At 46.6% G+C, this 57,358-nt stretch carries 58 protein-coding genes and 1 other annotated feature (2 of these 59 only partly in view); of the genes, 43 read left to right on the top strand and 15 right to left on the bottom strand.

The window, feature by feature from the left end; genetic code table 11:
• The 11 genes from NYE36_RS15200 to motS all read left to right on the top strand — a co-directional run.
• On the top strand, positions 1–215 hold the end of the coding sequence (locus NYE36_RS15200; RefSeq protein WP_012118213.1) for a DUF1444 domain-containing protein. 595 nt of this gene lie to the left of the window's left edge; only the last 215 of its 810 coding nucleotides appear in the window; its start codon lies beyond the left edge, outside the window; its stop codon occupies positions 213–215.
• Between the two features lie 14 nt (positions 216–229).
• Positions 230–835, top strand: coding sequence for a YtpR family tRNA-binding protein (gene ytpR / locus NYE36_RS15195; protein WP_022552814.1), 606 nt, complete (start codon positions 230–232; stop codon positions 833–835).
• 167 nt (positions 836–1,002) lie between these two features.
• A complete protein-coding gene (locus NYE36_RS15190) occupies positions 1,003–3,606 on the top strand; it encodes a DNA translocase FtsK (RefSeq protein WP_144663870.1) in 2,604 nt (867 codons plus the stop codon).
• Between the two features lie 240 nt (positions 3,607–3,846).
• Complete coding sequence (gene murC / locus NYE36_RS15185; RefSeq protein WP_015418019.1) at positions 3,847–5,145, top strand: UDP-N-acetylmuramate--L-alanine ligase; 1,299 nt, start codon at positions 3,847–3,849, stop codon at positions 5,143–5,145.
• Positions 5,146–5,300: 155 nt separating this feature from the next.
• Positions 5,301–5,723, top strand: a complete 423-nt coding sequence (locus NYE36_RS15180; RefSeq protein WP_007408777.1) for a DUF948 domain-containing protein — start codon at positions 5,301–5,303, stop codon at positions 5,721–5,723.
• Positions 5,724–5,755: 32 nt separating this feature from the next.
• Entirely contained in the window at positions 5,756–6,169 is a 414-nt protein-coding gene (locus NYE36_RS15175; RefSeq protein ID WP_003152380.1) for a YtxH domain-containing protein, read from the top strand.
• A 25-nt stretch (positions 6,170–6,194) separates the two neighbouring features.
• Positions 6,195–6,521 (top strand): bacillithiol system redox-active protein YtxJ, encoded by a 327-nt coding sequence (gene ytxJ, locus NYE36_RS15170; protein ID WP_007408776.1) that lies wholly within the window; start codon positions 6,195–6,197, stop codon positions 6,519–6,521.
• A 236-nt stretch (positions 6,522–6,757) separates the two neighbouring features.
• Positions 6,758–7,834 carry a bifunctional 3-deoxy-7-phosphoheptulonate synthase/chorismate mutase gene (locus NYE36_RS15165; RefSeq protein WP_003152383.1) on the top strand — a complete coding sequence of 359 codons (1,077 nt, stop codon included), beginning with the start codon at positions 6,758–6,760 and terminating at the stop codon, positions 7,832–7,834.
• A 278-nt stretch (positions 7,835–8,112) separates the two neighbouring features.
• The gene (gene ccpA / locus NYE36_RS15160) at positions 8,113–9,117 is read left to right on the top strand and encodes a catabolite control protein A (RefSeq protein WP_012118209.1); all 1,005 of its coding nucleotides are present in this window, start codon (positions 8,113–8,115) and stop codon (positions 9,115–9,117) included.
• Between the two features lie 68 nt (positions 9,118–9,185).
• Complete coding sequence (gene motP / locus NYE36_RS15155) at positions 9,186–10,001, top strand: flagellar motor protein MotP (RefSeq protein WP_007408775.1); 816 nt, start codon at positions 9,186–9,188, stop codon at positions 9,999–10,001.
• Positions 9,991–10,680, top strand: a complete 690-nt coding sequence (motS, locus tag NYE36_RS15150; RefSeq protein WP_144464227.1) for a flagellar motor protein MotS — start codon at positions 9,991–9,993, stop codon at positions 10,678–10,680. The genes motP and motS overlap by 11 nt, the downstream gene beginning before the upstream one ends.
• 9 nt (positions 10,681–10,689) lie before the next feature.
• Here motS and NYE36_RS15145 read toward each other — a convergent pair whose 3' ends face one another.
• The 3 genes from NYE36_RS15145 to NYE36_RS15135 are packed head-to-tail and all read right to left on the bottom strand — an operon-like array spanning position 10,690 to position 13,154.
• The gene (locus tag NYE36_RS15145; protein ID WP_144464248.1) at positions 10,690–11,856 is read right to left on the bottom strand and encodes an acetoin utilization protein AcuC; all 1,167 of its coding nucleotides are present in this window, start codon (positions 11,854–11,856) and stop codon (positions 10,690–10,692) included.
• Positions 11,853–12,497 carry an acetoin utilization AcuB family protein gene (locus NYE36_RS15140; protein WP_265451115.1) on the bottom strand — a complete coding sequence of 215 codons (645 nt, stop codon included), beginning with the start codon at positions 12,495–12,497 and terminating at the stop codon, positions 11,853–11,855. Before NYE36_RS15140 ends, NYE36_RS15145 begins: the two co-directional genes overlap by 4 nt.
• A gap of 24 nt (positions 12,498–12,521) precedes the next feature.
• Positions 12,522–13,154 carry a GNAT family N-acetyltransferase gene (locus NYE36_RS15135; RefSeq protein WP_007408771.1) on the bottom strand — a complete coding sequence of 211 codons (633 nt, stop codon included), beginning with the start codon at positions 13,152–13,154 and terminating at the stop codon, positions 12,522–12,524.
• Between the two features lie 158 nt (positions 13,155–13,312).
• Between NYE36_RS15135 and acsA the strand changes: the two genes are divergently transcribed.
• From acsA to NYE36_RS15120, 3 genes are all read left to right on the top strand, one after another.
• Positions 13,313–15,031 carry an acetate--CoA ligase gene (acsA, locus tag NYE36_RS15130; protein ID WP_015240396.1) on the top strand — a complete coding sequence of 573 codons (1,719 nt, stop codon included), beginning with the start codon at positions 13,313–13,315 and terminating at the stop codon, positions 15,029–15,031.
• A gap of 53 nt (positions 15,032–15,084) precedes the next feature.
• Positions 15,085–15,317, top strand: a binding site (T-box leader).
• A gap of 50 nt (positions 15,318–15,367) precedes the next feature.
• The gene (tyrS, locus tag NYE36_RS15125; protein WP_007613147.1) at positions 15,368–16,633 is read left to right on the top strand and encodes a tyrosine--tRNA ligase; all 1,266 of its coding nucleotides are present in this window, start codon (positions 15,368–15,370) and stop codon (positions 16,631–16,633) included.
• 119 nt (positions 16,634–16,752) lie between these two features.
• Positions 16,753–16,878, top strand: a complete 126-nt coding sequence (locus tag NYE36_RS15120; protein ID WP_007408768.1) for a hypothetical protein — start codon at positions 16,753–16,755, stop codon at positions 16,876–16,878.
• 40 nt (positions 16,879–16,918) lie between these two features.
• Here the strand turns inward: NYE36_RS15120 and NYE36_RS15115 are convergent, their stop codons facing one another.
• The 3 genes from NYE36_RS15115 to NYE36_RS15105 all read right to left on the bottom strand — a co-directional run bounded on the left by NYE36_RS15115 (position 16,919) and on the right by NYE36_RS15105 (position 18,849).
• On the bottom strand, positions 16,919–17,242 hold the full coding sequence (locus NYE36_RS15115) for an AzlD domain-containing protein (RefSeq protein ID WP_007613145.1): 324 nt from the start codon (positions 17,240–17,242) through the stop codon (positions 16,919–16,921).
• Positions 17,239–17,970, bottom strand: coding sequence for an AzlC family ABC transporter permease (locus NYE36_RS15110; protein ID WP_038464177.1), 732 nt, complete (start codon positions 17,968–17,970; stop codon positions 17,239–17,241). The genes NYE36_RS15115 and NYE36_RS15110 overlap by 4 nt, the downstream gene beginning before the upstream one ends.
• Positions 17,971–18,042: 72 nt before the next feature.
• Positions 18,043–18,849 (bottom strand): TrmB family transcriptional regulator, encoded by an 807-nt coding sequence (locus NYE36_RS15105; protein WP_174737966.1) that lies wholly within the window; start codon positions 18,847–18,849, stop codon positions 18,043–18,045.
• 223 nt (positions 18,850–19,072) lie between these two features.
• Here NYE36_RS15105 and NYE36_RS15100 point away from each other — a divergent pair, with 223 nt between their 5' ends.
• The 3 genes from NYE36_RS15100 (at position 19,073) to NYE36_RS15090 (ending at position 21,389) form a co-directional block, all read left to right on the top strand.
• Positions 19,073–19,942, top strand: coding sequence for a cation diffusion facilitator family transporter (locus tag NYE36_RS15100; RefSeq protein WP_007408764.1), 870 nt, complete (start codon positions 19,073–19,075; stop codon positions 19,940–19,942).
• A gap of 269 nt (positions 19,943–20,211) precedes the next feature.
• On the top strand, positions 20,212–20,439 hold the full coding sequence (locus NYE36_RS15095; RefSeq protein ID WP_038462250.1) for a hypothetical protein: 228 nt from the start codon (positions 20,212–20,214) through the stop codon (positions 20,437–20,439).
• Positions 20,440–20,636: 197 nt separating this feature from the next.
• Entirely contained in the window at positions 20,637–21,389 is a 753-nt protein-coding gene (locus NYE36_RS15090) for an SGNH/GDSL hydrolase family protein (RefSeq protein WP_094032177.1), read from the top strand.
• 15 nt (positions 21,390–21,404) lie between these two features.
• On the opposite strand, the gene NYE36_RS15085 is transcribed toward NYE36_RS15090, so the two are convergent.
• The 3 genes from NYE36_RS15085 to NYE36_RS15075 form a co-directional block, all read right to left on the bottom strand.
• Positions 21,405–21,533 carry a hypothetical protein gene (locus NYE36_RS15085; protein ID WP_007408761.1) on the bottom strand — a complete coding sequence of 43 codons (129 nt, stop codon included), beginning with the start codon at positions 21,531–21,533 and terminating at the stop codon, positions 21,405–21,407.
• A 144-nt stretch (positions 21,534–21,677) separates the two neighbouring features.
• Entirely contained in the window at positions 21,678–22,187 is a 510-nt protein-coding gene (locus NYE36_RS15080; protein ID WP_094032178.1) for a type 1 glutamine amidotransferase domain-containing protein, read from the bottom strand.
• 168 nt (positions 22,188–22,355) lie between these two features.
• A complete protein-coding gene (locus tag NYE36_RS15075; protein ID WP_094032179.1) occupies positions 22,356–22,583 on the bottom strand; it encodes a hypothetical protein in 228 nt (75 codons plus the stop codon).
• A 237-nt stretch (positions 22,584–22,820) separates the two neighbouring features.
• Here NYE36_RS15075 and hmpA point away from each other — a divergent pair, with 237 nt between their 5' ends.
• The 4 genes from hmpA to NYE36_RS15055 all read left to right on the top strand — a co-directional run bounded on the left by hmpA (position 22,821) and on the right by NYE36_RS15055 (position 28,139).
• A complete protein-coding gene (hmpA, locus tag NYE36_RS15070; protein WP_094032180.1) occupies positions 22,821–24,011 on the top strand; it encodes an NO-inducible flavohemoprotein in 1,191 nt (396 codons plus the stop codon).
• A 1,117-nt stretch (positions 24,012–25,128) separates the two neighbouring features.
• Positions 25,129–25,983 (top strand): collagen-like protein, encoded by an 855-nt coding sequence (locus NYE36_RS15065; protein ID WP_342496861.1) that lies wholly within the window; start codon positions 25,129–25,131, stop codon positions 25,981–25,983.
• 853 nt (positions 25,984–26,836) lie between these two features.
• Positions 26,837–27,244 carry a hypothetical protein gene (locus NYE36_RS15060; RefSeq protein ID WP_094032183.1) on the top strand — a complete coding sequence of 136 codons (408 nt, stop codon included), beginning with the start codon at positions 26,837–26,839 and terminating at the stop codon, positions 27,242–27,244.
• Between the two features lie 337 nt (positions 27,245–27,581).
• Positions 27,582–28,139 carry an SMI1/KNR4 family protein gene (locus NYE36_RS15055; RefSeq protein WP_094032184.1) on the top strand — a complete coding sequence of 186 codons (558 nt, stop codon included), beginning with the start codon at positions 27,582–27,584 and terminating at the stop codon, positions 28,137–28,139.
• Positions 28,140–28,276: 137 nt separating this feature from the next.
• On the opposite strand, the gene NYE36_RS15050 is transcribed toward NYE36_RS15055, so the two are convergent.
• On the bottom strand, positions 28,277–29,647 hold the full coding sequence (locus NYE36_RS15050) for an aldehyde dehydrogenase (protein WP_039063458.1): 1,371 nt from the start codon (positions 29,645–29,647) through the stop codon (positions 28,277–28,279).
• A 255-nt stretch (positions 29,648–29,902) separates the two neighbouring features.
• Positions 29,903–30,505: a 30S ribosomal protein S4 gene (rpsD, locus tag NYE36_RS15045; protein WP_003152406.1), complete on the bottom strand. Its 603-nt coding sequence runs from the start codon at positions 30,503–30,505 to the stop codon at positions 29,903–29,905.
• Between the two features lie 290 nt (positions 30,506–30,795).
• Here rpsD and NYE36_RS15040 point away from each other — a divergent pair, with 290 nt between their 5' ends.
• Positions 30,796–32,544, top strand: coding sequence for a sensor domain-containing diguanylate cyclase (locus NYE36_RS15040; RefSeq protein ID WP_007408036.1), 1,749 nt, complete (start codon positions 30,796–30,798; stop codon positions 32,542–32,544).
• A gap of 34 nt (positions 32,545–32,578) precedes the next feature.
• Here the strand turns inward: NYE36_RS15040 and NYE36_RS15035 are convergent, their stop codons facing one another.
• On the bottom strand, positions 32,579–33,061 hold the full coding sequence (locus tag NYE36_RS15035) for a GAF domain-containing protein (protein ID WP_007408037.1): 483 nt from the start codon (positions 33,059–33,061) through the stop codon (positions 32,579–32,581).
• A 125-nt stretch (positions 33,062–33,186) separates the two neighbouring features.
• Between NYE36_RS15035 and refZ the strand changes: the two genes are divergently transcribed.
• Positions 33,187–33,810 carry a forespore capture DNA-binding protein RefZ gene (refZ, locus tag NYE36_RS15030; RefSeq protein WP_007408038.1) on the top strand — a complete coding sequence of 208 codons (624 nt, stop codon included), beginning with the start codon at positions 33,187–33,189 and terminating at the stop codon, positions 33,808–33,810.
• On the opposite strand, the gene hisJ is transcribed toward refZ, so the two are convergent.
• Positions 33,800–34,612, bottom strand: a complete 813-nt coding sequence (gene hisJ, locus NYE36_RS15025) for a histidinol-phosphatase HisJ (protein WP_032871696.1) — start codon at positions 34,610–34,612, stop codon at positions 33,800–33,802. The genes refZ and hisJ overlap by 11 nt on opposite strands.
• 195 nt (positions 34,613–34,807) lie before the next feature.
• Here hisJ and ezrA point away from each other — a divergent pair, with 195 nt between their 5' ends.
• Positions 34,808–36,499 (top strand): septation ring formation regulator EzrA, encoded by a 1,692-nt coding sequence (gene ezrA, locus NYE36_RS15020; protein ID WP_265451119.1) that lies wholly within the window; start codon positions 34,808–34,810, stop codon positions 36,497–36,499.
• A 111-nt stretch (positions 36,500–36,610) separates the two neighbouring features.
• On the opposite strand, the gene brnQ is transcribed toward ezrA, so the two are convergent.
• Positions 36,611–37,951, bottom strand: coding sequence for a branched-chain amino acid transport system II carrier protein (brnQ, locus tag NYE36_RS15015; protein ID WP_015240382.1), 1,341 nt, complete (start codon positions 37,949–37,951; stop codon positions 36,611–36,613).
• A gap of 193 nt (positions 37,952–38,144) precedes the next feature.
• Here brnQ and NYE36_RS15010 point away from each other — a divergent pair, with 193 nt between their 5' ends.
• The 5 genes from NYE36_RS15010 (at position 38,145) to NYE36_RS14990 (ending at position 44,155) form a co-directional block, all read left to right on the top strand.
• Positions 38,145–39,290: a cysteine desulfurase family protein gene (locus tag NYE36_RS15010; RefSeq protein WP_144663878.1), complete on the top strand. Its 1,146-nt coding sequence runs from the start codon at positions 38,145–38,147 to the stop codon at positions 39,288–39,290.
• 3 nt (positions 39,291–39,293) lie between these two features.
• On the top strand, positions 39,294–40,499 hold the full coding sequence (thiI, locus tag NYE36_RS15005; RefSeq protein WP_095352862.1) for a tRNA uracil 4-sulfurtransferase ThiI: 1,206 nt from the start codon (positions 39,294–39,296) through the stop codon (positions 40,497–40,499).
• 80 nt (positions 40,500–40,579) lie between these two features.
• A complete protein-coding gene (locus NYE36_RS15000) occupies positions 40,580–40,801 on the top strand; it encodes an alpha/beta-type small acid-soluble spore protein (protein ID WP_007408043.1) in 222 nt (73 codons plus the stop codon).
• A 148-nt stretch (positions 40,802–40,949) separates the two neighbouring features.
• On the top strand, positions 40,950–42,536 hold the full coding sequence (locus NYE36_RS14995) for an acyl--CoA ligase (protein ID WP_095352863.1): 1,587 nt from the start codon (positions 40,950–40,952) through the stop codon (positions 42,534–42,536).
• 23 nt (positions 42,537–42,559) lie between these two features.
• Entirely contained in the window at positions 42,560–44,155 is a 1,596-nt protein-coding gene (locus NYE36_RS14990) for an amidohydrolase (protein WP_144663879.1), read from the top strand.
• Positions 44,156–44,171: 16 nt separating this feature from the next.
• Here the strand turns inward: NYE36_RS14990 and NYE36_RS14985 are convergent, their stop codons facing one another.
• Positions 44,172–44,978, bottom strand: a complete 807-nt coding sequence (locus tag NYE36_RS14985; protein WP_017418362.1) for an NAD kinase — start codon at positions 44,976–44,978, stop codon at positions 44,172–44,174.
• Between the two features lie 181 nt (positions 44,979–45,159).
• Here NYE36_RS14985 and sppA point away from each other — a divergent pair, with 181 nt between their 5' ends.
• The 14 genes from sppA to NYE36_RS14915 all read left to right on the top strand — a co-directional run.
• Entirely contained in the window at positions 45,160–46,167 is a 1,008-nt protein-coding gene (sppA, locus tag NYE36_RS14980; RefSeq protein WP_265451121.1) for a signal peptide peptidase SppA, read from the top strand.
• Between the two features lie 13 nt (positions 46,168–46,180).
• Positions 46,181–46,672: an RDD family protein gene (locus NYE36_RS14975; RefSeq protein WP_007408048.1), complete on the top strand. Its 492-nt coding sequence runs from the start codon at positions 46,181–46,183 to the stop codon at positions 46,670–46,672.
• Between the two features lie 77 nt (positions 46,673–46,749).
• On the top strand, positions 46,750–47,439 hold the full coding sequence (locus NYE36_RS14970; protein WP_144663882.1) for a DUF2953 domain-containing protein: 690 nt from the start codon (positions 46,750–46,752) through the stop codon (positions 47,437–47,439).
• Between the two features lie 12 nt (positions 47,440–47,451).
• Positions 47,452–47,892 carry a GerW family sporulation protein gene (gene ytfJ, locus NYE36_RS14965; RefSeq protein WP_013353179.1) on the top strand — a complete coding sequence of 147 codons (441 nt, stop codon included), beginning with the start codon at positions 47,452–47,454 and terminating at the stop codon, positions 47,890–47,892.
• 115 nt (positions 47,893–48,007) lie between these two features.
• Entirely contained in the window at positions 48,008–48,511 is a 504-nt protein-coding gene (tpx, locus tag NYE36_RS14960; RefSeq protein ID WP_007613091.1) for a thiol peroxidase, read from the top strand.
• Between the two features lie 61 nt (positions 48,512–48,572).
• Positions 48,573–49,559 (top strand): class I SAM-dependent methyltransferase, encoded by a 987-nt coding sequence (locus tag NYE36_RS14955; protein WP_007408051.1) that lies wholly within the window; start codon positions 48,573–48,575, stop codon positions 49,557–49,559.
• 310 nt (positions 49,560–49,869) lie between these two features.
• Positions 49,870–51,057, top strand: a complete 1,188-nt coding sequence (locus NYE36_RS14950; RefSeq protein ID WP_007408053.1) for an acetate kinase — start codon at positions 49,870–49,872, stop codon at positions 51,055–51,057.
• Positions 51,058–51,157: 100 nt separating this feature from the next.
• Positions 51,158–51,670, top strand: a complete 513-nt coding sequence (locus NYE36_RS14945) for a molybdenum cofactor biosynthesis protein B (RefSeq protein ID WP_265451122.1) — start codon at positions 51,158–51,160, stop codon at positions 51,668–51,670.
• Positions 51,671–51,822: 152 nt separating this feature from the next.
• A complete protein-coding gene (locus tag NYE36_RS14940; RefSeq protein ID WP_003152428.1) occupies positions 51,823–53,034 on the top strand; it encodes an argininosuccinate synthase in 1,212 nt (403 codons plus the stop codon).
• A complete protein-coding gene (gene argH, locus NYE36_RS14935) occupies positions 53,031–54,407 on the top strand; it encodes an argininosuccinate lyase (protein WP_265451123.1) in 1,377 nt (458 codons plus the stop codon). Before NYE36_RS14940 ends, argH begins: the two co-directional genes overlap by 4 nt.
• A 73-nt stretch (positions 54,408–54,480) precedes the next feature.
• Positions 54,481–54,609 (top strand): hypothetical protein, encoded by a 129-nt coding sequence (locus NYE36_RS14930; protein ID WP_007408056.1) that lies wholly within the window; start codon positions 54,481–54,483, stop codon positions 54,607–54,609.
• Positions 54,610–54,746: 137 nt separating this feature from the next.
• Positions 54,747–55,514 carry an SDR family oxidoreductase gene (locus NYE36_RS14925; RefSeq protein ID WP_012118176.1) on the top strand — a complete coding sequence of 256 codons (768 nt, stop codon included), beginning with the start codon at positions 54,747–54,749 and terminating at the stop codon, positions 55,512–55,514.
• Between the two features lie 60 nt (positions 55,515–55,574).
• The gene (locus NYE36_RS14920; RefSeq protein ID WP_007408057.1) at positions 55,575–56,261 is read left to right on the top strand and encodes a metal-dependent hydrolase; all 687 of its coding nucleotides are present in this window, start codon (positions 55,575–55,577) and stop codon (positions 56,259–56,261) included.
• Positions 56,262–56,399: 138 nt separating this feature from the next.
• Positions 56,400–57,358, top strand: partial view of a CBS domain-containing protein gene (locus NYE36_RS14915; protein ID WP_012118175.1) — the 5' portion only. The gene runs 358 nt beyond the window's last position; 959 of the gene's 1,317 nt are visible here — the first part of the coding sequence; its start codon is at positions 56,400–56,402; its stop codon lies off the right edge, out of view.

The following is a 57,358-nucleotide window of genomic DNA, read 5'->3' as shown; positions in this document are numbered from 1 at the left end:
CCGCTGAAGGCGAATTGGCGATTTCCGTCCCGCATCAGGATGTATTAATACTTGCTGACATTCGAAATGAATCGGGTTATGATATTTTAGGGCAAATGTCCATGAGCTTCTTTGCAAGCGGCACGGTGCCGATTACGGCCCTTTCATTTCTGTATAATGAAGGCAGACTGGAACCTGTGTTTATCATGGCGAAAAGCCGGCCGAAAAAGGATTAGAAAGGATTTTTCTTATGAACGCTTTTTACAATAAAGAAGGTGTGGGAGATACGCTTCTGATCTCTCTTAAAGATGCGGCACGCGAAGAAATCGCCTATGAAAGAGAAGGCGATGTCATCAGAATCTTTAACAAAGAAACAAAAGAAACGACGGGCTTTAACATTTTTAATGTGTCTTCTTATCTACAGATTGAGGACAACGGCCCCGTCGCTTTGTCTGAGACATTCGTTCAGGATGTGAATGAAATACTGAACAGAAACGGCGTTTCAGAAACGCTGACGGTTGACCTTTCTCCGAAATTTGTTGTCGGTCACGTTGAATCGAAAGAAAAACATCCGAATGCGGATAAACTGAATATCTGCCAAGTGAATGTGGGAGAGGAAACCCTCCAAATCGTTTGCGGCGCGCCGAACGTGGACAAAGGGCAAAAAGTCGTCGTCGCTAAAGTCGGCGCGGTGATGCCGAGCGGACTTGTGATTAAAGACGCTGAATTAAGAGGCGTTCCGTCAAGCGGCATGATCTGCTCCGCGAAAGAACTCGCTTTGCCGGATGCGCCGGCGGAAAAAGGGATTCTTGTTCTTGAAGACAGCCGCGAGGCCGGCGAAGCATTTCAATTCTAACTCCCATAAATAAGCGCACAGAATCGAATGATGTGAGAGAAAGCCGTTAAGCAGGCCTGCTTAACGGCTTTCTTCAGTTGGGAGCTTAATCTTTTCTGAGCCGCCCGGCAATGGTATACTAAATATCGTCCCAGACTACTAAAAAGGGAGTTAGAGAGTGATTAAACATGAGTTGGCTGAATAAATTTTTTGACTTATTTTTAGGTGAAAAAGAAGAAGAGCATGAACGTGAACCAAACACGCATGCCCAAATCCCGAAACAGCAGATACCGGATCAGCCAGAAGGCAAATTCACGCGCATGGAAGATCCTAAAATATATTACGAATATCCGAAAGGGAATTTCCGCTTCCCCGTCGTTCCGGACGGCTATAAGCGAACGGAGCAAAACCAAAGACAGCGGGAAAGGCACGAACGCCGCCAGCCGTCCCGGGATTATGCCGCCGGGAAGGATCAAACCGAGCGGAAACAGCATACACATAAAGAGCCTGAAACGGTGAAAAAGCCCTTTAAACCGTCATCCATTCCTTCACCGGTTTACGGCTTTCAATCTCAGCACAGCATAAAAAAAGCGCCTAATTCCGAAAAGCGGCGTGAAGAGAACGTAACATTGCTTTCAGAGGAGCAATTTGTTCCGCCAAAAGCCGGCCAGGAAACAGAAAAAGAGCCCGTCTTCACAACATCCGGCATAACAAAACAGACGAATGACCGGCCAGAACCGTTTGCGAAACAAGAAACGGAAGAAATCCCGGCCGTTAAAAAAGAGGAGCTTCACACCGAGGCTGAGAATGCAAAAGAGCAAGTGTTTGCAGCAGCAGAACCGCAGCAGACTGAAGAGCGGGAGCACACGGAAAGCGCGGAGTCTGCCGGCTTTACAGAAGAACAAGAGCATGAACAAACCCGCCCGCAGCCTATTAAAGAGCCTGAGTATGAAGCATCCCGAACGGCTGAAAACACAGAGGAACAAGCGGCGCCGCAGGAGGAATATCAGGAGCCTGAGCCGGAAAAAGCACCGCCTTTTGAAACCGCAGAAGAAACGGTGTATACATACACAGAACCCGGATACGATGAGGAAGTTCAGCCGCAGTCTGAAGACAAGCCCGAATCAGCTGAAACCGACGCGGAACAGGAAACAGACTCGCAGCCTGAGTACAATGAAGTCACGCGGCATTCAGACCCCGAGCCTGAACCTGCAAGCATCGAGACGGCCGATGCCCCGTCCCGGCCTGCCGAAGAAAAAACGGAGCATCAAGGACAGCCTCAGACTGTGAAAAAAGCGGAGCGGCCGAAAGAGCGCAATGTTCCGTTTAACGTCATGATGCTTAAAAGCGATAAACACAAGCAGGCGAAGACGCCAGAGGGCGGAGCGAGCTATGCCTTTCCGAATCTGTCGCTTCTGGACGTACCGCCGGCGCAAAGACATGACGACCAATCCTGGATTGAAGAACAGCGCGAGCTTTTAAACGTTACACTGAAAAACTTTAATGTGCGCGCCCAAGTCGTTCATGTCACACAAGGCCCGTCCGTCACACGTTTTGAAGTGCATCCTGAGCCCGGAGTGAAAGTAAACAAAATTACAAACTTAGCAGATGATATTAAACTGAGCCTGTCTGCCAAGGATATTCGGATTGAGGCGCCGATCCCCGGTAAAAACACGATCGGCATTGAAGTTCCGAACCGCGTAAGCAAAGTCGTTGATTTAAGGCAGATGATCAGAAGCGCCGCTTTCAGGACGAATCCGTCTCCGCTTACAGCCGCGCTCGGTGTCGATATTTCCGGAAACCCGGTCGTCATTGATTTGAAAAAGATGCCGCACGGGTTGATAGCGGGTGCGACAGGATCGGGAAAAAGCGTCTGCATCAATACCATTTTGGTCAGTCTGCTTTATAAGGCGGATCCGAGTGATGTCAAAATGCTTCTGATCGATCCGAAAATGGTCGAGCTTGCGCCTTATAACCAAATTCCGCATTTGGTCAGCCCCGTCATCACGGACGCCAAAGCCGCGACCGCCGCGTTAAAATGGGTTGTGGAAGAGATGGAACGGCGATATGAACTGTTTGCCCATTCGGGTGTGAGAGATATCGGCCGCTTTAATGAATTAACCGCCGATCATAAGACAGGCGAAAAGCTTCCGTACCTCGTAGTGGTCATTGATGAGCTTGCTGATTTAATGATGGTCGCGCCGAACGATGTGGAAGAAAGCATTGCCAGAATCGCGCAGAAAGCGAGAGCCTGCGGCATTCATCTGCTTGTCGCGACACAGCGTCCGTCTGTCGATGTCATTACCGGAATGATCAAGGCAAACATACCGACGAGGATTGCATTCTCCGTCTCAAGCCAGGTAGATTCCAGAACAATCATCGACATGGCGGGAGCGGAAAAGCTGCTCGGAAAAGGCGACATGCTGTACTGGGAAAACGGTACCGGAAAACCGGTGCGCCTGCAGGGCAACTTTGTATCCGACAGAGAAATTGACCGCGTCGTCTCTCATGTCAGAAAGCAGCTGCCGCCTTCTTATTTGTTTGAACAGGAAGAACTGATCAGGCAGGGAACCGCCCTCAAGGAAGAAGACGAACTGTTTCCTGAGGCGTGCCAATTCGTCGTGGAGCAAAACAGCGCCAGCACCTCAAGCCTTCAAAGAAGGTTCAGAATCGGTTATAATCGCGCCGCGAGGCTGATTGACATGATGGAAGCCGAAGGCATGATCTCAGAAGCGAAAGGCAGCAAGCCCCGTGAAGTGCTGATTACGGCCGCTGACATTGCTCATGAATAAGAATATCGTTCATTTTTCTCACAAACATGGTATGATAGTGGATGGACCATCAAAACTGCATCACTGTCACGCGCTGAAATATCATGCGGCAGGTTTAATCAAAAAGAAAGTTACAGATACTGACGATAACGTAAAAATAAATGGAAGCGCCGCTGTGCGGGCTTTTCGCCCGCGGCGGTCGCAAAATGAAATGAGCGTCATATACTGGGGAACAGATAGACGTTTGTTGGAGGTACGATTATGACTGTTTATCATTTTGTTGGAATAAAAGGGACAGGTATGAGCCCGCTTGCTCAAATCCTGCATGATACAGGGTATCAGGTGCAGGGATCGGATATCGAGAAGCAGATTTTCACTCAGGCTGCCCTTGAAAAAAGAAATATCCCGATCTATCCGTTCAGCGCCGATAACATCAAACCCGGCTTAACGGTAATCGCCGGAAACGCATTCCCTGATTCTCATCCGGAAATCGCAAAGGCGCTCGCTGAAGGGATTCCTGTCATCAGATATCATAAATTTTTAGCTGAATATATGAAAAAATACACAAGTGTCGCGGTAACGGGCGCACACGGCAAGACGTCCACAACGGGCCTCTTGGCACACGTGATGCAGCAGGCGAAGCCGACTTCGTTTCTTATCGGGGACGGAACGGGCAGAGGAAATGAAAGCAGCGAATACTTTGTATTTGAAGCCTGCGAGTACCGCCGTCATTTTCTAAGCTATCAGCCTGATTATGCGATTATGACGAATATTGATTTTGACCACCCTGATTATTTCGCCAACATTGACGATGTGTTTGATGCTTTCCAAAACATGGCGCTTCAAGTCAACAAAGGCATCATTGCCTGCGGTGATGACGAGTACCTGCCGAAAATTCACGCCAATGTGCCTGTCGTGTATTACGGCACGGGAGAAGAAAATGATTTTCAAGCGAGAAACATCGTGAAAAATACGGAAGGCACGACATTTGACGTCTTTGTCCGCAATACGTTTTACGATACGTTCTACATCCCGGCATACGGGCATCACAATGTCCTCAATTCCTTAGCGGTTATTGCGCTCTGCCACTATGAAGAGATAGACGTGAACATGATTAAGCGCGGACTTGAATCATTCGGCGGCGTCAAACGCAGATTCAATGAAAAAGTGATCGGCAGCCAGGTACTGATCGACGACTACGCCCACCATCCGACTGAAATCAAAGTCACGATTGAGGCGGCGCGTCAAAAATATCCCGAACGTGAAATCATCGCGGTATTTCAGCCGCATACGTTTACACGGACGCAATCATTCCTGGATGAATTCGCAGAAAGCTTAAGCGCGGCCGATCGCGTGTATCTGTGCGACATTTTCGGCTCTGCCCGCGAGAACGTCGGCAAGCTCACGATCACGGATCTTCAGGAAAAAATCGCTAACGCAGAACTCATTGAAGAAAATGACACATCCGTGTTAAAAGCGCATGAAGGCGCAGTGCTGATCTTCATGGGCGCCGGAGACATTCAAAAATATATGAGAGCCTATGAAAACGTCATAGCGTAACGAAAAAGCAGTGGGGCTCTCACTGCTTTTTTGCGCGTGCTGCAAAGGGATTTACCGAGAAACGGAGAAATAGTATACATACAGATCTTTCATATATGTTTATCATTTTAAGAATTGGGTATATACCACTATATCCTGCATTAAGGAGGTATTAGATGATCATCATTCTTTACTTAAGCGTCGCACTCATTGCCGTTGCATTTCTCATCCTCGTCATCTATCTGTCCAAAACATTAAAGTCCGTGCAGATGACTTTAACAAACGTTGCCTCGACTTTAGACGGCCTTGAAGGGCAGATGAAAGGCATTACCGCAGAGACAACCGAGCTGTTACATAAGACAAACCGTCTCGCGGAAGACATTCAGGAAAAATCAGAGAAATTAAATACGGTTGTCCATGCTGTCCAGGAAGTGGGAACTTCCGTCCAGCAGTTTAATACATCCATAAAGCAGGCAGCAGGTTCCGTTACGGCCTCTGTAAGAGAGAATCAGGATAAGATCAGTCAGGTTGTCACCTGGAGCCAGGCCGCTATGGAAATATGGGACAAGTGGAAGCAAAAGAAAAAAACATCGCTTTAATCATAAGAAAAATCCACTAAGGAGGAATCATAATGAGCAAAGATGGAATCAATAGTAAGGATTTTTTAATCGGAACGCTGATCGGGGGAATTATCGGCGCGACAACGGCGTTGTTTCTGGCGCCTAAATCAGGTAAGGAGCTGCGCGACGATCTCGGCAGTCAGGCTTCTGCGTTAAAGGATAAGACGGACAGAATGACGGCCGACGCGAAAGAAAAAGGCTCTCAATATGTCAGCATCGCCAAAGACAAAACATCTAATATCACCCAGCTGGTAGCTGATCAGTCAGGCCAGATTATGAATAAAGTGAAGGATTTAAAAGACCGTTCTAAGAGCACACTAACCGAGAAAGCCGAAGAGACGAGAAGCGAAATGCAGGACACGGCCCAAAGCATCAAGGCCGAAGCGGAAGACGCCGGGGAAAAAGCCGGTCAGGCAAATCGCTGATCTTCAATAAGGAGAGATAACCGACATGACAAAACAGCTGATATCGTCTGAAGAAGAGTTCAAAAATGCCGCTGAGAAAGAAAACACGCTCGTGTTTTTGAAACACAGCACAACCTGCCCGATCAGCCAAGCCGCGTTTCAGGAGTTTGACGCCTTTGCATCGGCGCATTCGGAAGTGCCTTCTTATTACCTGCAGGTGCAGGACAGCCGGCCGCTTTCAAACTATATCGCCGAGACATACGGCGTGAAACATGAAAGCCCGCAAGTATTCGTCATTGCAAACGGCGAAGTGAAATGGCACGCGTCTCATTCACAAATCACAAAAAACGCAATAGAGCAGCACCTTTCATAATTGCTGGCCGCCGGTTGATACCGGCGGTTTTTTTTTTGAAAAAAACTATTGATCATTTCAGCCGGATCATGTAGGATATCAATATATACTGCTTCAACGCATAAAAGCTTAAAAGCGTTTTGGTGATAAAGTCGAATGTGAAAAAATTTATTATTTCATATTCCTATTTTCGCATAACTGTAGTAAGATGCATGTTAACCATTAAAATAAAACATAGCATAGAAGGGATGAAAAAGATGAGCAACAAGGAATTAGAGAGCCTAAGACAGCAGGCAGACGCACTAAACTTAGAAATCCTTAAATTAATCAATGAACGCGGAGCCGTTGTAAAAGAAATCGGTAAAGCAAAGGAAGCACAGGGTGTCAACCGATTTGACCCTGTCAGAGAGCGTACAATGCTTAACCGCATTATTGAAAGCAATGACGGCCCATTTGAAAACTCAACGATCCAGCATATTTTCAAAGAAATTTTCAAAGCCGGACTTGAACTTCAAGAAGAGGATCACAGCAAAGCGTTGCTCGTCTCCCGGAAGAAAAAAGCAGAAGATACGATCGTTGACATTAAAGGTGAAAAAATCGGTGACGGCGATCAGAGATTCATCGTCGGACCTTGTGCCGTCGAAAGCTATGAGCAGGTTGCCGAAGTCGCGGCCGCAGCGAAAAAACAAGGCATTAAAATCCTGCGCGGGGGCGCGTTTAAACCCCGCACAAGTCCGTATGATTTCCAAGGTCTCGGCGTAGAAGGCCTGCAAATTCTTAAACGTGTCGCTGATGAATATGACCTCGCGGTGATCAGTGAAATCGTAACGCCCGCCCACATTGAGCAAGCGATTGATTACATTGACGTCATTCAGATCGGCGCGCGGAACATGCAAAACTTTGAATTGCTGAAAGCCGCCGGTTCCGTTAAAAAGCCGGTATTGTTAAAACGCGGTCTTGCCGCAACAATTTCAGAGTTCATCAATGCAGCTGAATACATCATGTCACAAGGAAACGACCAAATCATTCTTTGTGAGCGCGGTATCAGAACGTACGAAACGGCAACGAGAAACACACTCGACATTTCTGCCGTGCCGATTTTGAAACAGGAAACTCACTTGCCGGTGTTTGTTGACGTCACACATTCAACAGGCCGCCGCGATCTCCTGCTTCCGACAGCAAAAGCGGCGCTTGCGATCGGCGCTGACGGCGTGATGGCCGAAGTTCACCCTGATCCTTCCGTTGCCCTTTCAGACTCTGCGCAGCAGATGGATATACCTGAATTCGAGAAATGGCTGAACGAATTAAAGCCAATGCTGAAAGTAAAAGCATAATACAACGTTTCGCTCTTTAAAGGCCGCCTCGCGCGGCTTTTTTTCGTATCTTCATTTTATTTAATTATAAAATGAAAGTGAACGTTTTCATCACTGGGAAAAACGTGTATAATTTCATGAGAGATATTTAAATTTGATGAATAATGAAAAATAATGTACACTACTGACTTACGCTTACAATCATAAACGACAGAATGCGAAATCGTACGACATTTCTTTACATAAAGTGTTTATGCTATAGATAAGGATAAGTGTATCCAGTAAAAGGAGTGGTTTCAGTGAGCAACATTACGATATACGATGTGGCCAGAGAAGCAAATGTCAGTATGGCGACTGTTTCCCGCGTCGTGAACGGCAACCCGAATGTAAAACCGACGACCAGAAAAAAAGTATTGGAAGCCATTGATCGGCTCGGCTATCGCCCGAATGCGGTGGCAAGAGGGCTTGCAAGCAAAAAAACGACTACGGTCGGCGTCATCATCCCTGATATCTCAAGCATTTTCTACTCTGAACTTGCGCGTGGAATTGAAGATATCGCGACGATGTACAAATATAATATTATTTTAAGCAACTCGGACCAAAATCTTGAGAAAGAACTGCATCTGTTAAATACGATGCTTGGCAAACAAGTGGACGGTATCGTATTTATGGGCGGCAACATTACGGACGAGCATGTCGAAGAATTTAAGCGCTCTCCTGTGCCGATCGTCTTGGCGGCATCAGTGGAAGAACAGGGCGAGACGCCTTCTGTCGCCATTGATTACGAACAGGCGATTTATGATGCCGTTAAGCTTTTCATTGATAAAGGGCATCGCGATATTGCATTCGTCTCCGGACCGATGCAAGAGCCGATCAACCGTTCGAAAAAACTGCAAGGGTACAAACGGGCGCTTGAAGAAGCGGCGATTCCGTTTAATGAGCAATTCGTAGCGGAAGGCGATTACACCTATGATTCCGGTATGGAGGCGCTTCAAAGCTTGATGGGCCTTGACCGGAAACCGACGGCGATTCTTTCTGCGACGGATGAAATGGCCCTCGGCATTATCCATGCGGCCCAAGATCAAGGTCTTTCGATTCCTGATGATCTTGATATTATCGGTTTTGACAATACGAGATTGAGCCTGATGGTCCGCCCTCAGCTTTCAACAGTCGTGCAGCCTACGTACGATATCGGCGCCGTGGCGATGAGACTTTTGACAAAACTGATGAACAAAGAGCCGGTTGAAGAGCAGATCGTCGAATTGCCTCACCGCATCGAATTAAGACAATCAACCAAGTCATAAAAAAACGGAAAAGCAAGCTTCACTCTGAGGGGTGGAATCTTGCTTTTTTACTTGAGTAAGGAGAAGATATGAAACGTTTTGATTATCTGACGCCCGTTGGCTTTATGTTAGGCTGTATTATTGTCGCAATCGGTATTCTGTCAGGGACGGGACTGGCGGGAATCAGTTCATTTTTAGATCTGACTTCTTTTTTAATCGTCACAGGCGGCCTTGCTGCGGCGATCTTTATCAGCTTTCCGCCGAGGGATTTAAAGAAAACCCCTTCTGTTCTGAAACAGGTATTCTCCCGTCAGGATGACAATGTGAAAGAGCTTGTCAGAGTATTTGTCAGCCTTTCGGAGCAGGCGCGCAGGCAGGGGCTTCTGTCTCTGGATGACCAGGCGCGTGAGATCAAGGATCCGTTTTTAAAAAAAGGCCTTTTGCTTGCGATTGACGGCTGGGACGAGGAAACGATCCGGCTGGTGATGGATTCTGAGATCGCCGCAATGGAAGAAAGACACAGAAAAGGAAGACGCGTTTTTGAAAAAGCCGGTGATTTCGCACCCGCCTGGGGAATGATCGGGACGCTCGTCGGACTCGTTCTCATGCTCAAAAACTTAAATGACCCGCATACCCTCGGACCGAACATGGCCGTTGCGCTATTGACGACGCTGTACGGAGCGCTGCTTGCCAACTTGGTATTTATCCCAATCGCGGCAAAGCTTGAAGAAAAAACGGAAAGTGAAATTTTCATCAAACAGGTCATGATCGAAGGGGTTGTCGGCATCCAATCGGGCAAAAATCCCCGCAACCTCGAAAGTCAGCTCGTTGTCTTCAGCTCAAGAGAAGACTGGCGTAAAGGACAGCCTGCGAACAAGAAAAAGGGCGCTGTCCATGAAGCTTAGAAAAGAGCGTTTTGAAAGAAGAAACAAAGCGGAACATTCCGGCGGTTCACCGAGATGGATGGTGACGTTCGCTGACTTGATCACGCTCATTCTCGTGTTCTTTATATTGCTTTTTTCGATGTCGCAAATAGACGCGGAAAAATTTCAATCTGCCGTTTCATCGATTCATACAAAAGGCAGCGGGGGTGAACCGGCGTCATCAGACAAAGCAAATGAACATAAAGAACAGGATTTGCTCCTGCAAAACGTGAAGACATACATAAAAGCGCATCATTTGAGTTCGAAATTGACGGCGAAGCGCGATGAGCGCGGAGTGGTTCTGGTGCTGCAGGAGGCCGTTCTGTTTCAGACAGGAAAAGCGGATGTGCTGAAAAACGCCGAGCCGGTTCTGCATCAGATCGCGGTGCTTTTAAAAACAATTCCGAATGACATACAGGTAGAAGGCCATACGGACAGCCGCCGGATTTCCACCTATCAATTTCCGTCAAATTGGGAGCTGTCGTCTGCAAGAGCGGCGAGTGTGATCCGGTATTTTACCGCGAATGAAGACTTTTCCGCCAAACGGTTTATCTCTGCCGGGTATGCGGATACGAAACCTGTGAAGGACAACAAAAGTCCCGGACATATGAAAGAAAACCGCCGTGTAGAAATTGTGATCAAAAAAACGACCTCCTCATAAGGTCGTTTTTTATTTTGTTTTATACCGCTGCTCAGACCGGATGGCAAAAAGTGCTTTTTCCACGGTTTGGGCATTTTTTTCTGAAATTTCTTCTTTGCGGGGAATCGGAGGATATAATTGTTCAGGATCACTCCAAAAAGCGGGCAACGTGCAGGGGGAGTGCTTCTGCCATTTATCAATCCATCTCTGCGGTATGCGTTCCCCGGGATCAATCCCTTTCATCTCAAGCCAAATGCGGCTCCATGCTCTCGGGACGACTCTCCAAATATCGTATCCTCCGCCGCCGACCGCGATCCATCTGCCGCTGCAATATTGATGGGCTAATGAATGAGCGAGCCGCGGGATCTCCTGATAAATGGAGATTGTATTGGACAGGTGTGTCAATGGGTCGTAATAATGGGCGTCCGCACCGTTTTGGGTAAGAATCACATCCGGCTTGAAAAAAGCCGCGATTTCTGAGGCGGCCGTATTGTAAGCGTGAAGAAAGGAATCGTCCTCTGTGAAAGCGTCCAGCGGAATGTTAAAAGAATAGCCGTAGCCTTGCCCGCTTCCTTTTTCCAGTACCTGTCCCGTCCCGGGAAATAAATAACGCCCGGTCTCGTGAAAAGAAACAGTGCAGACATCAGACCTGTCGTAAAACGTAAATTGAACGCCGTCGCCGTGATGAGCGTCTGTATCAATGTATAACACTTTTGCCCCGTAGTTCTTCTGGATGTATTGGATGGCCACGGCGCTGTCATTATAGATACAAAAGCCTGAGGCCCTGCCGCGGAAGCCGTGGTGAAGGCCGCCTCCTAAATTGCAGGCGTGCCTGGCTTGTCCCGTCATGACATAATCAGCCGCCGTTAAGGTGCCGCCCACCAGAAGTGACGCGGCTTCATGCATGCCGGCAAAAACGGGGGTGTCTTCCGTTCCGAGACCGTAGCTTTCTCCTTCTGCGGCAGGGAGCCGGCCCGCACCCGCTAGTTCCACCGCCTGTATATAATCCTCCGTATGAACGAGAGCCAGCTCTTCTTTAGCGGCCGTGCGCGGTGTGACGATATCTCCTTCGTCAAACGCATCCGCCGCCTGAAGCAGATCGTATGTTAAAAGCACGCGACGCTGATTGAACGGATGTTCCTGATGAAATTGATACGTCTGATAAGAAGGCGAGTAAACAAAAACGCTGTCTCTCATGGCTGATCCCTCAAATGTTTCGGCCATAAGACATTGTATCCGGCTTCATGAACGGCACGGATAAAAGGGAGCGGATTCATCGTCTTCACCCGAAAGACGAGAATGTTCGACCCGGCGGAATCATGGGGATAGACGAGCACACTCAGGATTTGCAGCTGAAGATCACGGCACATGCAGCTGAGATCAGCAAGGCTTTTTGTCATATCCGTCACCAGGATTTCCACCTGTGATCCCGGCTGGGCCGCGCCTGTCAGGCTGACGAAAGTCCGGAGCACGTCGGTTTTCGTTAAAATGCCCGTCAGCTTATGGTTTACCGTAATCGGCAGACAGCCGATGCCGTGCTCATAAAAGGAAGCGGATATTTCTTCCACAAACTCAAGCGGATGGGCGCAGATGACATTGCGCTTCATAATGGTCTCCACTTTGTTTGTCAGAAACGCGCCGCGTTCCTTTTGTTCAAAGCTGCCGGGGCCGGCCTGTTTAATGTCTCTGTCTGTGACAATACCGATGACGTGCAGCTCGTCGTCGATGACAGGGAGATGGCGGATATGATATATCTTCATTTTACGGACGGCTGTTTCAATGGAGTCGTGTTTTGAGACGGTGATGACGTCCCGTTTCATGATTTGTTCTGCAATCATCTTTTTATCCCCTTTGTATGTCAGTCAATACATAAATCGCTGATAAAAACGAAGCCTGTCGAACTGTTCAATTGACTCCTGACTGACGTGCCTGCCGATGCGGGCCATCAGACAATTGGCCGGATGAGAACTGATTTCCGGTTCATCCGTTGCGAACCAGACAAGACCCCCGGCATTCATCATCTTTTCCATGATCTTTCTGTATTCCCACACATCTTTTTTCATTCCTTTTAAATCCCAATGCCAGTAATATTCCGTCGTCATGATGATGTACCGTTCCATCTGTTCATCCATCATGCTGACTGTCAGCAAAGTTTTTCCGACAGAACAGCCCCTGTAGCCGGGAGCGACCTCGATCGCCCCGAGTTCAAGGAGGTCTTCCATATTTCCGTCAGACCACCGTTCAAGCGGATCAGGATATAAATACGTCACATAGCCGATAATCGTCTGTCCGTCCCTGGCAATAATGATCCGACCTTCAGGAAGCCCGGCGATCTCGATTAACGCTTTGTGCTGTTCATGAGGAAGGCGAAAGGCTGTCAGGCCTTCATGAAACTCATACTGTGCTAGATCCCCTGGAGGAACGGGCCCTTCTACTAAAAGAGGGCCGGCTGCTGTCTGAATTGATGAAGAATGGTACGTTTTATGATGTTTCACTGATTCACCGCCTGTCGGTTCTTAATAAAAACACATCTCTTTTAAGCATAACAAAATATAAAGCGTTTTCAATAGTGTTGTAATTTATATTTTAAAAATTGAGAAAACTGTGAACATCTACTATAATTAGTCTATAGATAAGCAAAGGGGGATGTTGCATGAATTTGAAAGCGTTGCCGGCGGAAAAGGGGAATTATCATCTGCGAAATTATGAGGAAACGTACCGCAGCTTCGATTGGAAAGAGGTCGAAGCGGCATTTTCCTGGCATCAGACGGGGAAGCTGAATGCGGCGTACGAAGCGATTGACCGTCATGCCGAATCATTTCGAAAAAACAAAGTAGCGCTATATTACAAGGACGCAAACCGGGATGAAAAATACACATTTAAAGAAATGATGGAGGAATCGAACCGGGCGGGAAATGTACTGAGACGGTATGGAAACGTGGAAAAAGGGGACCGCGTTTTTATTTTCATGCCGCGTTCGCCGGAGCTTTACTTTATCATGCTCGGCGCAATTAAAATCGGTGCGATCGCCGGTCCTTTATTTGAAGCATTTATGGAAGGCGCCGTCAAAGACCGCCTCTTGAACAGCCAGGCAAAGGTTGTCGTGACGACACCTGAACTGGCCGAACGGATTCCGGCGGACAGCCTGCCCGACCTCGAGCATATTTTCATTGTCGGCGGCAGCAAAGAAACGGGAGATAAAATCATTCATTATGATAAAGCGGCTGAGGGAGAAAGCACGAGACTTGATATTGAATGGATGGACAGAAGAGACGGCTACCTGCTTCACTACACATCAGGATCTACCGGAACGCCTAAAGGTGTGCTCCACGTTCATGAAGCCATGATTCAGCAATACCAGACCGGCAAGTGGGTGCTTGATCTTAAAGAAGACGATATTTACTGGTGCACTGCGGACCCGGGCTGGGTGACCGGGACGGTGTACGGGATATTTGCGCCGTGGCTGAACGGAGCGGCGAATGTGATCGTCGGCGGCAGATTCAGTCCGGAAAACTGGTACGGCACGATTGAGAAGCTCGGTGTCAGCGTCTGGTACAGCGCTCCGACGGCTTTCAGAATGCTTATGGGCGCCGGAGATGAAATGGCATCCAGATTTGACCTTACTTCACTTCGTCACGTCCTGAGTGTCGGAGAACCTTTGAACCCCGAGGTCATCAAGTGGGGACATAAAGTATTCGGCAAGCGCATCCACGACACGTGGTGGATGACAGAAACGGGCGGACAGCTCATTTGCAATTATCCTTGCATGGAGATCAAGCCGGGTTCAATGGGGAAACCGATTCCGGGAGTGGAAGCGGCGATCGTTGACAATCAGGGAAATGAGCTTCCGCCGTACCGAATGGGAAATCTCGCCATTAAAAAGGGCTGGCCGTCGATGATGGATTCCATTTGGAACAACAAAGAGAAATATGATTCTTATTTCATGCCGGGCGGCTGGTATGTTTCCGGAGATTCTGCTTATATGGATGAAGATGGTTATTTCTGGTTCCAAGGCAGAGTCGATGATGTCATCATGACATCCGGCGAGCGCGTCGGCCCGTTTGAAGTCGAAAGCAAACTTGTTGAACATCCGGCGATTGCCGAAGCCGGCGTCATCGGAAAGCCGGACCCTGTCCGGGGAGAAATTATTAAAGCGTTTATCGCGCTCAGAGAAGGGCATGAGCCATCCGATCAGCTGAAGGAGGACATTCGCCTCTTTGTAAAACAGGGGCTTGCCGCGCATGCCGCACCGCGGGAAATTGAATTCAAAGATAAACTTCCGAAAACACGGAGCGGAAAAATCATGAGACGTGTGCTAAAGGCGTGGGAGCTGAACCTGCCGGCAGGCGACCTGTCCACAATGGAAGATTAAAGACGGCGTTGACATCGTATCTTATTTATGTTAAAAATGAGTAAGCTTCATACGAAAAGGTTTTGATTGAGACAAGTAGGGTATCTGATTGTTCAAGAGAGCTGATGGCCGGTGAAAATCAGCACATAAGATATGCCGAATACACTCATGAACCGCTTTTGCGAACAAAGCCATTCCAAGGCTTTCAGTAGTGAAAGAACGGACACGGTCCGTTATCAAAAAGAGTGATAAAAGCTTTTTTATGCTTTTATTAGTAGGGTGGTACCGCGATTATATCGTCCCTTCGTTTTAAACGAAGGGGCGTTTTTTATTTTCATAAACAAAGGAGCAGACAAAATGACTAATTTATTAGAGGATTTATCATTCCGCGGCTTAATCCAGCAAATGACGGATGAAGAAGGACTGAATAAACAGCTGAACGAAGAAAAAATCCGTTTATACTCAGGGTTTGACCCGACGGCTGACAGCCTGCACATCGGACACCTTCTGCCGATATTGACACTGCGCCGTTTCCAGCTTGCAGGCCACCATCCGATTGCGCTTGTAGGCGGCGCGACGGGACTGATCGGCGATCCGAGCGGCAAAAAAGCGGAACGTACGTTAAATACTCAGGATATCGTTGTCGAATGGTCGCAAAAAATTAAAAATCAGCTTTCCCGATTTTTAGATTTCGAGGCCGGAGAAAACCCCGCTGTCATAGCGAACAACTTTGACTGGATCGGAAAGCTGAGCATCATTGAATTTCTCCGCGACGTCGGAAAGAACTTCGGAATTAACTACATGCTTGCGAAAGATACTGTAAGCTCAAGAATTGAAACCGGAATTTCTTACACGGAATTCAGCTACATGATCCTGCAATCCTACGATTTTCTGAATCTGTACAGAGAAAAGAACTGCAAACTCCAAATCGGAGGCAGTGACCAGTGGGGCAACATCACGGCCGGTCTTGAACTGATCAGAAAATCAGAAGAAGAAGGGGCGAAAGCTTTCGGTCTTACCATTCCGCTCGTCACAAAAGCTGACGGCACGAAATTCGGCAAAACGGAAGGCGGCGCCATTTGGCTTGATAAAGAAAAAACATCGCCGTACGAATTCTACCAGTTCTGGATCAATACAGATGACCGTGACGTCGTCAAATACTTAAAATACTTTACTTTCTTATCAAAAGAGGAAATTGAAGCTTATGCTGAAAAAACGGAGACGGCTCCTGAGAAAAGAGAAGCGCAGAAACGTCTCGCTGAAGAGGTGACTGTTCTTGTACACGGCCGCGAAGCGCTTGAGCAGGCCGTTCATATCTCCCAGGCGCTGTTCAGCGGCAATATTAAAGAGCTTTCCGCTCAAGACGTCAAGGTAGGATTTAAAGATGTACCTTCGTTTGAAAAAGACCGCTCTGAAGAACTGTCTTTAGTAGACGTGCTTGTGGAATCTAAATTGTCGCCTTCAAAACGGCAGGCCCGCGAAGACATTCAAAACGGAGCTGTTTACATTAACGGCGAGCGCCAGACGGACATCGGGCATCTTCTGACTGCGGAAGACCGCATTGAAGATCAATTTACCGTACTGCGCCGCGGAAAGAAAAAATACTTCCTGATCACGTACTGAAAATAAAAAGCAGTCCGGCCGCTCAATGCGGCAGGCTGCTTTTTTATGTTTTGTGAATACTGCACGGGGAAATGAGTACAGTACATAGTATAAGCAAAACAGGGAAGGGGTGCTGCGCCGTGAATTTCATGTTTACCATCGCAAAAGAAAGATTGCAGCGGGATCATTGGGAACAGCAGCAAAGCATAAACGCCGAAGCCAAAGCCGAGGAATCAGAGACGGAAGAAGAAAATCCGACATCATAAAGGTAAAGCCTCCATTCTGCGGAATGGAGGCTTTTGATTGTCACCATATCAGCCTGACGGCGGCCATCAGCACGACTCCTGTGATGACCGTGATGGATAAGCTTTTTGTCCGCATCGCGCAAAGCAATGTCGGGATGAGAACGATCATTGCTTGCCAATCAAAGGTCAAAGCGCTGTTTGTTTTCACAATCATGCTTTCCGTTACCAGAGCCGTCAAAATACAAAGCGGAATAAAGGAGAGCCATTTTAAAGCCAATTCAGGCATCTGAATGTTCCGGACAAATATAAACGGAACAATGCGCGGCACGAGTGTAACAACCATGCAGCCGAGTATAATCCAGATCATTTGTGTGCTGATGCTCATTTGTCCGTCACCACCCCGATCGTTGCCACAATCACGGTTGAGGCGATAACCGCGATGTGTGACGGGACGAAATACGATAACAAGACCATAAAAATGATCATATAGAGAATTAAGGAGAGGCTGTGCTTCAGCTTTTCCGAAGCGGACGACTGCAATTGCAGCACAAGCAGCGCCGCAAACATTGCGGGCAAAGCAAAGTCCAGGCCGAGCGCGTAAGGATCAGATATCCATTGTCCGAGAAGCCCGCCCATCACGCAGGAAATAACCCAGCACATGTAAGCGGTTATATTGAGGCCGTTCATCCACTTATCGTATAACCTGCCGTTCTGAGCCGCTTTGTTCACCGCTACCCCGAAAGATTCGTCAGTAAGCAAAGCCCCGAAGCCGATATTTTTCGCCAAAGAGTATTTCGTGAAATACGGCGCGATGGTCAGGCTCAGCAGAAGGTGCCGCAGATTGACGATAAACGTCGTTAAAATAATGGCGGAAATCGGACTCCCGGAAACAAGGAGCGAGCAAATAATAAATTGGGCGGCGCCGGCATAGACACACAAAGATAACAAACAAATTTCAAGAATGCTTAGATGAGAGGCAACGCCAACGATGCCGAAAGCAAAACCGATGCTCATATAGCCCAGCAGCGTGGGCACACAATCCCGCACCCCCTGTAAAAACGTATCGTTCATTTCCCGGGAAACGGCGGTTTTTTGCACTTCTGTGTTAATCATTTTTTATACTCCTTTCATAGAGATTATAATGATAACGACTAATGAAAAAATCAAAGAAAATACGGTTCACATTTATATGAACCGATTTCCGGTGACGACATGAAATAACGAATGGTTTTGTTTCATCAGGCCTTCAACTTTCTCAGCCCCTACTTCTTTCACAAGCTCCGCGAACATCAGATCGTGCCTCATATATTCCATGGCCACGAGAACGAGAGCGGGATCTTCTGATTTAATGGCCCAGGCATTCGTCTGCGGAGAAAAATTGGCGATTAAGACTTCTTTATTATCGCGGGCAGCTATCGTTAATCTTCCGCCCATCCGTTTCTCCGCCACTTCAGGAGACATATTATGATTTGTCGTATTTCCGAGCTTCACTTCCGGAGGGCCGAACACAATCGAAAAGACGGGCAATTGTTCGGCGGCGCGTTTGTTAGCGGCTTCTTGAATAAAGGGAATCTGCTGTTCCCAGACAGACAGCCACAACTCTTCCTCGGCTTTTTCAATCATATCCTTCATCTCATTGATGACATGATCATTCGTGCTGATGCGGCGGACGACATTCATCTCCTGCTCGCTTTCCAGTGCCAATAACTTTTCCTCAAGGTAGCCGAATGAACTCTCGAAATCGTGCCGGAGCCGGTCGATTAATTCCTTTCCGGCAAGCGGAGCATATGTAACCGGATCAGACGGCACAATATGGACAGCGCCTTTATCAACTAATTTCCCCAATACCTCATAGATCATTGAGCGGGGAACGCCTGACCTTTTGCTGATTTCATATCCGGTAACAGGCGAGTGTTTCAACAAGCCGATATATGCTTTACATTCATATTGAGAAAATCCAAATTTCTGTAATTCTTTCAGAACATCCTCCATAAACATCCTCCGTAGTGGTTATTCATGAAACTACTATAATGTAAGCGGTTATATCTTGTCAATGGGACTTGAGTGCTGAAAGAAAGGTGCGCCTGTTTTTGTCGCTTTCCAACTTAGTTTATGGTGAGTTACATGTATGGCTTTTGTGAAAAACGTTGCCGTAGACCCACACGAATGCCGTTTGATACGATAAATTCAAGAAGTTAAAAAGAGGAGGATCACGGTGGAAAACACCTCTAAAATCGCTTTTTTATCGGTTATAAGCAATTCCCTGGTCGTCATGCTCAAAATAGTGGTGGGGATCATAACCGGATCTGTCGCGATACTTTCTGAAGCCATTCATTCTTTTTTAGATTTGATCGCCGCCTTCATTGCCTTTATCTCCGTCAGGATTTCAAAAAAGCCGGCTGATACAGGGCATCCGTACGGTCATGGAAAAGTCGAGAATCTGTCGGGGACTATCGAGACGATTCTGATTTTTGCGGCAGGGATTTGGATGATATATGAATGCGTTCAAAAACTGGTCAACCCCGCGCCGGTTCATCTGCCTGTATTGGGAATTGTTGTGATGCTTGCGGGGGCTCTCATTAATTTGATCGTTTCGAAGTTCGTAAAAAGAGAAGCCGAAAAGGTTAATTCCGTGGCAATGAAATCAAATGCCCTGCATTTACTGACTGACGTGTACACATCATTAGGCGTAGCGGCAAGCCTTTTGGTCGTTACCTTAACGGAGTGGTACATACTTGATCCCATTATAGGTATGGTGCTGGCGGTGTATATCATATATGAAGCGTTTAAGTTAATGAAAGAAGCATTCCCGCCGCTGATTGATACCCGTTTGTCGGAAGAGGAAGAAAAAACAATTTTAAAGATTATCGAAACATTTCAACAGGAATTTATTGAAATTCACGATTTTCGTACAAGACGCTCCGGCCCGCAGGAGTATATTGATTTTCACCTGGTCGTAGCCTCTCACGTGACGATTAAAGACGTGCACGACCTGTGTGACCGCATTGAAAGAGATATTACGAATGAATTCAAACAAGCACAGGTAATGATTCACCCCGAGCCGGAGAGCGAGAGGAAGAAATAAATCGCTCTTATGTTTGCGTTTGTTCCCGGCAAAATGCCTGCAAAAGGCCCGTTCCCACGGGTCTTTTTGTTGTATAAATGACTATTTCTCGCTCATATGAGAGATAAGCTTATACACGTGAGGGGTTTATTTCATACGTTATGTTGTAAAGAAAAAGGGAGGTGAACAGAATTGAACGCTATTTCTGTTAAAGAAATTGAACATGGAGTTGCCGTTGCGGAAAGAGAAGGTTTAGGGGAGTATTTATACCAAGAACCGGTTTCTAAAAAATGTTCGCGCCGTTCCCGCAGCAGAAAACGGACACACCGTTCTCGCAGCAGAAGACGGACGCATCACCGGACACACCGTTCCCGCAGCAGAAGACGGACGCATCACCGGACACACCGTTCCCGCAGCAGAAGACGGACGCATCACCGGACACACCGTTCCCGCAGCAAAAGACGGACGCATCGCCGGACACACCGTTCCCGCAGCAGACGGTCTCATCAAAAACGTAGCCGCAAACGCTGTTTTAAATGCTGACTGCAGACTCTATTACAAGTAACGGGGATCTGCTATAATGGCAAGAGAACTGCATAAAAGATCCAGTATCATCATCTGCGGACACTGAACTGACAACATGGCGCTGTTTGTTCGTGTCCGTTTTTTATGTCAAAAAAGATGCCGGAGGATAAAAAGGAAGGGATGACGCCGAATGAAGCTGAATGAGGATTTTTATAACTCTGAAGGAAAGACAGTCTCTTTGCCAAACATAAGCAGCAAGCTTTTGCATATCACGGACAGCGGGCATATCAGCGTTGACTTCATCAGCATAAGCAGGCTGCGGAAGGCTTCAAAAATCGCGATCTTAGGTGACAGCGTCGCCCGGGGGCTGCGTGCGGAATACGGCTTTGGTGACATTCTGAAAGACCGGACAAACGCTGAAATAACCAATCTGTCTGTCAGCGGCGTTAATATGAGCAACAACGGAAGCGATAACATTTATCAGCAGGCGCTTAAAACAAAGGGACATGATGTCATCATTGTCCAGGGAACAGATGATGATTGGTGCAACCACATTCCCATCGGCACAGCTGAAAAGGATATCACCACATTTTACGGAGGCTTCTGCCAAGTGATCCAGCAGCTGCGGAGCGGAAATAAAGGCGCGAGCATTATTGTGGTGACCCCAACGAGACAAGCCAAAATGTCAAAAGGAAAAATCGTCCGCCGTGATACTGATAAAAATAAACTGGGCCTGAAGCTGGCTGACTATGTGAAAGCCCAAAAAGAAGCCTGCACACTCCTCTCTGTACCATATGCCGACCTGTTTGATACAGATCTCATCGACCCGTATAATCCCGCTTTCCGCAGCATGTGCATGTCAGAAGGTCTTCATCCGAACGAGAAAGGGCATCAAATCATATTTCAGGAAATCTGCCGGAATTATTTTTACTATTATGGGTAACACAGCGCTAACAGATTATTTTCGGCTTTGCTTTTCTAAAAGCTCAATTATTCTTTGAGATGCGTGTTTTTGCGCTCTCAAAAGCGAGACGATATTACCGGTAAAACCGATTAAAATGATAAGCAGCAAAATGATCATCCACATAGCGAACCTCCTGTCGGGTTTTAAAACATCCTCTCTTTATTTTACTTATTATGGATGGGCCGGAGAATAGGTCTAAACGAACGGTGTTTCTTTAAGAGTCCATAAAAAAGCACAGACTGAACGGGTCTGTGCATTTTTATTCGCTTATTTCAGCAGGTTCAATGATTCCCGATTAAAGGCTTCCAAATCGTCAGGCGTTCTGCTCGTTACGATGTTATGGCTCACGACGACTTCTTCATCTTTATAATGTGCGCCGGCATTGATTAAGTCTTTGCGGATGCTGCGGAATCCCGTGATATCTTTTCCATTAAGAAGGTCGGTATCAATCAGCAGCTGCGGGCCGTGGCAGATCGCGAAAACGGGTTTCTGATTTTCCACGAATGCTTTAGTGAATTCACCCGGGCGGTCATCTCCGCGCAGAAGATCCGGTGAAAAGCCTCCGGGAATCAATAACGCATCGAATTCCTTGGGATCTGCGTCTGAGATTGCTTGATCGATCTTTACTTTCTCACCGTGCTTGCCCGTCACTTCTTTCCCTGTTTCCAAATCTATTGTCACCACACTGTGGCCCGCTTCTTTAAATGCTTCCGCTGGGCTTGTATATTCAATATCCTCAAATTGATCTGTCATCAGAACTGCGATTTTTTTGCTCATACATCATGCCTCCTGTGAATTTGTATATGACAAGAATATCAGGCAGATTCCCGCCTCACAACGTATTTGCTTATGAAAAAGACCCCTCTGAAAAAGAGGAGCCAAAAGGTACGGAGGTCTGCTGAAACTTACGTGTTTAACCTGAGATAAGGCAAGAAATCGAATCAATTACTTTTTGCGTCTTTTTTTATGCTTTTCACACCCGCATTTCCCCGGATCGCCCGGATCAATGACTTCGTGAATTGTTTCCTCCTGATACACGTGGCGGGGAACATAACGGATATGCTCTCTGTTAATGTGTTTGATGGGATGGACGTAAACCACTTCTTTGTCAGTATACTTGTCAGTCACAATATACTTAGGGTCACAGTAATACACTTTCGATTTTTTACCCATTCATCTCACCTCCCGTACTTTATTAAATGCTGACAAGGAGGGTTTTGCATCGGACAAGTACACCATGGCAAGTCCACAGTTTTTCATATGCAATTTCGTTTTTCTGGTTTTTCCTGAATCCGCCTCATATTGGAAGGGCTAACCCTTTTTGAGCGGGGAAATCTATAAAAAAGAAATCAAAAACGATTCTTTTCTCAGGTCAATCGAGATGCATACATCTTTAGGGGGATTTTTAGAATGCTCGATGAAAAAACGATTGAAATCATTAAAAGCACAGTGCCGGTCTTAGAAGAGCATGGTGAAAAAATCACAGGCCGATTTTATGACCTGCTGTTTCAGCATCACCCTGAGCTGCTGAATATCTTTAATCAGACAAATCAAAAGAAAAAAACACAGCGTACGGCCTTGTCGAATGCTGTGATCGCGGCCGCAGCCAATATTGACAGGCTGGAAAACATAGTCCCCGTCGTCAAACAAATCAGCCATAAGCACCGGAGTATCGGTGTTAAGCCCGAGCATTATCCAATCGTTGGAAAGTACTTGTTAATCGCGATAAAGGATGTGCTAAAAGACGGGGCTTCTCCTGAGGTCATTCAGGCATGGGAAAAAGCATACGGCGTCATTGCAGACGCTTTTATCGGAATTGAGAAGGACATGTATGAACAAGCGGAAACGCAAAAAGGCGGCTGGAAAGACTATAAGGTGTTTAAAATTGATAAAAAGGTAAAAGAAAGCAAGGAGATAACGTCGTTTTATTTAAAACCGGAAGACGGACAAGTTCTCCCCGAATTCAAAGCGGGACAGTATATCAGTGTAAAAGTATACATTCCGGACACGGGCTATACGCATATCCGCCAGTACAGCTTATCCGACGTGTCCGGTAAGGATTATTACCGGATTTCCGTGAAAAAAGAAGGGGTTGTTTCCTCATTTCTGCATGACCAATTACACGAAAAGGATTCAATTGAGATCAGCGCTCCGGCCGGGGATTTTGTATTAGACCCTGATTCCAAAAAGAATCTGGTTCTCATCAGTGCCGGTGTCGGAATTACCCCGATGATCAGCATGTTAAAGACGGTTGCCAAAACCCAGCCGCAGCGAAACGTTCTCTTTATCCATGCGGCAAAGAGCGGAGAGTATCATGCGTTGCGGCATGAAGCTGAAGAAGCCGCGGAACACTCATCCGTTGACACCCTCTTTATTTACAGCGAGCCGTCCGAACAAGACCGTTCAGAAAACATTCGTTTTCGGGAAGGCCGGATTGACAAACAGCTGTTAGAAGATGTGATGACAGATAAAGATGCTGATTTTTACCTGTGCGGATCACCGTCGTTCATTAAAGAAATGAAAAAGCTGATTTCTGAATTCAATACACCACCGGAATCCATTCACTATGAATTATTCGAACCGCAGCTGAGTATGGTGTGATGGAAGAAGGAAGGACGATGATTTTAATGTATGAAGCACCCGGATTGGGTGCTTTTTTTATTCTCTTGCAAGGAAGGGTTGCTGAGGAATCACTCTGTAGAGGAAAACCACTTTTTGTCTCAACTCTCTTAATTATCGAATGAAATAAGTGCCGCATGTTAAAAACACATGGCCCGCGAGTTTATTGCTCACTTATCCTGCTGCTCGGATTTTTTGGTGTGTGAGAAAAAAACGGTACGGCTGCATAATCCGGAAGAGACGCTGACCTTTTACTTGTAAAAGAAGTTTAAAGACTTGCTAGTTTACGAGCGGCAAAAGCAAAAAGAGGAATCGGTATTTTAAAATTAAAAATAAGAACTGATAGAAATGAAAGTTTCAGGATACAATGGGAGTTATATATTCGGGTTTTGTGATAGCAGTATAGGGAGGGGGTGTTTCTATGCTTACTGATATTAAACAAAAGGTTGGGGGATGCTCTTTTATCTGAGAATCGATTTAAGATGAAGCGGGGATGCCGAGGGGATCAGAGGGCGAACGTCAGGCAGAATTACGCCAAGTGGACCGCCGAGAAAAATGGCTCTGGAAATGTGAACCTATTGTTGATTTTCTTGATTGAGCTACTGAAGAAATAGTTGACGAGAAACACAGGACTGTCTTTGTAGTAGACGGGGTGAAATATCGTGAAATCGCTCTGCATTCTGGCGTTTCCCGCGAAACGGTCAGACGCATCAAAGAGAAGATCTTTTGCCAAATATGTAATTTTTATTGTTGAAACAGATAAAATCCGCAGTGTAGACTGGAAGGCAAAATATTTCTGCGTCCCCATCGATTTCAAATAGGGATTACAATAATGTGAAGAGTTATTTATAAACAGAAATTGATAAATAATATAAGATCAGCTAACAAACTTAATGAGGATCAAACTAGTGCTCACTTATTTATAAATTAAACATATTATAATGATATATTAATCATTAAGGGAGATGAGCAGCTGATGGGTTATGATCAGCATAGAAGATGCCCTAAATGTAAACAAAAACTACCGAAACCAAACTGCTGTAACTGCTGTCCCATCTGTTATACAAAAGTTATTGTAGGACAACGAGGATTACGAGGGTTGCGAGGGATTCCAGGGGTTACAGGACCAGCCGGACCAGCCGGAGCCACGGGACCAGCCGGACCAGCCGGAGCCACCGGGGCCACAGGAGCTATCGGTCCAGCCGGAGCCACGGGAGCAGCCGGAGCAACCGGAGCCACAGGAGTGACCGGGGCCACCGGAGCTATCGGTCCAACCGGAGTCACAGGAGCAACCGGGGTAACTGGAGCGGCGGGAGTCACTGGAGTGACCGGAGCCACAGGAGATATCGGTCCAACCGGAGCAACCGGAGCCACGGGAGCGACCGGGGTAACTGGAGCGGCGGGAGTCACAGGAGCGACCGGGGCCACAGGAGATATCGGTCCAGCCGGAGTCACAGGAGCCACAGGAGCGACCGGGGTAACTGGAGTGACCGGGGCCACAGGAGATATCGGTCCAACCGGAGCGACCGGAGCCACAGGATCTGGGCTATCAGAATATGCTTATGTGTACAATCTAAGTGCAGAAACGGTAGCTATAGAGGCTCCGGTAATTTTTGACTCAACTGGAATCACTACTGCTGGCATTACACATGCCCCTGGAACAGCTCAAATTATAGTAACCACTCCAGGAGATTACGAGGTCACTTTTTCAGTCTCGGGTGTAGAGCCTAACCAATTCACTTTATTTGTAAATGGAGGGCCGGTGACGAACACAGTTTACGGTTCAGGAGCTGGTACTCAACAGAACAATGGTCAGGCCATAATTACTCTAGCAGCAGGTGACATTCTTACTCTTGTAAATCATACTTCTGCAGCAGCAGTTACTCTTCAAACTTTAGCAGGGGGAACGCAAACAAACGTAAACGCTTCTATTGTTCTCAAAAAATTAAATTAGATAAGTGGTTTAAATCTCCATATTAAACAAGAAATGCGAATGACTTAAAAAAGCTTATAGAGCTTAATATACAGCTTTAGAAGGATGAAGAAATTTAAAATATAAGCAAACTCATCTAATTTTTTTAAAATAAGGTATTATGGTAATAGGTAATAAACAGGCAGGCGCTTTCCCGCAGGGGAGGGTGCTTTAAATTTAAGGACAAAAGCCTCCAACTGTTAAGCGAGTCAACACAGTAGGAGGCTTTTCTCTTATGGGTGGTACAGCAGCAGTATTCTCTTACAAATCAAATATTCCCAGAAAGTTATGGCAGTATTCGTCTCTCGAGTAATGAAAAAAGTTTTATGTTCTCTGTAAACTGCGTCCGGTAAATCTCAGGATAAACGATTGGGGTTAACGACTGAGTACGGGGGCAGTTTAGAAAGAATATGATTGGAGGGATTACATAAAATAATTAGTCAAGCCTTAGAGGAATTAGGAAAGAATGTGAGGTGTGCGGCTGAAAGGGTGCCAAATCTCAACCCTGTTATTATCCATAAAAAAGACATGGCAGCGCAACTATAGGAATTCAGTTCGGATTTAGGCTTGTCAGCAGATCTCCATCATTGCCTAGATAAAAAGGTAAAGAACTTATTAACGGCGTATATGGCTCATAAACGGCATATGCAATCCACGATTCCTGACGGCATTTAGGATTAAAACAAAAGCAAAGCGCGGATCTCTACTAAACAGTTACTTTAGGACTTCTCAAAAAGGAACTCCTATTAAAGGGAGCAGGGTTAATTTTCAAATTGTTTAAATAAAAGTAAAAATATAGTATGTTAGACCAGAAAACAAATGAAGGAGGATTTGTATGAGGTTGTTAAAAAACTCAATCTTTTTACTTGTCGCAACTCTATTGATTGCTATTGGATTTTCGCCGCAAACGAAAGCAACACAAGAGGACTCGTTTGGATTAGCAAAACCAGTAACCTTTGAAGAAAAAGAAACTTTAACAGTAGATAAGAATGGAGTGGCTAAGAGCAATAATGATGGCCAGGCTTCCATCATTAAGGTGGCACGACAACTTGCCAAACAGGATAGCCACAATGAAATAACCTATAAGACCCCCTTAGCCAAAGAAGAAAACAACATTGTTAATGTGCCAGACGTTGAGAAAAAAGAAGAGAAAGCGCACACTAAAGCAGCTAGCTTAGTTACGATGTCCTACACAACAATATATGACCCCAACAAAAAATCCACACAACCACAATTAAAATAGCAAGCGTAGTTGGCGAAAAGCCTATAGTCATTGAAGCCAGAAACGATTTATATGAAAGTAACACTTATAGCGGAAAATATGGAAGGGTTTTTCTCCATAACAGAGAATTTTTAGGAAAAGACATTAAAGTAGGTAAATCATATTCAAAGTCGTATTATCCTAAAAAGACAAAGTTGATCCAAAGTGGAATTGGAGTTGATTCGATATTCACCATGTGCTTCCGCTAAAGTATGGGGGAAAAAATAACTTTAATAATTTGTATCCTCTCCCTCGTGATATGCACCAAAATCTATTAAATCCTTGGTGGGATAAATATTAATAAGTAAGAGGTGGCTCAATGGCAGTTTTTGTTGAAAAAACGCTCCAAGGTCTAAAAGAATTAATTGATGAAAAAGGCCGCTTAAGAATTTTAGGGAATGAAGGAGCTCTTTTAGAAACAGAATGTACTTTCTCTAAAGGTGCAACAGATCTGGAGATTGAGAGTTTTGAGAAGAAAATAATAGTCTCACTTCCTGAAGATTATAAAACCTTTTTAAAATTGCATAATGGAGCCAGAATATTTGATTTGTTGATTTACGGTGAGAATGTGGGTGGGGGTTTGCATATTCTTAATTTAGAAGAGATTGAAAAGTATATGCAAAATGGTTTTTTAGAGCCTCAGTTTATTCCCGTCGCACATCTGTTAGACGGATGTTATTTGTTAATTAACAAAACCAAAATGTCCACAGATCCAAACTATTTATGGTTCCGCGGATTTATTGAGTATGAACCAATGCAACTTAATTTTGAGATATTCTTAGATAGGTATATTTTATCTCAGGGATCAAGTTTTTGGGAATGGAATATCTATACTGCTGAGAATTATTATAGGACTCACCAGGGTGATGAGGATTAACCTTTCCTACAGTTGGGTTGGTTCATTTTTACTATTAGACTTCGATTTGAACTTTTAAAAATAGGTTTAATTTGGAAGAAGAACCGATTAATTGGTGTATAGAGGATTTATAAAAAGCGCAGATACTCTGCGCTTTTTTATTTAAGTATTTTCCGAATCATTCGCAGCCCATTTTTGGAAGAAGGATAACGGAAAGCGAAGTCGAAGCGGTTCGTTTGTTTGACGACGCTTTTTTTGTGCGTAAACGTGTTAAAGCTGTCAAATCCGTGATAGCTGCCGATGCCGCTTTCCCCGACGCCGCCGAATGGCAAATACGGTGTCGCAACATGCATTAACGTATCATTGATACAGCCTCCGCCAAACGACAGATTCTCTAAAACAGCGCGCTCAGTTTCTTTGTTTGTGGTGAAGACATACAGAGCGAGCGGCTTTGGGCGTGATTGGACTTTCTCGATGACTTCATTGATATCGCCGTATGTAAACAGCGGAAGAATCGGCCCGAAAATCTCCTCCTGCATCACTGGAGAGTCATCCCTCACTTGTTCGAGAATGGTCGGCGCAATTTTATGATGAGCGGGATCAGATTGTCCGCCTGTGAGCGGGATGCCATCATTCAGAAAGCTGAGCAGCCGCTGATAGTGGCGTTCACTGACGATTTTGCCGTACTGCGGATTTTGTTCAGGCTGAGGGCCGTAAAATTCGCTGATCGCACGCTTCATTTCTTCTGTGAGCTTCGTTTTGATATCTTGGTGGACAAATAAATAATCCGGTGCGATGCAGGTTTGCCCTGCATTTGTAAATTTCCCGAAGACGATGCGTTTGGCGGCAAGCTGTATATCAGCATCCTTATGGACAATGCAGGGACTTTTGCCGCCGAGCTCCAAGGTAACGGGAATTAATTGTTTGGCGGCGGCCTCCATGACGATTTTTCCCACGGCAACGCTTCCAGTGAAGAAAATATAGTCAAAGGGCTGCTGTAATAACACAGTGCTGACGTCGGGCCCGCCCTCCGCCATAGCGACATAGTCACTAGGAAAAACGCTGCTGATGAGTTTGGAAAGAACAGCGGAAACCGCTGGCGTATATTCTGACGGTTTGAGAACGACCGTGTTTCCCGCTGCAATGGCTCCAATCAACGGAGAAAGCGCCAGCTGCAAGGGATAGTTCCAGGGCGCAATCACCAAAACGGTTCCATATGGCTCAGGGATAATGATGCTTTTCGAGCCTAGGTGAGTCAGAGGCGTTTTGACTCGTTTCGGTTTGACCCATTTTCCCAGCCGCTTCATCACAAAACTGATTTCCTCCAGTACAATTCCGATTTCTGTCGTGTACGACTCCTGTTCGGATTTGTGGAGATCCTGATAGAGAGCGGCTGTTATATCGGCTTCTTGTGTTTTGATGGCTTGTTTCAGCTTTTGCAGCATGTTCAGTCTCGATTCTAGCTGTCTCGTATGCCCCGCCGCAAAATAGGCTTTGTGTTTGCTGACGATAGAGGGGATGCTGTTCATTCAGTCGCTCCTTTTTTGTAAGGTATGATGATTCATTATGTAAAAAATCGCTTCTGCTTGTCAAATGGGTTTTTCTAATGTACATGTAGCTGAAAAGCCAGTTGGCACATAAAAAAAGCCCCTGTCCGGGGCTTTTTTTAATAAAGAGAGGGAGCATCTGTCCATTATTCTGACAGCCCAAAAGAAAAACCCCGGAAACATTGTCATCACAACATGTCCGGGGTTTAATCCAATGCTCTTTAAAGAGCGTTTTACTTAACGGGAGTAGAACTCAACGATAAGCGCTTCGTTAATTTCCGGAGCAAGCTCAGAGCGCTCTGGAAGACGAGTGAATGTACCTTCAAGCTTTTCAGCGTCGAAAGTAAGGTACTCAGGAACGAAGTTGTTTACTTCTACAGATTCTTTGATGATAGAAAGGTTTCTTGATTTTTCGCGAACACCGATTGTTTGACCAGGTTTTACTTGGTAAGACGGAATGTCAACGCGGCTTCCGTCAACAAGGATGTGACCGTGGTTAACTAATTGGCGAGCTTGACGGCGAGTGCGTGCAAGACCGAGCTTGTACACAACGTTATCAAGACGTGCATCTAAAAGAATCATGAAGTTTTCGCCGTGTTTACCAGTCATTTTTGCAGCTTTGTCAAACAATGTGCGGAATTGACGTTCGTTTACACCGTACATGTGACGAAGTTTTTGCTTTTCTTGCAATTGCAAACCGTATTCTGATAGTTTTTTACGCTGTCCCGGACCGTGGGGGCCTGGTGCGTAAGGGCGTTTTTCTAATTCTTTACCTGTACCGCTAAGAGAGATTCCTAAACGGCGAGACAGTTTCCAAGATGGACCTGTATAGCGAGCCATAATGTGACTCCTCCTTTGGTTTTATTTTGTGGAAAATAAAAACCGTCTGTTCGATCCGACCGTGCACATTTTGTTTTCATGTATCCTCGCTCCAGCAGCAGAGAGTTACACGATACACCTTACAGCTAAGGAACAAAATGCAAACACAGAAGCTGAACAAAAAGGCTGCAATATTTCACACAAAGAACATTATATGATTTTTCCCCGCCGCCGTCAACCATTTCTCCATGAAGAGTGCCGGTTTATGATATAATGTACAAAAATGAGTAGTACATGTTTAGGTGATAAAAATGAAAAAACAAACAATTGATGAAGTGACGGCCTTTCATCAGAAAATGCTTTCTTTTTTCTTAACGAAATCTGAATCCGTCTCATTATCCGACTCGCTGTTATGGCTGGCCTCAGCTCTAGAATCCTGCTTTACATCTCTTTCATTGACCCTTTCACCGGCAGAATCAACACGTTTCACCATAAAAACAGAAGATGAACCGCATTATGCTCCGCTGAAAGAGAGTGACGGCCGTTTTATGATCAGGAATCAGACCTCCGGCAGATCCTTTTATCTGTGCTCGGAAGGCGGGCTGCCGATCCCGGAATCATTGCCTGAGATCGTTACTCAGTTTATTAATCAATCTGTGAGACAAAGCGGGCTGTTTGACAAAACGAAGCATCAGCGGAAAATTCACAGAATGACAGAAATGTTCCATTCGCTTTTGGACCAAAATGAGGTTTTGGAAAAACTGCAGGCAAGTTTGAGTACGGCTTTCCGGTCTTTCCGTTTTTCACTGTTTATCACGCAGGATCAGGATACGGACAGACAGCTTCCCGCAAAAGAATTACATATGGACGGAAAAGATGCCGATCCGTCTGCCCTGAAGGTTTATTTATCGGGGAGACTGCTCAGAAAAGGCAGGTCATCTGCTTATCTGCCGATCAAAGGCCAGCAGGGGACTTACGGGGTTCTGAAGACGGAGGGGCTGCAGGATGCCGTTCTTTCGTGCAGTACTCTCAGTGAAATGCTGCTGCTTGCGGGCGCAGCGGGAAAAGCATTTGAAAATGCGCAGCTCTATGAGCAATCGAAAAAAAGCATTGCGAATCTGGAGCTCATTAATGAAACATCGCGCCAGCTGAATCAGCGCCTCAGACTCACTGATACGATGCGGGAGCTCGCCGCCATTATGACCCAGTCGTTTCATGCGGAAGAAGTGGCTTTTTTTCATATTGATCATTTTGAGACGCAAAATCTGCTTCCGGGACATACCGCTTTTTTTAAGACAGAACGTGCGAACCCCTATATCAGCATTGTGAAAGAAAAGCTGTTCGAGGGAGAAAAGGGCGTGTTTATCGGCAGCGGAAAGACTGTATTCGGCGAAAACGGTTTCGGCTCGCTGATGGCGGTGCCGATGATCGAAAATGACACCGTCTTCGGGTTCGCGATTTTATTGAAAAAGGATTTGTATGCTTTTACGTTTGAAATGTATAAACTTTTTCAAGCGCTCATTCACCATGCGACATTGGCGGTTACGAACTCCATGCTGCGCGACAGGCTTGAGCATCTTGTTCAGACAGACCAGCTGACGGAGCTGTATTCAAGAACCTATTTGGATGAGAAAATTCAATACAGCATGAAAATTCATAAACGGGGTGTATTCATCCTCGTTGATATCGATAATTTCAAAAATATTAATGATACATACGGTCATCAAACGGGAGATTCGATCCTGATTCAGGTGGCCTCCGTTATGAAGAACCATATTCGTGAGCATGATGTCGCTGCGAGGTGGGGGGGCGAGGAGCTGGCTGTCTATCTGCCGAATATCAACGTGTCATCCGGAGAACGCATCGCTAAAAGGCTGGTTCGCGCCATCCGGGAAAATACCGAGCCGCGCGTGACGATTTCCTGCGGCGTTTCCTGCTGGTCAAAGACCGGCCCGATGCCGTTGAAATTGCTCGTTCAGCAAGCGGATGAGGCGCTTTATATCGCCAAACGGAACGGCAAAAACCGGCTGATCATCCATCAAAACAGCACGACGACATAAAAAAGGAGCCGGCCTGCCGGCCGGGCTCCTTTTTTTATCCTAATCGTTTTTCAAGCGTTTCAACAAACTTTGCTAAATAGGTTTCGTCCGTTTCATCAAAACGGTTTTTCACGGGGCTGTCAATGTCCAGCACACCGATCACTTCACCGTTTACGCGGATCGGGAGAACGATTTCTGACTGGGAAGCCGCGTCACAGGCGATATGTCCCGGGAACGCATTCACATCGGCAATCCGCTGCACGTCGCCATTAGAGTAGGCAGTGCCGCATACGCCTCTGCCGAACGGAATGCGCACACAGGCAGGAAGTCCTTGAAACGGTCCGAGCACGAGCTCGCCCTCTTTAGCGAAGTAAAACCCCGCCCAGTTGACTTCATGTAATGAATGGTATAAAAGCGCTGACGCATTCGCGTAATTTGCGATCGCATCCGTTTCATCTTCTGTCATGGCTTCGAGCTGTTTAAGCAGAAGCTGATAACTTTTTTCTTTATCTCCGGATTGTTTTTCGACATGAAACATGGAAAACCCTCACTTTTTCTATAATATCAAACAAAGTTCCGGCCGTTCTGCCGGCATTTGTCGAGAAGTTCTTACAGGAACGGCGCCTTTCTGCTTGAATTGTTACACATAAAGGGGTGAGCCGTATGAAAGTAAGCACCAAAGACAAAATTATTAACGCCGCTGTCCAGCTGTTTAACCAAAAAGGTTATTCCGGCACGTCCGTCCGTGAAATCGCAAAGTCAGCTGATGTAAATGTTGCGCACATCTCCTACTATTTTAAAGGGAAAGGCGGATTAATGGAACATTTAGTTTCCGAGTTTTACGAAGGCTATACTGAAGCGCTGGAAAAAGCCGCCGTCAGTATGAACGGTGAAGACGCGCAGGAACGCATCCTGCGGGTGATTTTCGATATTTTATCCTATCAGCACGATAACCGTCAATTAACGCGGTTTGTGTACCGGGAAGTGACGATTGATTCCGTGCTTATCAGGGAAATTATGTCTACTTACTTAATGAAAGAAAAATATATTTTCCAGCTGGTGATTGAAGAAGGGCAGTCACGCCACAGGCGGCTGACGCTGCCCGTGCCGCATTTTATTCTGCAATTGAAATCCCTCTTGATGATGCCGTATCTTCAGCCTCAATATATTACGGAGGTGCTCTATATGCAGCCTCATGAACCGTACTTTTATAAAAGGTATTTTGAAGAGGTGAAGATCTGGATCGAAAGCGTGTTCCGACGGCCTGATGCGGCGCTTATGAAGTAATGATGCTTTTGTACGTTTCGTAGGAACTGCCGACATCTTCCGCTTGATGGGCGTCCGACCCGAATATGAGCGGGATTTTTTTTTGCTTCGCCGTCTCAGCCATCCAATCCTCCATGTATACTTCCCCGGCAAACTTCTTTCTGAGCCCGGATGTATTCACATCCAGCTCCATTCCGTGTTCTTTCACGGCGTCAAGACAGCGGGCCGCAAGCTCTCTTATTTGAGGTGACATGCTGTAAGGGAAAAGGCGCGCGAATTTTTTGACGAGCGTGATATGGCCGACCCGTTTTGGCTTAAAGGGGCCGAGCGGTGTTACAATGGAAGAATACACGGTTTCATAGTATTGTTCATATACGGCTTCAACGCTTCCGAAGCGGTCGGCAAGCTGCTGAAACGCGTGCTCGTCAAAATCGAGGCATATATAAGACGGGCCGGTCTTCAAAAAATGAACGGATAAAATGCCGTCATCCAGTGAGGGGCCGTACGTGTTCAGAAACGCCGCGGTTTCCTCTTCATACCCTGTGATAAAATCGGTTTCTAGCCCAGTCAGAATGCTGATTTGTCCATCGTATTCCTTTTTCAGCTGTGACAGCCGCTCCAAATAAACCTCCATCTGTCTGAGATCCATCGCGCTGTCCTGAAGCGGTACGGGATCTTGAAATGACGGAGGAAGGGGGGCGTGCTCTGTAAATGTGATCGAGTCAAAGCCTCTTTCCAGGGCCTTTTCGACATATTGTTTCAGTGCATCCTTCGAGCCGTGAGGGCAAAAAGGCGTGTGGATATGAGCGTCTCGTTTTTCCATTTGTGTCACTCCATTAAAAAATTGCAGAATCCTGCCGAAATTATGCAAAAAGTTTTTGATTTCTGGTCAAAAAATGTTGGTTACATGGTATCATAATAACAATGAAAACGACAGATTTTCTCAATACATATATTGAAATCTTTCTGAATACATAAAACACCCTGACAGATTAAGAGAACAACAAGGGGGCTCATTATGGAGTTAGTCATCGGATTATTGGTTATACTGCTCGCGCTCTTTGCGGCGGGCTACTTTTTCAGGAAAAAAATTTATACGGAAATTGACCGGCTGGAGTCATGGAAGATTGAAATTTTAAACCGTTCGATAGTGGAAGAAATGTCCAAGATCAAACATCTGAAAATGACCGGAGAGACGGAAGAGTTCTTTGAAAGATGGCGCGAGGAGTGGGATGAAATTGTCACAGCCCATCTGCCGAAAGTAGAAGAGCTCCTTTATGATGCCGAAGAGAACGCCGACAAATACCGGTTCAAAAAAGCGAATCAGGTGCTTGTCCACATCGACGACCTCCTCACTGCAGCCGAATCAAATATAGAAGGCATACTGCGTGAGATCAGCGACCTTGTGACGAGCGAGGAAAAAAGCCGCGGAGAGATTGAACAGGTGCGTGAGCGGTATTCAAAAGCGCGAAAAAATCTTCTGGCGTACAGCCATCTCTACGGAGAGCTATATAACAGCCTGGAGACGGATCTCGACGAAATCTGGAGCGGCATAAAAGAGTTCGAAGAAGAGACGGAAAGCGGCAATTACATCAAAGCGAGAAAAGTGCTGCTTGAACAGGACCGCAGACTGGATCAGCTTCAGACATACATAGATGACGTTCCGAAACTGCTTGCGGACTGTAAACAGACCGTGCCTAACCAAATTGCCAAGCTGAAAGACGGCTACCGGGAAATGACGGAAAAAGGCTACAAATTGGAGCATATTCAAATCGAAAAAGAGCTGGAGACCCTCACCAATCAAGTGAAACGGGCCGAAAACGCGCTTTTAGAAGATTTGGATGTCGACGAAGCGTCCGCCATTCTTCAGCTGATTGATGAAACCATTCAATCGATGTATGAACAGCTGGAAGGCGAAGTGGAAGCCGGACAGTCCGTATTAAGCAAAATGCCTGAGCTGATCATCGCGTATGAGAAGCTCGAGGAAGAAAAAGATCGCACAAAAACCGAAACGGAGCTCGTCAAGGAAAGCTATCAGCTGACGGCGGGAGAAATCGGCAGACAGCATGCCTTCGAAAAACAGCTGGAAACGATCGGCCGACTCCTTGAGCAGGCGAGAGAAAAGCTTGACGGCGAGCATGTCGCTTACTCGCTGCTGATTGAAGAAGTCGAGGCCATCGAAAAGCAGATGGAAGAGGCTCAGAAAGAACATGCCGAATACCGTGAAAATCTGCAGGCGCTCAGAAAAGAAGAACTGCAGGCGCGGGAAACGCTGATGCATCTTCGGAAAACCATTTCTGACACGGCCCGAATGCTGCAAAAAAGCAACGTGCCGGGAATTCCAGAACAAGTCAAGGACAAGCTCGAGACGGCAAATCATCATATAGAAGAAACCGTCAGCCAATTGGAAGAGCTGCCGCTGAACATGGAGGAAGCCGCCAAACATCTAGCCGAAGCCGAAAAGGTGGTTGAGGAAGTCAGCGAAGAGGCGGAAGATCTTGTGATTCAGGTGAAGCTGATTGAGCGGATCATCCAGTACGGCAACCGCTTCCGAAGCCAGAATCATATTTTATCCGAACAGCTGAAAGAAGCGGAACGGCTGTTTTACGCTTACAGCTATAATGAAGCTTATGAGATGGCGGCAGATGCTGTTGAAAAAACAGCTCCCGGCGCCGTGAAAAAAATTAAAGCTGATCAATCTGCTTCATAGACGCACAAGCAAAAACTGCACCCTGATGGAAATCAGAGGTGCAGTTTTTTAGTTTCTCACGGAATATAAAAAGCCTGCGGCTGATATACATCAAACCGCAGGCGCTGAATGTTACGATTTTGCTTTATTTAATTCGATGGGCGGGCTGGTAAAAAATGTGATGATGCAGCCGATGATCGCTCCGGCAATGCCCGGAAGCACCCAGCCGATTCCCATGCTGTAAAGCGGAAGATTTGCGTTTAAGAATGAATCTAATGATCCGAGCGGAATGCCGGCTGCCTTCAAACCGTCCAGGATACTGAACAGCCCCGTTCCGATCAGGCAGGCGATATAGACTTCGCGTCTTTCCTTAAAGATTTTATCAATAAAGGAAAGGACGATAATGACAATCGCCAGCGGGTAAATGGCTGATAAAATAGGAACTGAAAATGCAATAATCTCAGCAAGTCCGAAATTTGAAATCGCCAGACTGAACAGCGTGACAATCGTAACCACCATTTTGTATGATAAAGCGGGAATCAATTTTGAAAAATATTCGCCGCAAGATGTGACAAGCCCGATGCTTGTCGTTAAACACGCAACGGTGATGGCGGCGCCGAGAACGATGTTTCCCAGTGAACCGAACAGGTAATCAGATGAAGCTGATAAAATCTTTGCGCCTTCGCCGAGCGGCCCCACAGCGTCCGTGCTTGTCGCTCCCAAATAGGCCAAAGATAAATAAATGAATGTCAAACCTGCCGCTGCAATCAGACCCGCTTTAATACAAGCGGCGGCGAGCGCTTTACGCTGGGTGACGCCCCTGCTTTTAACAGCGTTGACGACAACGACGCCGAAGACGATTGAGGCGAGCGCATCCATTGTTTTATAGCCTTCCAAAAATCCTTTGAACACCGGCGTTCCGGAATATGCCTGATGTACGGCGCCCAGCCCGCCCATCGGAGTGACAATGGCTTTTACGACGATGATTAAAATAATACCGAATTTAATAGGAGTCAAAATCTTTCCGACTCTGTCCACGATTTTGGACGGGTTAAGAGCTAAATAATACGTAATAGAAAAAAAGATCAACGTGAAAACAAATAAAGATAATCTTTCCGGAATGCCGCTTAAAAACGGAACTGCACCGATTTCATATGAAACGGTTCCGGTTCTCGGAATCGCGAAAAGCGGCCCGATTGATAAATAAAGCACAACGGTGAAAATAGTCCCGAATACCGGATGAGCTTTATCGGCAAGCCCTTTCGCGTCTTTGCCCGTTAATGCGATGGCGATAATACCCAAAAGCGGCAGACCTACGCCGGTCAGTAAGAAACCGCCCATCGCTTTCCAGACATTATGCCCCGCCGCTTGCCCGAGCTCCGGCGGATATATCATATTTCCTGCCCCGAAAAAAAGTGCGAAAAGCATGAAACCGATAATAACGGTATCTTTGACAGGTAGTGAGTGTTTCATAAAAATCCTCCTAAATACTATGTTGAAATATTCTGTCAATTAATTGTCAGATAATATAACAAAACGAACATTACTTATTATATGGCAATGTACAGAGAAGTCAATACTCGATTTATTGCGAATTTATATTTACTTTTGTTATGGTAGCATAAATATCATACGATGTACCGTTTTCATTAAAGGAGTAAAAAAAATGATATATTTAGACAACAGTTCAACGACCGAGCCGTATGAAGAGGTTTTGGATGTGTACAAACAGACGAGCAGCCGTTATTTCGGCAATCCTTCGTCTCTGCACCAGTTAGGAACTGAGACGGAACAGCTCCTTGAAGCGGCCGCTCAGCAAATAAAAAAAACCTTGCGTTTAAAAAATTATGATATTGTATTTACATCGGGCGCGACTGAAGCGAATAACGCTGCGTTAAAGGGAGCAGCCTGGGCAAACATGAGTAAAGGAAGACATATCATTGCTTCGGCGATTGAGCATCCTTCTGTGACGGAGACACTTGATCAGCTGACAGAGCTGTTCGGCTTTGAAGTCACATATCTTCCGGCCGATCAAAACGGCTTCGTTTCTTTGAAAGACGTCAAATCGGCTATCAGGCCGGATACGATAATCGTCAGCGTCATGCATGTCAATAACGAAGTCGGCTCCATTCAGCCTGTAAAGGAAATCGGCGGGTTTTTGAAGCAGCACCGGAATATTCTGTTTCATGTTGATCATGTGCAGGGCATTCATAAAGTTCCGCTGTCTATAGAAGAAGCGGGCATTGACCTTTGCACCGTTTCAGGGCATAAGTTTCACGGCTTAAAAGGGACCGGAGCGCTTATCGTCAAAAAAGGAACGCGGCTCATTCCGCTTATCACGGGCGGCTCGCAGCAAAAAGGCGTCCGCGCCGGAACGGAACACACGGCAGGCGCCGTTTCCCTTGCGAAAGCGATCAATCTTTCCGCGCGTGACATGAATGAGCGGCTTTCTTCCGTGAAGGCTGCCAAGAATGCGCTCATGGAAAGGCTGAGCGGGACGGACGGGGTCGTCATCAACACCCCCGCTGAAAACAGCGCGCCGCATATCATTAATTTTTCCGTTCCGGGCGTGAAGGCGGAAGTGCTGCTGCACATGCTTGAGGAAAAAGGAATATATGTCTCCACAACCGCGGCATGTTCGGCAAGAGAGCACAAACCGAGCCGTGTTCTTCTGCAAATGAATAAAGGCGAACAGATTGCATCAAGCAGCATAAGAGTCAGCCTGAACTTCAGCCATACAGCTGACATCACGGAGCCGTTTATGGCCGCGCTGGTGCCGGCTGTTCAAAAATTAAAAAAAATGATGAGGTAGCATATGAATTACGATCATATTTTAATCCGTTTTGGTGAAATATCCACAAAAGGAAAAAACAGACGCAGTTTTATTGAAAGATTAAAACAGAATATCCGCCTGGTATTAAAGGATTATAAAAAAGTAAAATACTTTTCAAACCGGGACCGGATGTCGATTACTCTTAATGGAGAAAACCCGGAGGAAATTTGTTCCTTATTAAAGAATATATTCGGCATTCAAAGCTTTAGTCTCGCAATTAAATGCGAAAGCAAGCTGGAAGACATTAAAAAAACGGCTTTAGCCGCGATAGAAGGCGAATATAAACCGGGGAATACGTTTAAGGTCGAGACCAAACGGGCTTACAAACAGTTTGAATTAGATACGAATGCGATGAACGCTGAAATCGGCGGCCATATTTTGAAAAACACGGATGGATTAACCGTCGATGTGAAACATCCCGATATTCCGCTTCGGATTGAAATCAGGGAGGAAGCGACATTCCTGACGATTCGTAACGAAAAAGGCGCCGGAGGCCTTCCTGTCGGTTCCGCGGGTAAAGCGATGCTGATGCTTTCCGGCGGTTTTGACAGTCCGGTCGCCGGTTTTTACGCGATGAAACGGGGATTATCAGTTGAAGCCGTACATTTCTTCAGTCCGCCGTATACGAGTGAACGGGCAAAGCAGAAAGTCATGGATCTCGCGGGATGCCTCGCGAAGTTCGGCGGCAGTATGACACTTCATATCGTGCCGTTTACAAAGACGCAGGAACTCATCCAAAAACAAATCCCGGAGAACTATACGATGACGGCGACGCGGCGTCTTATGCTGCAAATCGCGGATAGAATCAGAGAAGAACGAAAAGCGCTCGCGATCATTACGGGAGAAAGCCTCGGGCAGGTAGCGAGCCAGACGCTTGAAAGCATGTATGCGATCAATGCGGTGACGGCAACGCCGATTTTGCGCCCTTTAATCGGAATGGACAAAACAGAAATCATCGAAAAATCAAAAGAAATCGGCACTTATGAAACGAGCATTCAGCCGTTTGAGGACTGCTGCACCATCTTTACGCCGCCAAGTCCGAAGACACGTCCGAAAAAAGAAAAAATCGAGCACTTCGAAAGCTTCGTTGATTTTGAACCGCTGATTGCAGAGGCCGCTGCCGGCATCGAAACCATCACTGTTTACTCGGAGCAGGAAGCTCAAGATAAGTTTGCCGGCCTGTTTTAAAACTGTATACAATTACCAAAGTTTTTTTGAATGAAGACATGTGTTTTATCACATTCTATACTCACAAGGAGGTGATACACATGTCACAACAATCAAACAGCGGAAACAGCAACCAGCTTTTAGTGCCAGGCGCTGCTCAAGCTATCGACCAAATGAAGTATGAAATCGCTTCTGAATTCGGTGTAAACCTTGGACCGGAAACAACTTCTCGCGCCAACGGTTCTGTCGGTGGAGAAATCACAAAACGTCTTGTCTCTTTTGCTCAGCAAAGCATGGGCGGAAGCAGCCAGCAGCAGTTTTAATCACAACTTCACATAATGGCTAAGAGAGCGGGGAATTCCCCGCTCTTTTTTCATGGGAATAGATAGAAGGCGGGAAGCAATTTATGCATATTTTTATTGTAATGGCCTATGTTTATGTATAATGGGGAAAGAAAGTGAGGAGTTGTTCGTGTTAAAACGAGAAGATTTAATCGCCCCAAAGAACTATAACCTTGTAAATGAAATCGAAAAGTTCAGCCGTTCCAAAGAGAAGAACGCGCTTATTTGGGAAGATCAAACAGGCGGCAAGAAAGTCTGGACGTATGAAAAATTGATGGAAGAAACGAATAAAATCGGAGCCCGCCTGAAAGGTCTCGGATTTGAAAAAGGCGATAAGCTGATTGTCATGGTTCCGAGAGTGCTTGAAGCGTATGCCGTTTATTTAGCGATCTTAAAAGCGGGGATGGTCGTCATTCCTTGCTCGGAAATGCTGCGCGCCAAAGACCTTGAATACCGGATCAAACACGCCGAAGTGAAAGGCGCTATCGTTTATCCTTCATTTATAAACGCGTTTGACGAGGTAAATACTGATCAGCTGGTGACATTGTCAATCGGTGAAAATGATGCCGGCTGGAAAAACCTCCTAACGATTGAAGCGGACGGAGACAGTTTTCAAACAGCTGATACAACAAGAGAAGACATGGCGTTTTTGTCCTATACTTCAGGCACGACCGGCCAGCCTAAAGGCGTTGTACATACACACGGCTGGGCCTTTGCCCATTTAAAAACATCAGCCGGTGCATGGCTGGATATTTCTGAAGACGATACAGTGTGGGCCACCGCGGCGCCCGGCTGGCAGAAATGGGTGTGGAGCCCGCTGCTCGCCGTTCTGGGAAGCGGCGCGACAGGAGTCATTTATCACGGCAGATTCAACGCCAAGACGTATTTAGAGCTGCTGGAGCGCCATCAAGTAAATGTCTTCTGCTGTACCCCGACGGAATACCGCCTGATGGCAAAAGTGGAGGAGTTGGACAAATATGATCTTTCTGCCCTTCACAGCGCAGTTTCTGCGGGTGAGCCATTAAACCGGGAAGTCATTGACGTATTCCGGAAGCATTTCGGCATTAAAGTGAGAGACGGATACGGCCAAACGGAGAGCACCCTGTTAGTCGGCGTCCTGAAGGATATGGATATTAAGCCGGGAAGCATGGGCAAACCGACCCCTGGAAATCAAGTGGAGATTATAAACGATAAAGGCGAAATATGCGAAACAGGCGAAACGGGCGATATCGCCGTGCATCTGAGCACACCGGCCTTATTCAAGGAATATTATAAAGATCCCGAAAGAACGAAAAAGCAGATTCGCGGAGATTACTTTCTTACAGGAGACCGCGCGAAAAAAGACGAGGACGGCTACTTTTGGTTTGAGAGCCGCAATGATGACATCATCGTCAGCTCCGGATATACAATCGGGCCTTTTGAAGTAGAGGACGCGCTCGTGAAGCATCCGGAAGTGAAAGAATGTGCCGTCGTGGCGAGCCCGGATGAAATCAGAGGTTCAATCGTAAAAGCCTATGTCGTTTTACAAGACGATGAAAAGCGCAGTGATGAACTTGTCAAAGAACTGCAAAACCACGTAAAAACGATTACGGCGCCTTACAAATATCCGAGAGAAATTGAGTTTGTCGAAAGCCTGCCGAAAACGGCGTCCGCAAAAATCAGACGTGTGGAGCTGAGACAGCGTGAAGAACGGCTGAAGGCTGATAAAAAAGCATAATACAGGATAAAGGGTGAGCGGGGATGAAAGCGATTTGGCACGGCGGCACCATCTATACAATGCTGGACAAGAATCATGTCACTGAAGCCATTTATACCGAAGAAGGCGTCGTCAGGCAGACGGGCAGCTTCCGGGAGCTCCAAGGAACATACGGTTCGCCTGATACGGAGGAAATCGATTTACATGGGGCTGTCATGTTCCCGGGGTTTACGGACAGTCATATGCATTTAATCGGACACGGGGAAAAACAGCTTCGCCTCGATTTGTCGCAGCTGACGTCAAAAGAAGCGATACTGCGGGCCGCAAAAGAAGCAGAGCGTGAATTGGAAGATGGCGAATGGCTGATCGGCGAAGGCTGGGATGAAAATCTGTTTGAACGGCCGGATTACGTCACGAAGCATGACCTTGACCCGCTCTTTCCCGACCGCCCCGTCCTGCTGAAGCGGGTATGCCGGCACGCCGCGGCGGTTAATTCGGCCGCATTGCGCGCGGCGGGAATTACAAACGAAACACCTGATCCAAACGGCGGGATTATCGTCCGGGACGGCACCGGTCCGACAGGCCTCCTGCTGGATAAAGCCCAAGAGCTTGTGACACAGGCCCTGCCGCCCGTCTCACTTCACTATGTCAAACGCGCGCTTCAAACGGCGATTACGGACTGCTGGTCAAAAGGCCTGACCGGCGGGCATTCAGAAGATCTGGCATACTACGGAGACGCGTCCGTTCCCGTTGCCGCGTACGAGTCATTAACCGGCAGCGGCCTTTATCCTTTTCGCGCCCATCTGCTCGTACATCACGAAGCCGTCGACAGCTGGAGCGCTCTGGATAAATCGACCGGACCTTATTTGGAATACGGAGCGATGAAAATTTTTGCTGACGGCGCGCTCGGAGGCAGAACCGCTCTATTGAAAAAGCCTTATCATGATGATCCGTCTGTTTCCGGCGTTCAGGTGCATGATGACGAAATCCTTGCCGCTCTTGTTTATAAAGCGAGAGAGAAAGGGATGGAGATCGCCGTGCACGCGATTGGCGACCTTGCATTTGAAAAGGTGCTGGATGTTATCGAAAGGTACCCGGCAAAGCCCGGACAGCTAGACAGGCTCATTCATGCGCAAGTATTAGATGACGGATTGATTGAAAGAGCCGCCCGGCTGCCGATCGGACTTGATCTTCAGCCGCATTTTGTGGCCAGTGATTTTCCGTGGGTGATTGACAGGCTCGGAGAAGAGCGGATGAAAACGGCTTTCGCCTGGAAAACACTGCTGTCAAAAGGGCTGCTGTGCGCCGGAGGTTCAGATGCCCCGATTGAGCCGGCCGATCCGCTTCTGGGCATTCAATCGGCTGTGCTCCGTACGAGCAAGCAGCGCCCGGAAGGTCCGGCCTATTATGAAAAAGAGTGCCTGACCGTGTACGAAGCCATTCAGCTTTACACGGAGGGAAGCGCGGCCATCATCCATAAAGAACATAGCCGCGGACGGATCGCCCCCGGCTATGATGCCGACTTTACCGTACTCAGCGGTGATCCGTTCAGGACGGACCCGAAAAAGCTTCATGAATTGGAAGCTGTCAAAACCGTCGTCGGCGGCCGTATCGTATATGAAAAAGAGGACAGGCAGTGATGCCCGTCCTCTTTTTTTATGATAAAAATGATCGCTTTACTTTTTCCCAGAAAGAATTGTCTTTCAGTTTCACCGTTTTGATTTTTTTATCGGATAGTCTAATCTCAACCTTTTTGACATTCCGCGTGCTGAGCGCTTCATTATCAAGCCCGATAATCGGATGCTCATTGCCGTCTTGCACCACCTGCAGTGTCAGCTTCCGGTCTGAGCTTAAAATAAACGGAGATCCGAGTGTACGGTATGTGTTGTTGTTCAACGATGCCAGTTCGGATACCTGCATGCAGGAAATCAAAGGATCAACAACGGCGCCTGAAACAGATTTATTGTAGGCAGTGCTGCCCGTCGGGGTGGAAATGATCATCCCGTCTCCTCTGAACGTCTCAAAATGAAGATCATCAATTAACACATCCATCACGAACGTTTTAATAATGCTTGAACGGATGGAAACCTCGTTTAAACAGTGAAAATGATTGCTGCCGTCCACCGTTACGTGAATGAGCGGGTATTTTCTGACCTCAAGCTGTTCCGCGGTCATGCTGGCCGCCATTTTTTCAGGTTCATCGCTGTGAAAATCACAGTACAAATGGGCTTTCCCTTTTTTAGCGATGCCGACATACAGGCAGTCATCACGGAATCCGGTTTTTCTGACGGCTTGCAGAAATGAGCCGTCGCTGCCGATGCTGGCGATAATACCGGCATCCTCCGGTTGAGCCGCAACTGTAAAACCGTGCGATTCAGCAAGCTGCTTCAAAGAGCTGACTTGTTCTTTTGTTTCGTTGTTTTGTTTGTGAAAAAAATAAACATTGCGGCGAAGATCGGTCATATCCCCATTCCCCTTTGCTGTCATATTTACGTTTTTCTCCCAGCAGGTATTGTGTTAAAATACCTGTGGCAATAGTGTAACATGTTTCCTGTTTATCCGTTAAGGGAAAGCGCTTCATGAAAAAAATGAATCTTTTTTTACGGGGGAACGTACGAATATTGACAGAAAAGGAGGAGAACAAATGAATGCAAAAAGATGGATTGCGCTCGTCATCGCGCTCGGCATTTTCGGCGTATCAGTCATTGCAAGTGTGACCGTCGGGGTGCTGAAGAATATCGGGGATACAGGGTCTGACTTTGCATCACTGACAGATGACACAGAGGAACTGACGCTGGATAAGGGCAGCCCCGGCAGTAAAATCGCCGTGCTTGAAGTGGACGGCACGATTGAGGATAACGGCGGGTCCGCTGGCCTGCTCAGCTCAGGCGGGTATGATCACAGATCATTTTTAAAACAGGTTGAGCGTGCGAAAGAAGACAAAAGCGTCAAAGGAATTGTGCTGAAAATCAATTCCCCCGGCGGAGGCGTGTACGAAAGCGCGGAAATACATAAAAAACTGGAAGAACTAAAGAAAGAAACGAAGAAACCGATTTATGTATCCATGGGCTCCATGGCGGCATCGGGAGGCTACTATATTTCAACGGCCGCCGATAAAATCTATGCTTCACCGGAAACGCTCACGGGTTCACTGGGCGTCATCATGGAAAGCGTCAATTATTCCAAGCTCGCCGATGAACTCGGCATCAAGTTTGAAACCATTAAAAGCGGCGCGCATAAAGACATCATGTCCCCGACCCGCGACATGACGAAGGAAGAAAGAAAGATCATGCAGACAATGGTCAACGATTCTTATGAAGGATTTGTCAATGTCATTTCAAAAGGCCGGCACATGTCAAAAGCGAATGTGAAAAAAATTGCCGACGGCCGTGTTTACGACGGCAGACAAGCGAAAAAAATCGGCCTCGTTGATGAGCTCGGTTTTTACGATGATACGATCAGCGCGATGAAAATGGACCATAAAAATATGAAAAACGCTTCAGTCATCACATACGAGGAAGGATTCGGATTAGGCTCGCTCTTTTCCATGAGCGCAGCGAAAATGTTTAAAAGCGAAATTGATTTTCTGAATATGAAAGAACTCATTTCGCAATCCGGTTCGCCGCGGATGATGTATCTCTATGCAAAGTAGGGGGGAAGAAAGAATGGACGCGACTTACGAAGGCTTTCACGGCAAAGAAGAGGAAGCCGAACAACAGAGGGCGCCCGAGCAGGCATATGCGGGCTTTTGGATCAGGTTTTGGGCGTTTCTTCTTGATTGGCTGGTGGTCTGGGGACTTAACCATCTCATCGTTTCACCGATTTTCACGCTGATGAAGCTCCCGGCAACAAGCGGAATGTTTACAATCTCAGCTTATTCCGTCACAACCCTGATCGTCTACCTCGCCTATTTTGTGTTCATGACGAAATGGTTTCATCAGACACTCGGCAAGATGGTCTTCGGGTTAAAGGTCACTTCTTTGACGCCCGGAAAGCCGCTGACTTGGAGCACCGTCATTTTCAGAGAAGCGGTGGGGCGTTATATCGATAAAATCTGGATTCTCTATATCGTCATTGCGTTTACGCCCAAAAAGCAGGGCATTCATGATCTGATCGCCGACACAACGGTAATTCACGAAGCGCTGTACCGCAAATAAAAGCAGTAAACCCGGAATAAACGTCCGGGTTTATTTTTTTTGGTTTTGGCGATAATGCTGCTAAGGAAGTGAAGCTTATGGGATATGCCGCAGCAGCTGTTATTCTCATTCTCATTTTAGCCTGGCTGCTCATGAGGATGAAAATCCACCTGACTTTCGAATATCTTCACGATAAAGATAACGACAAACTGACGTTTGAAATCTCGGCCTTATACGGGCTGATCCGTATTAAAAAAACGCTGCCCGTCATTAAAGTAAACAGCGAAGACGCGTCAATTGATGTCAAACAGGACACAAAATCAGAAATGAAAGGTCAGAAAAAAGAGAAGAAAAAAATCACATATGAAGATGTCAAACAGAGCATTCACAGAATAGAAATGATTCTGCACCAAGTCTTTCAGATGCGCCAAATCGTCGCTTCATTTCTTGCGGGAGTCCGTGTTACGAAGTTCGAATGGGTGACGGTTATCGGAATAAAGGACGCCGCCGTTACTGGAATCGCCGCCGGCGGATTGTGGGCCGTAAAGGGAGGACTTACGGCGATGCTGTATGATCATCTGCGTTTCATACATAAACCGGTGTGCGAAGTCATTCCGTCTTTTCAAGTGCCTGCATCCAAGACGCATTTGCAGTGTATATTCTTTTTTCGTTTTGGACATCTTATAGGTGCAGCTTTCAAATTGCTCAAATACGGGCGGAACGGACTTTCTATCATACGAAAGAAACAGCCGGTTCCGGTTGCTTCAAAGAATGATTCATCAGTTTAAGGAGGAGCGCATATGGCAGACCATCCCATTCAAGGTTTAATGAAAACCGCTATGGAAAATTTAAAAGAAATGATTGACGTGAATACAATCATCGGCGATCCTGTTGAAACGCCTGACGGCAGCGTAATCTTAACGGTTTCAAAGGTCGGATTCGGATTTGCAGCGGGCGGAAGCGAGTTTGGAGGAAAGCCGGCTGAAAAAAGAACCGAGGACGATGAAAGAAAAGAGCAGAAGCTCCCGTTCGGCGGCGGAAGCGGCGGCGGAGTATCCATTACGCCGATTGCGTTTCTGATTGTCGGAACAAACGGCGTGCGCATGCTTCATTTAGACGAAAACACCCATCTGATTGATAAACTGTTAGACTCCGCGCCTCAAACGATTGAACGCATCCAGCATATGTTTAAAAAGAATGAAAAAGGCCGGAACCAAAAAAGAACGGATATCGATTTATAACAGAAAAGTTAACTGCCGCCCGCAGTTAGCTTTTTTTACGATGCGGCATAACCTTTGCAGTTTGCATAAAACTCGACTATGATAGAGCTATACATAGATAAAGGGAGGAATCAAAATGGCTGAAATTACATTTAAAGGCGGAGCCGTGACGCTGATCGGACAAGAAGTGAAACCGGGTGACCAAGCTCCTGACTTCACGGTTCTGACAAACGGATTAGAAGAGAAGACATTAGCAGATATGAAAGGGAAAGTAACGATCATATCCGTTATTCCTTCCATTGACACAGGCGTATGTGACGCGCAGACACGCCGCTTCAACGAAGAAGCCGCAAAACTCGGTGATGTGAACGTTTATACAATCAGCGCCGACCTTCCGTTTGCACAAGCGCGCTGGTGCGGAGCGAACGGAATTGATAAAGTTGAAACATTATCGGATCATAAAGAGATGTCATTTGGTGAAGCATTCGGTGTTCACATCAAAGAACTTCGTCTTTTGGCACGTTCCGTATTTGTCCTTGATCAGGACGGAAAAGTCGTTTACGCGGAATACGTAAGCGAAGCGACAAACCACCCGAATTATGAAAAGCCTATCGAAGCTGCAAAAGCGTTAATCAAGTAAAGAGAGAAAAAGAGCTCCGGGTGCTGCCGCGGAGCTCTTTTCATGGCAAGGAGGAAACAGCATGCAACACGACCATGTCGGTCAGATTTATGAACTTTTAGATGAAGCCGCCCAAGTGATAGCAGAAGGCCTTCAGATTTCTTATATTGAGGGGCTTGCGGAAGCGGGAGAAATGTATTTTCTTGAAAAGGCCGACCAGCTTCCGCTTCAGGAAAAGCAAACCGGCGAGCTTAACAGCCTGCTTGCGAAAGCAGACTTCAGAAAATGGGAGCATGAATGGATCCGCAAGGCGTTCCAGCTCGCCATTTTAAAAGGGCTGAAAGATAAGTCCCATCCGAACAGACAGATGACGCCTGATACGATCGGCATTTTCATCAGTTACCTCGTGAATAAATTTACGGGCGGCCGAAAAGGCCTGACATTGCTGGACCCCGCCTGCGGCACCGGAAATCTTCTGCTGACCGCGGCAAACCAGCTTTCTGACAAAGCGGCAAAAAGCTTCGGCATTGAAATCGACGATGTCCTTCTGAAGATCGCTTATGCTCAGGCGAATCTGCAGGAAAAAGAAATGGAGCTGTTCTGCCAGGACAGTCTTCAGCCGTTATTTATCGAACCGGCCGATGCGGTCATCTGCGATTTGCCGGTCGGCTACTATCCGAATGACGAAGGCGCTGAAGCGTTTGAGCTGAAAGCGGATGAAGGCCACTCTTTTGCTCACCACTTATTTATTGAGCAGAGCGTCAAACATACAAAACCGGGCGGATACTTATTTTTTATGATTCCGAACCATCTGTTTGACAGCGCGCAAAGCGATAAACTGAAGCGGTTTTTTGCGGAAAAAGTGTATATCAACGCCCTTCTTCAGCTGCCGGCTACTATGTTTAAAGACGAAGCGCAGGCAAAGAGCATTTTAATCTTGCAGAAAAAAGGCGAAGACGCAAAGCCGCCGAAACAAGCGCTTTTGGCGAATCTTCCTTCTTTTGCGAACCAGCAGGCGATGCGGGAGATGACGGCAAAATTGGATCAATGGATTCAAAAAGAAAAATAATGGCGAAAAAGCAGTGTGAGATGCAAAATCCCGCGCTGCTTTTGCTTTTTAAAATGAATGGGAATCAGGACGATAACACAAATTAAGGAAAGAAAATAACATTCCGTAAGACCGTGCCGTCCATTTGGCACAAATGAAATTTATCAGAAAATATCGACTTCATATTGTAAGCGGTACCAATGTGGATGTTGACTTGAAATGCTGAGTTGACAATGTTTAAATGGAAAAGTCAGATATTTTTTAGACTGCAATTATGGTCTGGGAAAAAAGAACGAACAAACGAAGAAGAATTTTGATAGGAGCGTCATTTATGTCTAAAATTATTGCAATTAACGCAGGAAGCTCATCTTTAAAATTTCAGTTATTCGAAATGCCTTCAGAAAAGGTGCTAACAAAAGGTTTAGTAGAACGGATCGGTATCGCTGACAGCGTTTTCACAATCTCTGTTAACGGCGAAAAAAATACAGAAGTGACAGATATTCCGGATCATGCGGTTGCGGTGAAGATGCTGCTTCACAAGCTGACTGAATTCGGTATTATAAAGGATCTAAATGAAATTGACGGAATCGGCCACCGTGTGGTTCACGGCGGAGAAAAATTCAGCGATTCTGTTTTGCTTACGGATGAAACAATCCGTGAGATTGAAGAGATTTCAGAACTAGCGCCGCTTCACAACCCGGCTAACATCGTCGGCATTAAAGCCTTTAAAGAAGTGCTTCCGAATGTGCCTGCGGTTGCAGTGTTTGATACGGCGTTCCACCAAACGATGCCTGAACAATCCTACCTGTACAGCCTACCGTACGAATACTACGAGAAATACGGCATTCGCAAATACGGTTTCCACGGTACATCTCATAAATACGTGACACAGCGCGCAGCTGAGCTTCTCGGCCGCCCGCTTGAAGATTTGCGTCTGATTTCCTGCCACCTCGGTAACGGCGCAAGTATCGCGGCCGTAGAAGGCGGAAAATCCATTGATACGTCAATGGGCTTCACACCGCTTGCGGGTGTTGCGATGGGAACACGTTCAGGAAACATCGACCCTGCATTGATTCCGTACATTATGGAAAAAACGGATCAGACGGCAGATGAAGTATTAAATACGTTAAATAAAAAGAGCGGACTGCTTGGCGTATCCGGTTTCTCCAGCGACCTTCGCGATATCGTAGAAGCTTCAAAAGAAGGAAACGAAAGAGCGGAAACGGCTCTTGAAGTGTTTGCAAGCAGAATCCATAAATACATCGGTTCTTACGCTGCGAGAATGAGCGGCGTTGACGCGATTATTTTCACTGCGGGTATCGGTGAAAACAGCGTTGAAGTCAGAGAACGCGTGCTTCGCGGCTTAGAATTCATGGGTGTATATTGGGATCCTGCGCTGAACAACGTGCGCGGCGAGGAAGCGTTTATCAGCTACCCTCACTCTCCTGTCAAAGTCATGATCATTCCGACTGACGAAGAGGTCATGATCGCACGCGACGTTGTCCGCCTTGCACAGTAATGATCAAAAAAAGCACATCCTTTTAGGGTGTGCTTTTTTATTGAATGCCCCAGAATCAAACGTTACGATATGTTTATTACATAAACGATGAGGTGAAGCAATGAGTGTGCATGAACATAAACAAGAAGTCCCGTCAGCCGTGCGCTGCAAGGTGATTACAGTCAGCGACACGAGAACGAAAGAAACCGACAAGAGCGGGCGCGTCATGATGGACTTCCTCAGGGAAGCGGGATTTGAAACGGTCGCTTATGACATTGTTAAAGATGAAAAAGATGAATTGCAGAAAGCCGTTTTATCCGGCTGTATGGATGAATATACAGATGCGGTGCTGTTAAACGGAGGGACGGGCATTGCCGAAAGGGATGTCACAATTGAAGCGGTCACGCCGCTGTTTTCAAAAGAACTCCCGGGATTCGGCGAGCTGTTCCGCATGCTGAGCTATACGGAGGACATCGGTTCCGCCGCCATTTTGTCCAGAGCGGCAGCGGGTGTGATCCAAAATACCGCAGTCTTCTGCACGCCCGGCTCCTCAGGCGCCGTAAAGCTTGCAATGAGTAAACTGATTATTCCTGAACTGCCTCATGTGCTCCGGGAAATCCGAAAAGATTTATAAATGTATAAAAAGGCTCTGCTCCGCTCAAAAAATTGGGTGGGGTTTTTTTTATAAAAGGCTTGAAAAAACAGAATTTACTTGTTACAGTGTATACATACAAAATGCATTTTTATTAATTAAAACTAATTTTTATACAAAAGGGAGCTTTTAACATGGCAGAACAAAAAAAGGTTGTATTGGCATACTCAGGAGGTCTTGATACTTCTGTAGCGATAAAATGGCTGCAAGAACAGGGATACGATGTTGTTGCCTGCTGTTTAGACGTAGGGGAAGGAAAGGATTTGGCATTCGTTCAGCAAAAAGCGCTGGAAGTAGGCGCCGTAAATTCCTATGTGATTGATGCGAAAGAAGAATTCGCCCGGGAGTACGCGCTCATTTCTATGCAGGCCCATACAATGTATGAAGGCAAGTATCCGCTCGTATCTGCACTATCCCGTCCGTTGATCGCGAAAAAACTCGTTGAAGTCGCGGAAAAGGAAAACGCGGTGGCTGTAGCGCACGGCTGCACGGGAAAAGGCAACGATCAGGTGCGTTTCGAAGTATCCATTAAATCATTAAATCCTGATCTGGAGGTCATTGCTCCGGTCCGTGAGTGGCAATGGTCGCGTGAAGAAGAAATTGAATATGCCGCAAGCCGCGGCATACCGATTCCGATCAATCTTGACAGCCCGTATTCCATCGACCAGAACCTATGGGGACGCGCCAATGAATGCGGTATATTAGAAGACCCGTGGGCGGCGCCGCCTGAAGGGGCATATGACCTGACAGCATCTCTTGAAAACACGCCGGACGTTCCGGAAATCATCGAAATCGCATTTGAAGCCGGTGTTCCGGTTTCAATCGACGGCGTAACCTACCCGCTCGCTGATTTAATTCTCAAGCTGAACGAGACTGCCGGAAAACACGGCATCGGCCGGATTGACCATGTGGAAAACCGCCTGGTCGGCATTAAGTCCCGTGAAGTTTATGAGTGCCCGGGCGCCATGACTTTGATTACGGCTCACAAAGAGCTTGAGGATCTGACTTTAGTGAAAGAAGTGGCCCATTTCAAACCGGCAATTGAACAAAAACTGTCTGAAATCATCTATAACGGTTTATGGTTCTCGCCGTTAAAAGACGCGCTGCTTGCATTCCTGAAAGAAACCCAAAAACACGTCACCGGCGTCGTGCGCGTCAAGCTGTTTAAAGGCCATGCCATTGTAGAAGGACGTAAGTCGGAATATTCACTCTACGACGAAAAACTTGCGACATATACAAAAGACGATGCTTTTGACCATCACGCGGCAATCGGTTTCATTGAGCTTTGGGGGCTGCCGACAAAAGTAAACAGCATTGTGAAAAAGAAGGAGCAGATTGAAGCATGAAGAAGCTTTGGGGAGGCCGTTTTCAAAAAACACCGGAAAAGTGGGTCGATGAGTTCGGCGCATCCATCACATTCGACCAAAACTTAGTCAAAGAGGATATTACAGGGTCTCTCGCTCATGCGGCAATGCTGAAAAAATGCGGCATTCTGACGGAAGAAGAAGAAGGCGCCATCCGACAGGGGCTGCAGACCCTCCTGCAAAAAGCAGAGGAAGGAACGCTTGAATTCTCTGTTGATTATGAAGATATCCATTTGAATATTGAAAAAATGCTGATCGGAGAAATCGGACCGCTAGGCGGCAAGCTCCATACCGGCAGAAGCCGGAATGACCAGGTGGCGACCGACATGCATTTGTATTTGAAAGATCATGTCTCACTTATCATCGTGCTGATTGAACAGTTCCAAAAAGCGCTGATCGAAAAAGCGGAGGCCAATGTCGAGACCATTCTGCCGGGGTACACCCATTTGCAGCGGGCTCAGCCGATTTCTTTCGCCCACCATCTGCTTGCTTATTTTTGGATGCTTGAACGGGATAAAGAGCGTTTTCGCGATGCTATGAAGCGGATTAACATATCGCCGCTCGGATGCGGGGCGCTTGCCGGAACCACGTTTCCGATAGACCGTAACTATTCGGCGGAGCTGCTCGGTTTTGACTCCATTTATGAGAACAGTCTTGACGGAGTCAGTGACAGAGATTTTATTCTCGAGTTTTTAAGCGGCAGCAGCATGCTGATGATGCACCTTTCGCGTTTATCAGAAGAAATCATTCTATGGTGCTCGCAGGAATTCAGATTCATTGAACTGGATGATACGTATGCGACGGGAAGCAGCATGATGCCGCAGAAGAAAAACCCCGACATGGCGGAGCTGATCCGCGGTAAAACCGGACGCGTATACGGTGATATGATGGGGCTTTTCACGATTATGAAAGGGCTCCCGCTCGCTTACAACAAAGACCTGCAGGAAGATAAAGAAGGCATGTTTGACACGGTGAAAACCGTTGAAGGAAGCCTTCAGATTTTCACGGGCATGATTGAAACGATGAAAGTAAACAAGGACATCATGAAACAAGCGACAAAACAAGATTTTTCAAACGCGACGGAACTTGCCGATTATTTAGCTAAAAAAGGCATGCCGTTCAGAGAAGCGCATGAAGTGGTCGGCAAGCTTGTGTACAGCTGCATTGAAAAAGGAATCTATTTAAGTGATATGGCATTTGAAGAATTCCTTCAAGCCAGCAGTCTCTTTGAAGAAGACATCTATACCGTGCTCGATCCGCATCATGCGGTTGAAAAAAGAATGAGCGCCGGCGGAACGGGTTTTCAGCAGGTAGAACAGGCGCTCGTAAAAGCAAAAGCCTGCGCCGGTATTTAATTTGCTGAAATTTCCTTCATATTTTCCCGTCATATCAGACACCCTACATCTATAAAGATGGGAGGTAGAAGGAATGCGCAAAGAACAAGACCGTTACATCTATGATGAAAAAGAAAGTGAAGAAACGGCCAGGCTCATCTCAGAGGCATACGAAAGCGGTTATGTCGGCATGGAGGAAGCCTCTGCTCCTTCAGAAAATTAAGCTGTCTGTAAAGACGGCTTTTTTTTCGTGCGGACGAAGTGCAAAAAAGTGATATTGCCGTTTGTTTATAGTAAAGTAGAGGGAGAAACGTCTTGATTTTATTGAAGCGGCAACGTTGCCTGGGGAGGGTATTCAATGTGCGACATGCTCTAATCACTGCCGGTACAAAGGGATTGGGCCGAAAAGTGACTGAAATGCTTCTGGAAAAAGGCTTTTCTGTCACAGTGAATTACAGACAAGACGAAGAAGCGGTCGCCTGTCTGAAGGCGGATTATCCCGGGTGCCATGACAGATTGCAATTCGTTAAGGGCGATGTAACCCGGAAAGAAGATCTCATGCGGATCGCCGATGCAGCCCTTCAGCGGTTTGGAAGGATTGACATACTGATTAACAATGCCGGGCCGTACATATTTGAGCGCAAAAAGCTTGCCGATTACTCCGATGACGAATGGTATGACATGCTTGAAGGGAATTTAAGCGCCGTTTTCCATCTGTTTAAAGCGGTTATCCCGGTCATGAGACAGCAGCGGTTCGGCCGGATTATTACATACGGTTTTCAAGGAGCGGACCATGCCCCCGGCTGGCTTCACCGTTCCGCTTTCGGAGCGGCTAAAGTCGGGTTGGCTTCGTTAACGAAAACCATTGCGATTGAAGAAGCTGAATCAGGCATTACGGCCAATATGGTCTGCCCGGGTGATATTGTAGGAGATATGAAAGAAGCGTCTATAGAGGAAGCAAGACGGAAAATCGGCAAAGAAAAGACGCCGATCGGCAGGTCCGGAACCGGAGAGGACATTGCGAGAATCATCGCCTTTTTATGTGAAGATGATTCCGATCTTGTAACCGGAACGGTCATTGAAGCAACAGGCGGGCTGAATGTGATTAACAGGCATCAATCCCTGTAAGTTTTTTCGTTTGTCAAAAAGGGAACTTGATAAATATTAATTTTTTATGAGGTGAAAACGATGAAAGTGACTTATCACGGACATTCTGTCATTCAAGTGGAAACGAAAACCCATAACATTATTTTTGATCCGTTTCTGACCGGAAACAGTCTGACAAATTTGAAACCGGAAGAAGTGAAAGCGGATGTCATCCTGCTTACTCACGGACACAATGACCATGTCGGAGATACAGAGCAGATCGCTAAACAAAACGATGCGCTCGTCATTGCGCCGAACGAGCTGGCCGTTTATCTCGGCTTTAAAGGTTTAAAGGTCCACCCGATGCATATCGGAGGGGCGCGCCAATTTGATTTCGGTAAAGTGAAACTGACACAGGCATTCCACGGATCGGCGGTCACTGATGAAGAAAACAAAACCATTACGTACACGGGGATGCCGGCCGGGATTTTATTGACGATTGACGGCAAAACGATTTTCCACGCCGGGGACACGGCGCTGTTCTCTGATATGAAACTGATCGGGGAACTGAATCACATTGACCTGGCGTTTCTGCCGATCGGTGATAACTTCACCATGGGCCCTGAAGATGCGAAACTCGCGGCTGAATGGCTGAGAGCGAAACAGGTCGTTCCCGTTCATTACAATACATTTCCTGTCATTGAACAGGACCCTGACGCTTTCGCCGAAAGTCTGCCCGGAGGCGTCGGCAAAGTCATGGCGGTCGGCGAGACCATTGAGCTTGCCTGACATATGTGTCAAAGACCTTCTGAATCAAGCATTCAGAAGGTCTTTTTGTGATGCCGCCTTTTTTCGGGCGTCTCATTGCGAATGAATCCCTCGTACCCTTATAATAAAAGCAGAAGACTGTCCTTAGAGGTGAAACGCTTGGCAACAAAGCATGAACAAATCCTATCATACATAGATTCGCTTCCTGTCGGTGAAAAAATTTCGGTCAGAAGAATTGCGAAAGAAATGAAAGTCAGTGAAGGAACGGCTTACAGAGCCATTAAGGAAGCCGAAAACAAAGGATTCGTTTCCACTATTGAACGTGTGGGGACCATCCGGATTGAACAGAAGAAAAAAGAAAATATTGAAAAGCTGACATACGCCGAGGTCGTCAATGTGATAGACGGCCAGGTGCTCGGCGGAAAAGCCGGTCTGCATAAAACGTTGAATAAGTTTGTGATCGGCGCGATGGAGCTTGACGCGATGATGCGTTATACGGCGGCGGGGAACCTGTTAATCGTCGGGAACCGAATCAACGCCCACCGTCAGGCGCTTGAAGCGGGCGCGGCTGTTTTGGTAACGGGAGGGTTTAATACCGACGACAGCATTATCGAGCTGGCCGATATGCTTGAGCTTCCGATTCTCTCCACGAGCTACGATACCTTTACGGTAGCCGCGATGATCAACCGGGCGATCTATGATCAGCTCATAAAAAAAGAGATTGTGCTCGTGGAAGACATTTTGACGCCCGCAGATCGGACAGTGACGCTGTCCCCTAAGGATAAGCTGGAGAAATGGTACGAAAAAAACTATGAAACCGGACACGGCCGCTTCCCGGTTATCGATCAGCAGATGAAAATCCACGGAATCCTCACATCGAAAGATATCGCGGGGCATGACCGGTCAGTTCCGATTGAAAAAGTAATGACCAAAAACCCTGTCACGGTGATCGGGAAAACATCTGTCGCCTCAGCGGCTCAAATGATGGTTTGGGAAGGAATTGAAGTGCTTCCGGTGACAGACGGGCATCACAAATTGATCGGAATGATCAGCCGCCAGGATGTCTTAAAAGCGCTTCAAATGGTTCAAAAGCAGCCTCAGGTCGGGGAAAAGCTGGA

The organism is Bacillus sp. FSL R5-0593, from assembly GCF_038603755.1.
In the GTDB taxonomy this organism is placed as follows: Bacteria; Bacillota; Bacilli; order Bacillales; family Bacillaceae; genus Bacillus; species Bacillus velezensis.
The sequence above is the reverse complement of the archived record's forward strand: the minus strand, read 5'-3'. Positions and strand labels throughout refer to the sequence as shown.

Bases quoted from the DNA above. Each gene is read 5' to 3' on its own strand.
- ytpR (WP_022552814.1), top strand. From the start codon at position 230: ATGAACGCTTTTTACAATAAAGAAGGTGTGGGAGATACGCTTCTGATC.
- NYE36_RS15190 (WP_144663870.1), top strand. From the start codon at position 1,003: ATGAGTTGGCTGAATAAATTTTTTGACTTATTTTTAGGTGAAAAAGAA.
- murC (WP_015418019.1), top strand. From the start codon at position 3,847: ATGACTGTTTATCATTTTGTTGGAATAAAAGGGACAGGTATGAGCCCG.
- NYE36_RS15180 (WP_007408777.1), top strand. From the start codon at position 5,301: ATGATCATCATTCTTTACTTAAGCGTCGCACTCATTGCCGTTGCATTT.
- NYE36_RS15175 (WP_003152380.1), top strand. From the start codon at position 5,756: ATGAGCAAAGATGGAATCAATAGTAAGGATTTTTTAATCGGAACGCTG.
- ytxJ (WP_007408776.1), top strand. From the start codon at position 6,195: ATGACAAAACAGCTGATATCGTCTGAAGAAGAGTTCAAAAATGCCGCT.
- NYE36_RS15165 (WP_003152383.1), top strand. From the start codon at position 6,758: ATGAGCAACAAGGAATTAGAGAGCCTAAGACAGCAGGCAGACGCACTA.
- motP (WP_007408775.1), top strand. From the start codon at position 9,186: ATGAAACGTTTTGATTATCTGACGCCCGTTGGCTTTATGTTAGGCTGT.
- motS (WP_144464227.1), top strand. From the start codon at position 9,991: ATGAAGCTTAGAAAAGAGCGTTTTGAAAGAAGAAACAAAGCGGAACAT.
- NYE36_RS15145 (WP_144464248.1), bottom strand. From the start codon at position 11,856: ATGAGAGACAGCGTTTTTGTTTACTCGCCTTCTTATCAGACGTATCAA.
- NYE36_RS15140 (WP_265451115.1), bottom strand. From the start codon at position 12,497: ATGATTGCAGAACAAATCATGAAACGGGACGTCATCACCGTCTCAAAA.
- acsA (WP_015240396.1), top strand. From the start codon at position 13,313: ATGAATTTGAAAGCGTTGCCGGCGGAAAAGGGGAATTATCATCTGCGA.
- tyrS (WP_007613147.1), top strand. From the start codon at position 15,368: ATGACTAATTTATTAGAGGATTTATCATTCCGCGGCTTAATCCAGCAA.
- NYE36_RS15115 (WP_007613145.1), bottom strand. From the start codon at position 17,242: ATGAGCATCAGCACACAAATGATCTGGATTATACTCGGCTGCATGGTT.
- NYE36_RS15110 (WP_038464177.1), bottom strand. From the start codon at position 17,970: ATGATTAACACAGAAGTGCAAAAAACCGCCGTTTCCCGGGAAATGAAC.
- NYE36_RS15105 (WP_174737966.1), bottom strand. From the start codon at position 18,849: ATGGAGGATGTTCTGAAAGAATTACAGAAATTTGGATTTTCTCAATAT.
- NYE36_RS15095 (WP_038462250.1), top strand. From the start codon at position 20,212: ATGTTCGCGCCGTTCCCGCAGCAGAAAACGGACACACCGTTCTCGCAG.
- NYE36_RS15090 (WP_094032177.1), top strand. From the start codon at position 20,637: ATGAAGCTGAATGAGGATTTTTATAACTCTGAAGGAAAGACAGTCTCT.
- NYE36_RS15085 (WP_007408761.1), bottom strand. From the start codon at position 21,533: ATGTGGATGATCATTTTGCTGCTTATCATTTTAATCGGTTTTACCGGT.
- NYE36_RS15080 (WP_094032178.1), bottom strand. From the start codon at position 22,187: ATGAGCAAAAAAATCGCAGTTCTGATGACAGATCAATTTGAGGATATT.
- NYE36_RS15075 (WP_094032179.1), bottom strand. From the start codon at position 22,583: ATGGGTAAAAAATCGAAAGTGTATTACTGTGACCCTAAGTATATTGTG.
- hmpA (WP_094032180.1), top strand. From the start codon at position 22,821: ATGCTCGATGAAAAAACGATTGAAATCATTAAAAGCACAGTGCCGGTC.
- NYE36_RS15060 (WP_094032183.1), top strand. From the start codon at position 26,837: ATGAGGTTGTTAAAAAACTCAATCTTTTTACTTGTCGCAACTCTATTG.
- NYE36_RS15055 (WP_094032184.1), top strand. From the start codon at position 27,582: ATGGCAGTTTTTGTTGAAAAAACGCTCCAAGGTCTAAAAGAATTAATT.
- NYE36_RS15050 (WP_039063458.1), bottom strand. From the start codon at position 29,647: ATGAACAGCATCCCCTCTATCGTCAGCAAACACAAAGCCTATTTTGCG.
- rpsD (WP_003152406.1), bottom strand. From the start codon at position 30,505: ATGGCTCGCTATACAGGTCCATCTTGGAAACTGTCTCGCCGTTTAGGA.
- NYE36_RS15040 (WP_007408036.1), top strand. From the start codon at position 30,796: ATGAAAAAACAAACAATTGATGAAGTGACGGCCTTTCATCAGAAAATG.
- NYE36_RS15035 (WP_007408037.1), bottom strand. From the start codon at position 33,061: ATGTTTCATGTCGAAAAACAATCCGGAGATAAAGAAAAAAGTTATCAG.
- refZ (WP_007408038.1), top strand. From the start codon at position 33,187: ATGAAAGTAAGCACCAAAGACAAAATTATTAACGCCGCTGTCCAGCTG.
- hisJ (WP_032871696.1), bottom strand. From the start codon at position 34,612: ATGGAAAAACGAGACGCTCATATCCACACGCCTTTTTGCCCTCACGGC.
- ezrA (WP_265451119.1), top strand. From the start codon at position 34,808: ATGGAGTTAGTCATCGGATTATTGGTTATACTGCTCGCGCTCTTTGCG.
- brnQ (WP_015240382.1), bottom strand. From the start codon at position 37,951: ATGAAACACTCACTACCTGTCAAAGATACCGTTATTATCGGTTTCATG.
- NYE36_RS15010 (WP_144663878.1), top strand. From the start codon at position 38,145: ATGATATATTTAGACAACAGTTCAACGACCGAGCCGTATGAAGAGGTT.
- thiI (WP_095352862.1), top strand. From the start codon at position 39,294: ATGAATTACGATCATATTTTAATCCGTTTTGGTGAAATATCCACAAAA.
- NYE36_RS15000 (WP_007408043.1), top strand. From the start codon at position 40,580: ATGTCACAACAATCAAACAGCGGAAACAGCAACCAGCTTTTAGTGCCA.
- NYE36_RS14990 (WP_144663879.1), top strand. From the start codon at position 42,560: ATGAAAGCGATTTGGCACGGCGGCACCATCTATACAATGCTGGACAAG.
- NYE36_RS14985 (WP_017418362.1), bottom strand. From the start codon at position 44,978: ATGACCGATCTTCGCCGCAATGTTTATTTTTTTCACAAACAAAACAAC.
- sppA (WP_265451121.1), top strand. From the start codon at position 45,160: ATGAATGCAAAAAGATGGATTGCGCTCGTCATCGCGCTCGGCATTTTC.
- NYE36_RS14975 (WP_007408048.1), top strand. From the start codon at position 46,181: ATGGACGCGACTTACGAAGGCTTTCACGGCAAAGAAGAGGAAGCCGAA.
- NYE36_RS14970 (WP_144663882.1), top strand. From the start codon at position 46,750: ATGGGATATGCCGCAGCAGCTGTTATTCTCATTCTCATTTTAGCCTGG.
- ytfJ (WP_013353179.1), top strand. From the start codon at position 47,452: ATGGCAGACCATCCCATTCAAGGTTTAATGAAAACCGCTATGGAAAAT.
- tpx (WP_007613091.1), top strand. From the start codon at position 48,008: ATGGCTGAAATTACATTTAAAGGCGGAGCCGTGACGCTGATCGGACAA.
- NYE36_RS14955 (WP_007408051.1), top strand. From the start codon at position 48,573: ATGCAACACGACCATGTCGGTCAGATTTATGAACTTTTAGATGAAGCC.
- NYE36_RS14950 (WP_007408053.1), top strand. From the start codon at position 49,870: ATGTCTAAAATTATTGCAATTAACGCAGGAAGCTCATCTTTAAAATTT.
- NYE36_RS14945 (WP_265451122.1), top strand. From the start codon at position 51,158: ATGAGTGTGCATGAACATAAACAAGAAGTCCCGTCAGCCGTGCGCTGC.
- NYE36_RS14940 (WP_003152428.1), top strand. From the start codon at position 51,823: ATGGCAGAACAAAAAAAGGTTGTATTGGCATACTCAGGAGGTCTTGAT.
- argH (WP_265451123.1), top strand. From the start codon at position 53,031: ATGAAGAAGCTTTGGGGAGGCCGTTTTCAAAAAACACCGGAAAAGTGG.
- NYE36_RS14930 (WP_007408056.1), top strand. From the start codon at position 54,481: ATGCGCAAAGAACAAGACCGTTACATCTATGATGAAAAAGAAAGTGAA.
- NYE36_RS14920 (WP_007408057.1), top strand. From the start codon at position 55,575: ATGAAAGTGACTTATCACGGACATTCTGTCATTCAAGTGGAAACGAAA.